This is a genomic window from Pararhizobium sp. PWRC1-1 (genome assembly GCF_049897905.1).
GTDB lineage: Bacteria > Pseudomonadota > Alphaproteobacteria > Rhizobiales > Rhizobiaceae > Pararhizobium.
This window is the reverse complement of sequence record NZ_JAFCXE010000009.1, coordinates 56,262-113,932: the sequence shown is the minus strand read 5'-3', so window position 1 is coordinate 113,932 and position 57,671 is coordinate 56,262. Positions and strand designations below refer to the sequence as shown.

Sequence of the window (57,671 nt, the reverse complement as noted above, 5' to 3'; positions counted from 1 at the left end):
GGCCAAGGGGCTTCGTCGCGCAACAAGGAATAAGCTTCCTGCACACTGAAATCGAAGTTCTGTTTGAGCAAGGTGCGCGCATAGTCCATCCGGCCGGCAACGCGCTGCTCATAGACGTTGAAAATCGAAAACGGGATCCGCAGGTCTTCCCGTTTAATGGCATCGTCAATCTTTGCGCTGTCAGCCATGAATTTATCGATGTCCCCCTGCAGAAACAGCGTTCGGTCTGGATCCAGGGACTTGATGAAGCGGGTCATGATCTTGGCTGACAAGGCATCGTCAAGCGCTATGGGCCTGTAGCCGAAACGCGTCAGAAATTGCGCGCTCAAGCGAGCGGCTTGCGCCTGTTGCTGTAGTGGCGCCAAAACGGGCAGCGATTCGGTTTCCAGAGCATATGCGGATGGTGCGATTGCCAGGAAGATGCCAAGCAAGCGGTAATGTATACGCATTCAGCTTCCAATTCTTAATGTCGTGTCATTGACGAGTGACGTTGGTGGAACAATTATGGTTCTTTGGCAATCGAAGGGATGCGCTGCCTCGATGCACCGGTCCTCCGCGCCCATCTGCTTTGAAGAGCCACGCTATTTCGCTCAATTCAAGATCGCGTGACGTAGAAATCCCCGATGGCAGGCAGCTGGGCCGGTCTTGGAAGGATGCCTGATTATTGATATCTGGGCTAGACGCCCCGCGCACCTCATAAAAGTCCTGATGGATTCGTCCACAAAATCTTGCCGTCATGGCACGCTACGTCCATATAGGCGTTATGACGCTTGATTCGAAAATATTTGTCGGCCTTAAATCGACCCGCAAGAAGTCGGCTCCCACCAGCCAACCCGCTGGTCCGAAATGCCAATGGGATGGCTGCGAAAAGATTGGCACGCATCGCGCCCCTGTCGGCCCGGGTGCGGAAGGCCTGTATCTGTTGTTCTGTCTTGAGCACGTGAAAGACTACAACAAAGGCTACAGCTTTACGACGGCTCCATCGGACGCGGACGTCGCCCGCTACCAAAAGGAAGCGACGACCGGTAGTCGTGCGACCTTTGGTACCCGTGTCCAGCAAGCAACCGAAATTCCCATCCCGTCCACTGTACGCTCCGGTTCTGCAAAAACACTAAACGCCCGCAGAGATGCACAGAACCGGGTGCAAAAAAACGGTATCCCAGTCCGAAAACTCAAGGTGCTTGAAGCCAAGGCCTTTGAGACACTCGGTCTTTCGCCGGAGGCGACCCCGGAGGAAATCCGGAGCCGTTATAAAGAACGGCTCAAAATGCATCATCCCGACGCCAACCAAGGTAACCGCACCTCCGAAGACGAGCTTCGCGCATCGATCGAGGCACACAAGATCCTCAAGCTGAACGGGTTTTGCTGACGCGCACTCATTGATTGTGTAGCCCATACAATCCCATGGGGAGCTTCTACCCATCTCCCTTTTCAAGAGAAGTGCCCGACCTGAGAGATAGGTGGCGTTTCGTCGCGGACATGAGTAAACACTTTTTCGCTTTTGGCGGGAGGTGTTGATGCAGTAGACTGGATTTCTGCGTCGCCGGGTCATTGGAGGGGGACGGCGTGACAATCTGTGCCGAAAGTTCGGCATCCCGCGTAAAACCGGTTACACGATCTTCAATCGCTACAAGACTGACGGTCTGGAGGCGCTGAACCAGCGCTCCCGGCGACCGGTGCGCTATGCGAGGCCATGATTGTCTTGTGCAAGCAGAACAACCGCATTGGGGTGCCCGGAAGATCAGGGAGCTGTGGTTCGCAAGCTTGCAGACGATGTGCGGGTTCCCTCCAGGAGCACGTTACATACCGTTCTCGAACGTCATGGGCTAAGTTGCCCATGCCGGCAAACAGCCCCGGTCCGAAGGGACCACTTCATCTCAAGCCGTTTTGCCGAACTATGCTCGGGTGCCGAGATGCACGGGGCAGTTCAAAAATAGTTCTGTTTATCAGTCGCTAAGAGGGATCCGGTCGCCGGACCCCTCTTAGTTGGAATACTGTCGGCGTTTTCGAAACGAAAACGCGTTACATCATGCCGCCCATGTCAGGCATGCCGCCGCCAGCCGAATCCTTCTTCGGCAGTTCGGCAATCATGGCTTCCGTGGTGATCAGCAGCGAAGCAACCGAAGCTGCATTCTGCAGGGCCGTGCGGACAACCTTGACCGGATCGACGATACCCATGGCGATCATGTCGCCGAATTCGCCAGTCTGAGCATTGTAGCCGTAGTTGTCGGTGTTGCTTTCGAGGATCTTGCCAACGATGATCGAGCCTTCGTCGCCTGCGTTTTCAGCAATCTGGCGAACCAGCGACTGAAGTGCCTTGCGAACGATGTTGATGCCGGCAGTCTGATCGTCGTTGGCACCCTTGAGATCGAGAACGATCGAGGCACGCAGCAGAGCCGTACCGCCGCCTGGAACGATCCCTTCTTCGACCGCTGCACGCGTTGCGTTCAGCGCGTCGTCGATACGGTCCTTCTTTTCCTTCACTTCGATTTCAGTCGCACCGCCAACGCGGATAACGGCAACGCCGCCCGAGAGCTTGGCAAGACGTTCCTGCAGCTTTTCCTTGTCGTAGTCGGAGGTCGTTTCCTCGATCTGGCCCTTGATCTGAGCAACGCGGCCATCGATCTCGGCCTTTTTGCCCGCACCATCGACAAGGATGGTGTTTTCCTTGGTAATGGTGACCTTCTTGACGCGGCCGAGCATGTCGAGCGTGACGTTTTCCAGCTTGATGCCGATATCCTCGGACACGACCTGACCTGCGGTCAAAATTGCGATGTCCTCGAGCATGGCCTTGCGGCGATCGCCGAAGCCCGGAGCCTTGACGGCAGCGATCTTCAGGCCGCCACGCAGCTTGTTGACGACGAGCGTTGCAAGCGCTTCACCTTCAACGTCTTCCGAGATGATCAAGAGCGGCTTGCCGGTCTGAACGACGGCTTCCAACACAGGCAGAAGCGCCTGCAGATTGGAAAGCTTCTTTTCATGCAGCAGCACATAAGCGTCTTCGAGTTCGGCCACCATCTTTTCAGGGTTGGTCACAAAATACGGGCTGAGATAGCCGCGGTCGAACTGCATGCCTTCGACGACTTCAAGTTCGGTTTCGGCGGTCTTGGCTTCTTCAACCGTAATGACGCCTTCATTGCCGACCTTCTGCATCGCGTCCGCGATGTACTGGCCGATTTCCGTTTCGCCGTTGGCGGAGATCGTGCCGACCTGGGCCACCTCTTCCGACGTGCTGATCTTCTTAGCCTTGGCCACCAGTCCCTTAACCACTTCCGTCACGGCAAGGTCGATGCCGCGCTTCAGGTCCATCGGGTTCATGCCGGCAGCGACGGCCTTGGTGCCTTCGCGAACGATGGCCTGGGCGAGAACAGTCGCTGTCGTGGTGCCGTCGCCGGCAATGTCGTTGGTCTTCGAAGCAACTTCGCGCACCATCTGGGCGCCCATGTTTTCGAACTTGTCCTCGATCTCGATTTCCTTGGCGACCGTCACACCATCCTTGGTGATACGTGGTGCGCCATAGGATTTGTCGATGATGACGTTGCGGCCCTTCGGACCCAAAGTGACCTTGACGGCGTCGGCGAGGATGTCGACGCCACGCAGCAGCTTTTCGCGCGCGTCACGGCCGAATTTAATTTGTTTGGCAGCCATGTTAAAAACTCCCGGGCTGGTGCCCAATTGGTTTTATGGAAAGTGGAAAGTAGAAAGGTGGAAACCGGCTGGATCAGCCGATAACGCCCATGATGTCGGCTTCCTTCATGATCAGAAGGTCTTCGCCGTTAAGCTTGACTTCGGTGCCCGACCACTTGCCGAACAGGATACGATCGCCAGACTTGACGTCGAGCGCGATGAGAGCGCCCTTGTCGTCACGGGTGCCTGTGCCGACAGCGACGATTTCGCCTTCCTGCGGCTTTTCCTTGGCGGTATCGGGAATGATGATGCCACCCTTGGTCTTTGCTTCGGCCTCGATACGGCGCACCACAACGCGGTCGTGCAGCGGACGAAAATTGGTATCAGCCATGTTTGGATTCCTTAATGGGCGCAGCCGGATGGCTTCTCCCCTTCACGATCAGTAGCACTCTCCACCTGGGAGTGCCAGCGATCATTCTACGACAGAAGATAATCACAATCCCTGTGTGTTCGAATAATTAAAACATAAACCCAGTGTAGTGTGTTAAAGGATTGGACATCCAATTTATCACGGGAGTCCGGCGATGAAATCATTCTTCGATTCCATTTATCACTTTCAATATGTGCTTTTCTTCATCCAGTGGACTTTGACCTTATCTTTGGCGCTCGGCGCCTACATGGCTGTCTATAAGGCATATTTCTGAACAGACGCACATTTTACCTTATCTTCATGATGAAGATACCCAGCTCCCCACCTTCCGGAGACCATCGAATGATCAAGTTTCGTCCAAAGACAGAAGAAGAGTTGAAGCAGCCGTCTGCGCCAGCGGCAGACAAGGCCGTCACCACCAAGCCCGCGGATCCGAAGAAACGCGTGAACGACTGAACGCGCCGGGGTTCACCGGATAAGCGGCGAGAACGCCGTGGCTGAGCGAAAGCATCCCACAGCGGAAGACAAAATCTGTGACGCCTTTTGAAATAAAGCGATCCCATTATCTGTGGCGATTGCAGGAGGTGTCTTTTGAAAATGATTTCGTCGGATTCGACGGCGATATCCCGATCGGGCGGAATTCCTCGAGCCACGTCCGCGCTTCAAAGGATTGTGGCGCTGGTCGAATGCCCGGAGCGAAACTGCCATTGCATCGCAAGGTTATGCTGTATCCGCCCATCTGGCAGCGGCGGCGGTTGAAGCTTTGTACGAAAAATTGCGGGCTTCCGATCAGCCCGATCCGTTACGCGAACACCAATGACCCATGACAAGCCCTGTCGCTTTTCATACCGAGAAGGAAACTCCATGAACGTCGATTTTGCCATCTCCGGACGCTATGTGCACGAGATCAAAGCAGTTCTTCAATCCGTGGGCATTAACGAGGGCACCGAATATGATGCGCTGCCTTTCAGCCCCGCGAGCCGCGCAGGTGGCCAGCACACCTTCGCGTTTCGCAACAAACAGTCTGCTCTGGAGGCCACGACAACTTGGGAGGCACACGTCAAGCAGCGCGCTCTTATACATCGCTGATTCTGACGTCCGGTCCTGCAAAGCACCGGACGCCCCTGTGGCGTGATAGGCTGCCGGAAACATTCTGTGCGGTGCTGGTGCCCCCTATTTGGGATAGTCCCGGGTAAAAGCATCCAGAACGTCAATCAGAACTTCGTTGACTTTATCCGTGGTGAAATCGTCCAAGCCGATCACGTTATGTCCAACCGATACGCTTTGGGCTGATGACCTGCGGTAGTGCTGGAACTGGATGTGATCCTCAGTCAGGCTCACGGCACTTCGGATCGAACGACCCGTGAGTTCGCTGGCTATTTCCATCTCGACTTTTGACGACGTTCCCGGAGCAGGCTCAGTGAGACGCATTTTTGGCATATCGGCCATTTGAAGCTTCTGGTTCAGGATCTCGATGAGGCTTTCGATCTTCGGACGGAAAACCCGTACCCAATTGTCCTCGACCCATTGTCTCCGGTCGGCCTTCCTGGACTTGGCAAGCTCGATCTCCTGCTGCTTTCGTCTGGCTTCGCTCTCGATGCGGCTTCCCAGTGCGAGAAGTTTATTCAGGCGCTCATCGGTGAATTTGGACATGGTCATTCCTAGAAACTTTGAAACAGACGGTTGGCAATCGGATGTGTGGAACAACATTCCAAGATGACGCCCGGCATGTCGGCATCGACTCTTTGCTGCAAGCGATACAGGAAACGAACCAGCGTGCCGGCGCCTCCACAAAGCCGTTTGAAGACGCCGTTGATACCAGGGGCCCCTGAAGCTTACAGCATCAAAGGGTTTTAGTAATCTCGAGTTCGCAGGATTTTGCCAGTGCAGTATTTGGCTTGTCTGCGCCTAACGGGGTAGCCCAACCGGCCTTTTCGACGATCCCGCTGCGAGAATATGGCCCGGCTGCCTTCAGTTCGACAAGCACCGCAGCGCTCAAAGGATCGGATTTGGATTTTTCAACGCAATAGGGTGTAAGGGCGGTGGCAATTCCCGAAGATGTTTCGGTTGCGGAGTTCTTTCGCGCAGTGCCGCCGGTCACCCAGCCGCCCCAGGTAAAACCAACGATGGCCATTGCGATAGCGCCGGCGACGACGCCGTTGAAGGCAGGCTTCGTCCAAGTGGGGATATCCAAAATATGATCCAATCCTTCGAGGGCGCCGAAACACACAAATGCATGCCGACATGCATCGATAGCACCATGCACAGATATCTTTGCATCAAATCGATGCATCACGGGCAATACATCCTACCGAAGTCCAGGGGTGTTCTGGCCCAATCGCACTGGGCATCGGCAAGCTCTGGCATCTGAAGCGGGCTCCACCGTTCCACTGGAAAATTGGGCGGTGTCACGTTGTTTCATGAAGACCCGGACAAGGCGTTTGCCTGTCAACTCAGGCAGTGACGCGGGTCACTGCTTTCGACTGCGCCATTGCGTCTCAACCGCCCTTGGCGTTGAGGTGCCCCAATCTGGCTTAGTCAATCAGATGATACACTTGCTCATCAGGACCGGCGACCGCTTGGCGAATGGCCGAAGCTTTCCCTGTAGCGCCGGGCGAAATGTGAGCGTGAGGCATAGCCGGCGGCCTCGGCAGCGGCAAAACTCGATGCGCCGGCGGCGAGCGCGGTTTGGCCAGCCCGAAGGCGCTCGGTTCGAAGAACGCTGCGGAAGGACGTGCCTTCCGAAGCAAGCCGACGGCGCAGCGTCGAAGACCCGAGGCCGAGACGGTCGGCGACCCGCTCGACCGTCCAGGCCTCCGACGGTGCGCTTCCGATTAGCCAAGCCACCTCCTCGGGCAGGCTGGCTTCGAACAACGGACGGGCGGCGGCGAGCGGCCGCAGAAGCGTCAGGACCTCCATCAGCCGCACCGCCTTGACCGCTTCGCCCAGCGCTTCGCTGGCGATCGCCGTCGCCGCATGAACAAGCGTATGCACGAGATCCGCATCGAGCGGCACGCTAAACTGCCGGTCGCCATCGCGAACGCTCGTCTTCTCGCTTCCCGTAAACGGCGCGATGGCGGCCGGCAGCGCCCGCACCTCCAGCAATAGCGATTCATAAGAAGAAGTTGGCCCGGCAGGAATATTAACGACATCCATCGGCACGCGCGCAGGCAGGACGAAGACAGTGCCCGGTTCGAAGAAATGCGTCGTATCGCCGTGCCAGACTTCCTTGCGCCCCCTCAACATGATGCCGATGAGAGGACACGGAAGCTCGATCGCCTTCAGACGCTCTCTGTCCAGGGAGCAGTAGGAAAAAAGTTGGTGGCCATGCGCATATCGCCCGGCCGTGCCGTCCGGCGCCATCATCGGCCGCAGACGCTCCACAAGCATGGATCGAAGATGGGCGTCGTCGCTGCTTTTGTAATGAATGTTCATGCTCGAAACGATAACGCAGGACGCGCCAATAAAAAACCATACAGGTGAGCGTTTTGGGCTCGAAATCGATCGAACCGGACCCTCCACAGCGAACAGGATGCGTCAAAAGCGGTCTCCTCATCCACGGAGACTGACATGAGCCCGATTGCAACAATCCTCTTTTCCACCGCTGCCTTGATAGCATCCACGGCCCATTCCGCCGAGGTTGAACTCTGGCGGCTCGACTGCGGCGAGATTGAGGTCCGCGACCTTTCGCTGTTTTCCGATACGTACAATCACGTCGGCGAGAAGCGGACGCTGACCAACAGCTGCTATGTGATCCGCCACGACCAGGACTACATGCTCTGGGACGCCGGATTGCCGGCCGCTCTCTTGGGGGCAAAGCTCGATCCGAGCGCGGTCCTTGCGCCAACGCTTGCAAAGGACATTCCGACCCAGCTCGCAGAAATCGACCTTAAGCCCGAGCAGGTCAGCCGCCTCGGCATCAGCCACAACCATTTCGACCATGTCGGACAGGCGGCGACATTTCCGCAGGCGACCTTGGTGATCGGCGCTGCCGACCTAGCCCAGTTCAAGGGCAATAAGCTGCCCTTCGCCGTCGATCCGGCCTTCATCAAGCCGTGGCTCGACGGCGGCTCGGAGGTTGACGCCATCTCGGGCGACCGCGACGTTTTCGGCGACGGCACGGTGACCATCCTTTCGACCCCCGGCCACACCCCGGGTGAAACTAGTCTGTTGGTTCGCCTTGTAGAAACCGGACCGGTCCTGCTTTCCGGCGACGTTGCGCATTTCGAGGAGCAGTTCGAGAGCCGTGGCGTGCCGGGGTTTAACTTCGATCGCGCTCAGACGCTGGCGTCGATGGAGCGGCTTATGGGGATCGCCGAGGCGCTTGATGCTATCCTTATCGTGCAGCATGACGCCAAGGACATCGCCAAGCTGCCGGCCTTTCCGAAAAGTGCCAGGTAGCAACATCCTGCAAACCGGCCGTCCGATTGTTCGGCCAGACGTTGCGCTGCACCGCCTGCGACGGTGGGAAAGGGCGCTGCGCCTTTTCCACACGACGCCGCACGCCAATCTCGATTGTGTCAGCACCAAACGATAATAAGGCACTGATGGTAAGTCGGTGACATTGAAAGATCTGAACCGCGACCCGCATTATCGTCATCGCGGCGTAAGGTTGATTGATGGAACGGCATCGCAACGTTAAGCGGGCATTGGTGAAAAATGTGGAATCTGGTGGCATGACCAGACTTGCCCCTGATCCACTGTATGTCCAGAGCCGCCGAAATGCCAAGGCTGCAAGGCGTTTGATGCGAAAGCTCCTAAAGGGACAATGCCGTTTTCCTCGCGTGATGATCACCGACAAGCTCGGGTCCTACGGTGCGCGAACGGGGAGAACATGCCCGGCGTTAAGCATCGTTCACATAATAGCCTGAACAATCGGGCAGAAAACTCCGATCCGAAGACGGGAAGGATCATGAAGCGCGTCAAGTCGGCAAGACAGCTTCAGCGTTTCGTTTCCATCCACGCCCGATCGCCAACCTCCAAATTCGCACCGGAACTGCCGCTGGTTACGCTCCAAAACGAGCTGGCAGCCGATGCGACGCTTCAATCGTGTCTATGCCGCCAGTATTCTCACTCGCGCGCGCTATACCGTGACAGGAGGGGTCGTCGTCGGCGCCGAACCGAATGTCGTTGTTACGCTTGGACGTTATCCGGACGGACTGGACGAGACTGCCTTGGCGATAGTTTCCGATCTGACGAAGGCCGGATACCTCGTCGAAGCCCGTACAGGCATTCGTCGCTGGAAAGCCGCCAAACTGGTGCCAATGTGACGAATGCGGTCGAACTGTTCACCGGCACACCAGAGGCCCGTGCAAATGCGGCTACAGAACTGGCTGACGAAGCGCGAGCTATCCTGATGTCAGCAGGATACGACGCAGCAGCGGCTTTGGAGCGAACCATAGACATTTTCGGCTGGCGCGTTGCAGAAGGCAGCGGCATCGAACCCGGCCAAAAATCAACTTGGCAGAGGTTCGTGCGCGCTACATCGAGCGAGGTTGGCTCCTTGAACGGTGAAGTCGTGCGGATCGGACGCCTTCGGCGTACCCGTGCAGCTCAACGCCGCCTTTCAGCACGCCGCGGCGACGATTTCGCGCGATGGAAGCAAACGGGGCGCTCGACATTTCTGTGAGATGGTCGACCTGAGCAGAAACCTCAATCGCTTGACGTGTCAGCGACGGTAAGGATCTTCTCCCGGTCGGTTCAGCCTCGATTTCCACATCACCCTGCGGACTTCAGGCTCACATTCTATTTGGGGAATCCAAATTTTTCAGTAATTCTCCAGAAGCACTGATTTATGTCAATCAGGGCCTTTACGCTCTCCTTGATCCTGTTGATCTCCTGATCATCAAGCTGTTCGATCTTGCCGTATTTTATGTCGTCCTTGCCCTCAAAAATCCGCATCGACTGCGTGAGCCCCCGACCGCTGTCCGGATCAAACGAATAGATGCAGTGGTTGTATTTGTTTCGGAGTTTGGCCTCTTCGGACAGGCGCCTTGTCGCTTCCAGGATCTCTTTTCGGCAACCGGCTGGAGTTTTTTGCATCTTTGCCAGACGCTCGACGAGATCAATCCGTGCACGCGGGGTATTCAGCGTAAGAAAAATGACGATTGCCGTTTCCTTGTCCGACAGGGCGAGCCCGGCGATCATGTGAATCAAGAGGCTTTCGGTATTTGTCCAAGTATAGTTCAATTGTCCTAACAGCAGCAGGATCTCTTGGAACTTACGCATCGCCGCCTGGTAGCGGATCGCCGCTCGAATGGAGGTGGCCGTCTGATGAAACTTCGCGTACATCCTTTTCCTTTTGCTCGAAATAAAGCGCGACAGCTTCCGTTCGATTGTGGACGCTAAGCTTGGTAATGATGTTGTGGATATGAATTTTCACCGTATGTTCGGACAACGCCAAGGCCGCCGCTATGATCTTGTTGGGATTGCCCAGTGCCATTCTGGCCAAGATTTCGTTCTCGCGTTTCGTCAATTGATCCATTTTCTTGACCTGGATTTCTCGCTCAACGTGCAATCTCACCCCCTCGAACGGACGCGTGCTGTTTCCCTCCCAGGACACGCTGTATTGATCGTGATTGGCAGTTGATGGAAAGTAAGTCCCGCCCCTCAGAATGATCCTCAACATAGAAAGCAAGACGTCGAGACTAACGTTCAAAGGCAGGATACCCCGAACCAGGCGGGTATCTATGGTAGGAAGCCATCCAACAGTTCCTCGCAGATCGCCATCAGTCACAATCACGAATGTGGTAGAGGGGTGCCGCTTGAGCACCTCTCCAGCGCAGCTGCTCAGTTCATAAGCAAGGTGCATGTCGACCAAGAGGAGCCGCAGAGGTACTTCAAATTCACCCAATGCGGATCTTAGATTGGCGGCATGCTTCACACTCAAACACGGGAATTCCCGCTCGATCGCCGCCGTCATCGCTCCAGATATGATATCAGGAGGACCGACAAATAGAAGTGTGCGCAGATAGGGGATAGCCTCCAAAGACGCCACTCCATCCGCGCTGACATCTTGCACGCGAGGCGCTGTGTGCGTCATTTAAAGTGCCTCCCCCTGGATATGATATCGCGGAGCCCGCTCCGCCCTATTATTTAGAAAACCCTAACCTAAAGACCCTCGCTTTGGAATAGACCGAATGAGCTACGCAAGAGGCAGTGAGCCTCGAAACAGCGAACAAAAGAGGCAGAAAACGTGAGCAAACCGCGTTGAGGCGTTAATTTTAGGCCCTCAAGGGCATACCAGCTACATACTACGAGGTAGCCGGGATATCGTAACCTCATTTTTGCGACCTTTCTAAAATACGTGACGAAAGTGTCGGGGGAGTGTCGCACCAGCATCCATAACGCGAGATACGGCGCAACACGTGTAATGCGGGCAACACTCAAATATCCTCTTTTTTACCAGAAAAACGCGATTCTCATGTAAGCGCTCAATTTTAGCCTGTAATTACCTTGAGCTAAATCTGGCGTCTGAAGCCGGTTCGCGCCGTGCGCCCATCCGGAAGAGCATGCACGACTCATCTAGCTCTAAGTAGCAGCTTACCTTCTCCGGGCAATGAGCACAGTCTACTGAAGGCGGCTTGAGTTATTGGGCCGCCTATGGGGCACGTCAGTTCAGTTCTGCATGCATTTAAGCGACGGGCCCTCTCACCAATCGGGGAGGACACAGATCACGACAATGGAAGCAGCAGTGAGCGGCCTTGCGATGCATGCCCGCTTTTCAACCAACAGATCAATTTCAACATCTGCGAGGCCAAGACCGTATAAAAGATGAATAGCGGTCAAACTGTCGCGGATCCAGAGACAAAGGACACGACAATGTCGGACAAGTTCAGGAATAACCATGATCTGAAATTCTACGACGACGACCAGGAACAAGAACAGAAACAAAAACAGGATCAGGATCAGGATCAGGATCAGGATCAGGATCAGAGCAGCGAGCAAGACCAAAGTCAGAGTAGCGAGTCGGAAAATTATAATCTTAACGGAAACGGCAATGGAAATCTCAACCTTAACGGTAACGGAAACCTGAATGGCAACGCCAATTTCAACGCCAGCGAGAATGTCAACGAAAACGTCAATACGACGACCGTTGACGTCGGCGTAACTGTCGACGTTGGGTTGGACGGTTACCTGCCATCTGATGATGATTTCGCCGACATTGATGTAAGCGGTGGAAGCTCCATTGACGGAATGTTCAACATCAAGTTTGACGACATTCTAAATGGCGCCATGGGTGGCGATGGCAACGTTGCAAACGTCATCAACCAAGTCGCCAACTTGCAGGACAACGACAGCCTGGGCAATGCCCAGGTGAGCAACGATGGCACGTTCGCGCCGAACAATAATGCCAATGGCGGGACTGCATCGGCGGCTGAGGGCATCAACGGTGGCGGCTCCGGAGGCAATGGCGGTAGCCATGCGGATGCCGATGGCGGCGATGGCGCAAACGGTGGTGGCTCCATAGGTGGCTTCGGGTTTGCCGGTGACGGCACCGGCGGTCTTGCAGCCAGCCTTGCAGCGGGCGGAATCAGTGAAGGCGGCCACGCAAACGGTGGTTCTGGCGCCAGTGGAGCCGCTGCAAGCGGCAGCGCCGACGGCGGCAACGGTGATGGTGGCCGCGGCGGGAACGGAGCCGAAGGCCTTGGCGTCGGCTTGGGCCTCGGCCTCGGACTTGGTGCGGGTCTGGCCTTTGCCGGTGACGGCAGCAACGGCGGTGATAACACGGCCGGCAACGGGGCCGACGGCGGAGACACCGGCAATGCCAACGGTGGCGCGGCTTCGGATGCCGGCGACGGTGGTGACGCCACGGGCGGTGCGGCCAACACGGGAATTGGTGCCGTTCTCGGCCTGATAAATCCTGTCATCGTTGACAGTGATGGCGGTGGCAGCAACACCGGTGGTGATGGTGCTGGCAATACCGGCGGAGCTGCTGGAGATCCAGCGGGCGGCGCAGGTGGTACGGGCGGGGCTGCTACGGATGCCGGTGACGGTGGCCGCGGTGGCGACGCAAGTGGCTCCGGTACTGGTACCGGCACTGGCGACGGAAGCGGCACGGGCACCGGTGGCGACGGTGGCGACGGCGCAGCCGGGACTGGCGGTGACGCGACCAGCGGCAGTGCCACGAGCGGCGACGCCTATGGCGGTTGGGCTCAAGCCGGCGGTGGAGACGGTGGCGCTGCTTTGAGCGGCGCCTGGGCTGACGGTACAGGCGGTGACGGCTACGGTGGGTGGTCCTATGGCGGTGCTGGCGGTGCCGGTGGTGTCGGCGGCACGGCCATGACCGGCTACGGTGGTGCTGGCGACGGTGGATCGTGGGGATCTGACAACGGTGATGATGGCTTCGTCACCGGTACGAGTTCAGCCCATGCTGATGCAGTCATCGACACAAGCGCCTTCAACCAGGAAATCGTGATGGGCGCAAACCTTCAGCAAAACGCGGTCGATATGACCGTGGTTGGAGGCGACCTCACCAGCTCTGTGGTTGGAGAAGATACGGACGATGGCGCATAAGGGCGAACACAGCCTTGGCGAATTGTAAAATACGTATTCTCGGCTGCGCAGGTTCCCTGCGCAGCTTCTCATGCCGCCAGACGTCTCGTCATTAACGTTGATACTGGCTGGGAGCGGGAGGTTGTGCCGTGACGATGTTTGATAAGATCACCGAAGAGATTGCCCATTTCATTGGCGTGTTTCATGTCAACGTCGAAGACGCCCGCTTTAGAGAGGCCTATCAAGAGTTCTCCTTCAATCCTGTCCCGTCCGAACTCGAGCCGCTTCCGGACATCGTTCCCCATTTCGCGGCACCTTATCAGCTGCTGGGTTACGACCCCGGATTTGACTATCGCTCCCCCAGGTCCGAGCCTTGGTACACATATGCGAGACCGGTAAAATTCCAGGACACGCATCATCCAAACAACGTGGATGGAAACAACCCCGGCAGCACATGGTACGACTGGCCAAAATATGAGGCCGCCCGCTTACATGGGACGGCGAGGTTTACGCCCCCGGAACTCGATCCTCCCGGATCGGTGGCCAATTATATCAATCAGATCATCATCCTTTCCGACGATGATTATTTCAGTGTTGGCGGCCACAACCTGGCCTTTTCGCCCGACGCCATTGACAATTCCGGGCTGCTTTCCAGCGCGCAATCCGCCTTGTCGCTTTCGCCCCTCGGCGATCTGGAGCGACCCGGGTCTAACGACGAAATTATCACGCTGATCAAGGAAAGCATTGTCGAGATTGAAACCGCGGAATCGGCTTCAAGTGACGCTGTGCAAGTGTTCATGGCTGAAGACACACTAGAGGGCATATATGTCAACGGCGAATTGGTCACCGAAGCGCCCAAGCTTGAGGATTACCACTCGTTCGGAGGTGAAGAATCCGAGGAAGACGCGGGCTCCAATGTCTGGACAATGGATAACGGAACAGTTGCCATCAAGGCTTCGGTCGAGCTGCAAAGTGGCGGAAACACGCTGGTCAACGAAGCGCTGTTGAAGAATTTCTGGACCGGTGGGACTGTAACAGCCATCGTCGGAGACCATGTCGAGCTGAACGTTATCGTCCAGACCAATGCCTTGTGGGACACCGACGCGATCACGTCTTCCGTTGGCAGCCCAACGAACGCTGACGCCAACGAACTGTTTAATATCGCAACCTTCGAACGCTCAGATGACTCCAAAAACCTGGACGCCGATCCTATCGACTTTGATCACTATCCAAAATACTGGTCAATCACGGAGATCAAGGGTGACCTTATGATCGTGAACTGGCTGGAACAGTTTACCTTCATGAGTGACAACGACATCGGCCTTCTCTCATCGTCCGGCGTCACGACGAGCGTTGTGAGCGGAAACAATATCGGTGTGAACCACGTGTCGATCTTCGAATTGGGCTTTTCCTACGACCTGATTATCGTTGGCGGCTCAGTTTACGATGCCAACTTCATTCTGCAGACGAATGTCTTGTTCGACAATGACGTTGTTGGCGCGGCTGCTGGTTTCCACACCACCGGAAAGGGTGAGTTCTCATCCTCGGCAAACCTGCTCTGGAACCAGGCCCACATTTTCAATGTTGGAAATCCGGACCGGTTCGGCGAGCTGCCCCAACACTATCTGGACGCCGCCAACGGACTTGCGGACGGCGGGATGGATATCCCAGATGATGTGCGATCGGATGACGCGTTTGCGGGCCTGCAGGGGCTGAGTGTCCTGTACATCCAGGGTGACCTCCTCAATCTTCAATATATTCGGCAAACGAACATTCTTGGCGATAGTGATCAAATTGCGCTGGCGAAGGATGCGGTAGCCACCAATCTCACTGCGGAATGGTCCGTCTCGACGGGCTCCAATACGCTCGTGAACAGCGCAGCAATCGCAGATCTCGATTCCTTCGGAAAGACCTATGTTGGCGGCGACCAGTATTCTCTGGAGACGCTCTATCATGCCGAACTGATATCGCAGCACCCGGAGTTTGGCAGTCCTCATCCGGACGCGCTCGTCAACGAGGCCGTGCTTTTCCTCGATGATTCCATGCTTGACGCAACCGATGCGGCTCACACGCCATACGTAGCAGAGCACGATGTAGACCCGGACGACGGGGTGAACAGCGTGCTTGGACATTAGGGGGATGCATGTCTGTTTTTCGCAATCGCCTTGCCGGTCTGGCTGGACCGATGGAGACCAAGACAGAGGACAAAAACCCGCCTCGGGGCGCATACGAAAATATTGAGGCGGCATGTGCGAAACTTGAGCAGGCGGTGGAAGAATGCCTGAAGGCAAGCTTGAGCGATGCCTTGCCACCCACGGACATGTCAAGCCGGCAACCGAATACGGAATGTCAGCATATACAGCGCCCACACACGATCACCAAAACCTTTACCCCCCGTGAGGGCACGATCCGAGCCACGTTAAAATCCGTTGACAAGTCGCCGGCCGAGCCGGTGTCGCGCGACGTACCACAAGCCAAGATTGGCGACGGCGTGAAAATCCTTGAAGGCGACCGTGGGCCGGTGTTGATCGATCCTCCTTCGGCGGAAAAACCGCATGCCGGTGGAAGCGGAAACGGATCGGGCAGTGGGCGCGGTACATTCCACAAGCGTCTCGGCCCCATCGATTTTAACGCCAGTCTCAAGGCCGGCATTAATGCCGTGCGGCACAACCTTATGATTGTGATGTTGTTCACGATCGCCAGCAACGTGCTTGTCCTGGCAATCCCAATCTATCTGTTCCAGATTTCCGATCGTGTCCTGACAAGCCGCTCGATCGACACCTTGATCATGCTGACAGTCGTGATCGTCGGTGCGATCATTCTGCAATCCATGTTCGACGCATTGCGGCGTTTCGTGCTGATGCGCACTGCTGTAGAGTTTGCCGCTCAACTTGGGGCGCCGATCCTGAGTGCGGCAGCCCGCGCTTCGCTACAAGGCAACGGCCGGGAATACCAGGTGCTGGGGGACCTTCAGCAAGTTCGATCGTTCCTTGTCTCCAGAACGCTGCTGTCATTTCTTGATGCGCCCATCGCCCCCGTATTTCTTCTCGCTGTGTTCCTCATTCATCCACATCTCGGCTTTATCGTCGTGACATCGGCAATTCTGCTTTTGATTCTCACCCAAATAAACCAGCGCATGACGGCCACACCCTTCGCGGAGGCAAACACAGCCCAAGTAAAGGCCAATCTTCACCTGGATTCAATGACGCGAAACTCGCAGATCATCAATGCGCTGGCGATGATACCGGAAGCTGTGCAGATTTGGGGAAAGGACACTGCCGCCTCCCTGAAAGCCCAAGTCATTGCGCAGGATAGGAATATCGCGATATCAGCGATTTCACGTGGTACGCGGCTTTTAACTCAGGTGACGATGCTGGGTTGGGGAGCATATCTCGCGGTAGAGGGCCAATTGACCGGCGGCATGGTGATTGCCTCATCAATAATCGCAGGCCGTGCACTCGCTCCGATTGAAGGCGCAATTGAGGGATGGAATCAATTCAGCCAGTCGCGCTCCGCCTATGGCCGGATAGCGGCGTTGCTAACGGCTTCGCCTTTGAATTTTGAACGCCTCAATCTGCCGAAGCCCGAAGGGCGCCTTGACGTCGAACGGCTACTCTACGTGCCACACGGCACGAAACGTGTCGTTCTCAATGGGATCTCATTCGCCCTGCAACCGGGAGATTCTCTTGCGGTCATCGGCAATTCCGGCGCCGGAAAGACGACGCTAGGCAAGATGCTGGTGGGGTCGATATTGCCAACCTCTGGAAATGTCCGGCTGGACCTGATGGATCTTCGCAACTGGGATCAGCGCCAATTCGGCGAGAATATCGGCTACCTGCCGCAGGACGTGCAACTCTTCCCCGGCACGATCAAGGCCAACATTGCCCGGATGAGAACGGACGCCGAGGATGAGCAGGTCTATCGGGCAGCCATGCTGGCCGATGTTCACGAGATGATCGCCAGCCTGCCCCACGGCTATGAAACGGTGGTCGCCGCTGACGGTTCGCCCCTTTCCGGCGGCCAGAAGCAACGTATCGTACTTGCTCGCGCGTTTTTCGGAGACCCCCATTTTGTGGTGCTGGATGAGCCCAACTCGAACCTCGACAACGCAGGCGACGCAGCACTTGCCCGAGCCCTAGAGCATGCGAAAGAACAAAAGATCACCATGATAACCATCACGCAGCGTCCCTCACTTCTCAAAAGCGTCGATAAGATACTGTTGTTGGTGAACGGAACGGTGGCGCTGTTTGGCATGCGCACGGACGTTCTGAAAGCGTTGGAGAACCGGGGGATAAATATCGAGTCCGGCGTTTTCGGCCATCAACTGCAGTAGGAGACGCCCACTATGTCTGACATCGCCAAAGTCCACGATATAGAATGGTATGCTGACGTTCCAAGGTCGATCTGGAAGCAGACGACGGTCGGGTTGGTTCTACTGGGCGTGTGTTTCGGTGGTTTCGGCGTTTGGGCGTCCACAGCCCCGCTCGCGGCAGCGGTCATTGCTCAAGGTAGTTTCGTTGCGACAGGCCAGAACAAGATTTTGCAGCATCTGGAGGGAGGTGTCATCAAGGAGATTCTCGTCAGCGAAGGCGATCAAGTGGTGGAAAACCAGCCACTTGTACGGCTCGATGAGACCGCAGCACAGGCAAGAAAACGGGAGCTGTTTTTGCGGCGCATAAGATTGGATGTCACAGCGGCGCGTCTGACGGCACAATTCGAGAACGCCGACATTCTCGATATAACGAGCTTGTTGAACGAACATCGTGCCGATCAGGATGTTTGGTCGATCCTCGTCAGCCAGCAACTCAATTTCAAGGCCCAGCAGCACAAGCTATCCAGCGAACTGTCCCTGCTTGAGCAGAACACGAAAGCCCTGCAATTTCGCGAGATAGGGTACACACGGCAAGGCAGCGCGACAATGCGGCAGTTAGACCTACTCAAGGATGAGCTTGAAAGTAAGAAAGGCTTGATGGCCAAAGGGGTAGTGCGTGCGAACGAGGTGAAGGCCATACAAAGGGCAATTGCCGAGGCTGAGGGACAGATCGGTCGCCTTGAGGCAGAGGTAGCGGAAACACAAGCGCAGATGGTTAAGGGCCAGCAAGAAGTCCTCCGGGCCGAAGGCGTCTACCAGGAAGAAGCTCTCGAACAACTGCAATCGATACAAAGTGAACGCGATACGGTTCGCGAACAATTGCGCGAGGCTGAAAACGTCCTCAAGCGCGCGACCATTAATTCACCCGTTTCGGGGACTGTCGTCCGCATCCATTACCACACAACGGGGGGCGTCATCGAAAGTGGCAAGGCAATTCTCGAAATACTACCTGCGGGGGTTCCGTTGATCATCGAAGCGCAAATCCCGCGCAACGACATCGACAGCGTGAAGTTGGGACAGGCGGCCACCCTGCGTTTGATCGCACTCAACCAGCGGACGACACCGGTCCTTCAAGGCAAGGTATTTTATATTTCAGCAGATGCCCTGCAAGACAGTAAGGCGGGCATGGCAGTTAACGACGTCTATCTTGCGCGTATCAATATTGCCCCTGGTGAGATGGCACGGGTCCATGGTTTCTCTCCAACGCCCGGCATGCCCGTAGAGGTGATGATTCAGACGGCTGAGAGAACATTCTTCAGTTATCTCGCAAAGCCGGTGACAGACAGCATGTCCAGGGCCTTCTCCGAACAATGATGATGCTATTGGATTGATCGAAACGAAGAAGTCCGATTTAGGCTGGTGCGTGGCGCTGGTACCGGGTCAGCTACAGGGCTGCAGTTGGGTCTATGATGGATGAGGTTAGTTTGTCCGGCGAATGTCACGTTGTTTCATCCATGATCGAACAAGGTGGTTCCGTGAACTTCAGCAACTTGCACCGGTCACGGCTTTCCATTGCGTCATGGCCTGGATCCGATGAATGCGTGTGGCCATAGTTGAGCGTTTTTGGAGCGGTGTGACGAAGAGATTTTGGACTGCCGAGAAAATCGATACCAAGCGTTGCAAACCGCCGACTGATCGAAATCCCTGCATCATCCGTTCCCGTTTTCGCGATGTGTTGATTTCCGCTTTGAGTTGGCCCGTATGTCCATCTGGCGTTGATCCACTCCGGCTGCTTTCAAAGGGATCAGAACCGGAGACCATAAAGTTGCCGACCATAATCTTGCTACGCCTTCAAGGCCTAGATTGGCCGCCTTAAAAGGGATTGGGCTGGCGCGCCATCACAGGGCGCCGTGAACGGAAACCATACCGTGCTCAGCGTTCAAACCGCTCCAGCATCACCCTCAATTGTACATTTGCAGGCGAAGTTTGCGAGCCAACTTGTCGCGCAGCGGCCTGATTTCCTCGTCGAGGCTTTGTGCCTCATCGGAAAAGGTGGGTATGCTTGCTTGAAGCTTCGGAAAGACACGAACTACGCTCGCTTCCTGGCTGCGCTTTTGCTTGCCGCTCGGTCTCGTCTTGGAAGGTGAGGATGTCAGCGCGTCATGAGTTGGAGTAGCGGTGAAAGGGGCGTCATCGAAAAAGACAGGATCAGCGGCATGGACGAACCTGGCGCCTTCCAGATCGACTTCCCCTGCGCGTTGCTCGCCGCCTCTGCGGAATGCTCCGGTACTGCCATTCCCGCATCGGGCTGATCGGCAGGTTGAGGCTCTCCTTCCACCAGCCGGTCACCCGAATTTGGCGTATTGTCGGTTACCGCCTCAACACGCTCGCAGCTCCCCGCCTCTTCCGACTTCACGCCGTCGGTGAGACGGTCTTGTGCTTCTTTCGCTCCCGCCGCATTAACGTCAGTCGCGCAAGAAATTTCCAAGGTGACGCCATTTGTTGTTAAACCTCGCGTTCCACCTTGCATGCAGGTTTCGAGATTAAGCTTTGGCGGCGGTCATGATCGCCGCCAAATTGCACATCTTAACGAGCAGAGAAAAAATGCGGGCAGCGATTAGCCGCGCGCCTGTGATCAACCGAGGTTCAGCCGCTTCCGCAAATCTGCATTTTCTTCTCGAAGCTTCTCAGCAAGCAATTTGCGCAGTCTCTGGTTTTCTTCTTCCAGCTGCAGAAGGTCCGCCATCTCGTTGATTGCAACAGCAGGCGCTGCTTGCACAGTCTTCGGAGCGCGTTTCACCGGCGCCCGCTTAGCGCCGACCACAACCTCCTTCGACTTGGGCTTAGGTCCTCTGGTCTGCTGGCCGCGCTTGACAGCAGTGGTGCTCAAAGCAGCTGCAGGTTCCGCCGCAATTTCGACTGACGCCGTTTCAGGTGCGACTTTCTTGGCGCGAGGTTTGCGCTGCTTCTTCGGCGGGTCGATCGCAGCGACGATTGAGGCCGGCGCGTCATTAATTGTTGTCGTGTCGTTTTCGTCGGCCATGATTGTCTCCTGTGTAGCCGTTGCAGTTGTCGGATGCCGGATTGCTGGTGTCAGCAACGGCCGTTTCCATTTTACTTTAGGTAAGGAGATCTCGTTATTGGATACACCATCTTGCTCTCCCTGCGTAAGGGACGGCATTGCCTCGTCCTGCACATCTCGCGCAACGGACTTGAGATCCATGTTGCCCCAGATCGAGTTCGATTTGGGATCGATTTTTCTGCGCCCGGATTTGTACTCAGTAACAAAACTGCGTTGAACCTTTTTCACGAAATGTAGCCTCGAAATTTCTGCGGTGATGTATCAGCGAAGTGTTTAGCATCGCAACAAGTTCTGCAAATAGCAATCGCTGCGTTGGTGGTCCAGACCCGCAGTGCTATCCGGTCGTGTGACACCCGCTGACAAGTTCAGCGGATCGCAGCTGGCGTCGAAGCCAAATTCATAGGATTTGAAAAATCTGCCAGGGCGCGTTGGCCCAAGACCCTGGTTTTGCGATGAAGATTTTAAGGTTTTCCGCGCCGATGCTGGGGAGTAGTTGATGCCGCAGGGAGGGCCGAGATAGCGACTATTACTGTCAGCCAATTCAAGGACACACAGCTTGTGTGAATAGAGTTTCAACTCTATTTCCGGCTTTGGCGACTGCGGCGGCTCCCATCCAAAAACGCTGCGTCCGCCAAACAAAGAGGAATCTTTGAACGCGCCTGCGACGATTTCTTCGAGGTCGGGACCTGTAATGTAGCGCTCCAGTTGACGAGACTGTTGATTATGGGATGGCCCGCGCTCACTGTTCCAAACCGAGTTTCAAATTCTGCGTCGATGGATGAAGATCGCCAAAGAGCCTCAACACCGAGTCAATTAGACGATTGGCACTATCCTCGTCAATTTCGACCCGCCCCTCACCTTGGTCAGTCTCAAGCGTTAGCAATCCGCGCAACGGCTCGTTCGACAACAACGTCAATTTTGAATTCTTCAGCTTGGGGCAGTTATGGTGGACCATTATCTGACACATCCGTTGAAATTGGCTTTTGTAAGATAGCAATTAATTTTAGCCATGGCTATTTAATATACTGACTGCTATGTTGAGAAGGAACTTGCGATGTCAGCATATGACGCATTCATGACCCTACTCGACATCAGCATCGCAACCGCCATCGATCACAAGAAATCGGCAATCTCACGGATTGAACGGGCCGAGACGGCACGGAATAAACAGGCTTATCGCGGCCGCACACCGCGCCGACAGAGCCATTTCTATGGCAAATATTTCGGCGGTTTTGTAAAGCGTGGCGTTGATGTCCGTGAGAACATTAATAACGGCTTCGGATGCGGTGGTCATGATCCGCGCCCCTACAGCCGTTCGCCAGTATGATCCCGTCGAAAACCTCGCGCCGACCACGGCATGGTCACACCGAATGCCCGTTGGCCGAATCCCGCTTGGCCGTTGCCGGGGATCGGCTTCGGGCCGAGGCCGTAGTTCGCGAATTCGAGCTTCGGGTTGCCTTCGAGGATTTTCGAGGCTTCAACGAGTAGTCCCTGAATCGTCGAATCCACGATATCGTAGGTTCCGTCCGCGTTGACGACGACTTTCTCTTCCGGCCAGGCAGAATCAAAAGCCCAGCGCACCGTTCAGCGTCAGACGAACCGCGACACGCCGCGTGTTGAGCACAGCCTTCACCTTGCATAGCCTTGGTTCTTACAACCATCCCCGGCACGGCGCCTCCGGTTCCAAGAAGACCCCATCGGCGTCGAAACGTCGACCGCTGGTGGTTGTTAATCCAGTTGCGCGGCCATCCTCGATGGTGACACTGGCTGGCGCCCGGGACCGGGCGCTTCAGGCCATGGCAAAATTTGCAAGCCAGTCCGTGTCCAAATGGTGTTTGTGGCAATACTCGAAAAGCCGCTTGCGGGTTTTTCCGGGGCGGTCGAGGCCGAGATAGCGGGCGGCATTTTTCCAGAGAATATTCTGCTGCTGCTGCGCGCTGACACCTGCCAGGGTCAACTCGCCGGTGATCTTACTGACATAGCTGTTGTAGTTCTTTTCCAGCGCCATCATCGACCAGTCCGTGCCGAACATCAGCTGGGTTGCGTTGGGATCGTATTTTTCCAGCCAATCGCTCAACAGGCCGCGAATATCCCCCTGAAGCTTGGTGTCGTCACTGCTGACGAGTTCGCTGAGATAACTCAGGTCGGCAAACAGGTGCGGGCGGCGTCCGTGATTGAACGTCTTGCCGATGATCTCCTCCCAGCTCGGCGGACCGCCAAACTTGTCGTCGTTGCACGAGACCATGACGCCTGTCGGATGTCCCGGCCGCAGGACCTCGTCGAAGGCACCGAAATGCGCGAGGTTGATACGCAGGTCGTTGTATTTGTTGGTATCGAGAAGCTGTTTCCAGTATTTCGGGCTGGCAAGATTGCCATAGCCGCAGGCCGCTCCAATGCTGTTTTCGGCATGCGCCATGATCGGAACGTCATTGTCCCTGCACCAATTGTAGAGCCGTGCCAGTGCCGCATCGATCTTTCCGCCGTTTTTCCAGGCCTTGAAGCCCATGGGCGGATAGAGTTTGACGCCGATGAAGCCTTTTTCCAGGATTGCGTATCTGACATTGCGCATGGCCGAGTCCGGATGTTCTGCCTCGCGTTGCGGATCAAAGCCGACGAAACTGTGCATGTGAATGCCGGTCGATTTGGCGATCGCGCGCTGCACTTCTTCCATGACATCAACCTGATCACGCTGCGGCGAAGCCTTGCCGCCGATCGATTTTTCAAAATCCAGAATGCTCGGCGTGATCAGTGACATCTGGCATTTGGACGCGAATATCCGGATATAGTTGCGGGCCAGTTCCTCCCGGTATTCCTGCATGAGGCTGACGAAGGAAAAATAGGTGCTGAATTTGCCCTGGCTGCGTGCGGCCGCCGCCAGGGCATTGGTATCGTCCTGGGTCATCGACCGGGCGTTGCGCTGAAAGGTCGCCGGCAGGTCAGCATCTGCGGCGAACTCCTCCAAAAGGCCTTGATAATCGGGAGCGCCGGTCACCGTACGCAGCGAAAATTCATGGGCTGACCGGTCTCCACGCGACAATTCGGCTAGCGTCTCGAACGCCTTTTGCAACTGCTCATTCTGGCGGCGCTTGATGGTGTCGCCCGATGGCCGCGTCGCCCGCTTTTCCAGAATGGCGAGCTCGCTCTTGGCTGTCGGAGCCAGGTCGCCGAGCGCAACAACCATGAAAACGACGAAGGCATCGAGGCGGCGCTTATATTCCTCGTCGCTACGGGCCAGCGTAAACTCCGGCTTGGCCTCCCTCAGCGCCACATAACGGACGAGCCCTTCAACGGGGACATCGGCGGCGTTGAAGAAGTGGCAATGGACATCGATGATCGGGTGGCTAACTTGACAGGCACCGGGTTTGGGAAGCGTTAGGTGGCATCCGGAAAGAATGCCCAGCATCGTTCCCCAGGCGCCGAGCCGCAACACGTCCCGGCGGGCGATAGCGGCGGTCATGCCGGTCCAATCGCTGTCCATATCTGCCCCCTGTTGTCGCCATCCCTCTGCGTGCAACAGCTCAACAATAACCCGCGTATGAATTGAAGGAAACCGCTTTTTACTTGTTGCGCTGATGAGCTATCGGCACAATCGATGCAGCTTCCGGTCGGATCGCAGGCATGTTACTGTAAAATATAGGGGGATTTTTTGCGTGGTTGTCAGTGCCGGCAAGTATGAAATCCAGCGTTATCTGCCGGGGGCCTTGGTTCAATGGTCCTCTGTGGCAGCGACGGAAATTGCCTGCCCCACACGCGAGGAATTTCTCGGATCATTACTTCTGGTAGATATCTCCGGTTCTACCAAATTGACCGCCAAACTGTCCGAAAGCGATCGCACCAAGGGGGCCGAACGAATCAGTCAGCTTCTGAACGGCTTTATGAGCCAGCTGGTCAACCACGTCGAGGCATCCGGCGGTACGGTTTTCAATTTCGGAGGCGATAGTCTGCTGGCCGGCTGGCGGGCGCGGTCGGCAGACGAGATCGCTGAGGCGACGTGGCGCAGCTGCGATTGCGCGGTGCGGATCCGCGAGCGGTTCGAAGGGCCGGCCATGCCCGAAGGGGCCATCCAGCTGCGCACAGCGGTTGGGGCCGGCGACATCGCGCTGCTCCATCTGATGCCACGCGCCGGTCAACGCTGGCTGGTCGTCAGCGGCGATTGTTTTTCGCAGGTCGATCATTGCGGCCAATTGAGCGATGCCGGGGAAATCCTCCTATCGAGCGATGCGTGGCGGCTGGTCAGCCGCCGTGCGACTGGGCAGCCTGGGCGAGAGGGAACCGTTCGCTTCGAAGGGATTGAGCCCTACCCCGTGGTCGAAAGCCGCAAGGTCAAGGTGCTAGCCGTCTCCAAAAACCTTGGCATCTATCTGCCGAAAGCGCTGCGCGCCCGCTTGCTTTCGCCTCTGTCGGAATGGCTTGCGGATCTGCGCTCCGTCACCGCGATGTTTGCCCATATCCCCGGCCGCGAACTGGATACCGATCTCGACCGGCTGAATGGTCTTGTGGCCCTCTCTATATCCATCGTCACGAATGCGGGAGGCGAAGTCCTGCATACGCTGCTGCACTCCAGCGGGCTCGAGGTCTTTGCGGTTTTCGGACTTCCCGGTGAAACCCATGCCGACAATGCCAGGCGTGCCGTTCTTGCCGCGCTGCGGTTTTCGAGCGAGCTTGACGGCGCGGGGCATGGTCTTTCGGTCGGGATTGCCACGGGCGAAACCTTCTGCGGCGCGCTGGGCGCTGCACATCGCTCCGACTACACGGTGGTGGGCGAAGCAGCAAACACGGCGGCGCGGCTGGCAAGCGTTGCAGCCGGGCGCATCCTCGTCGATAGCGTGACGGCCCATGAAACGGCGGGCCATGTGACATTTGCGGGCCCCTGGTCGCTGTCCGTGCCCGGCGTTCGCGGCGGCGTCGCGGCCTTCGTGCCGCTGTCCGCGCAAGGCGGCGCTGCCAGTGGCGGCGCACCGGCGCTGGTAAACCGGGTGTCCGAGCTCGATGTCCTGACGCGTTACGTCGACGGGGCAGGCAGTGAAAAAGCAGGCGTTCTGGTCATCCGCGGCGATCCGGGTATCGGAAAATCGGCTTTGCTGCGGACATTTGTTGAACGGTGCCGCGACCGCGGCCTGCGGGTCCTGGTCGGCGGCGCCGACGATATTGAGCGGGCTGCACCCTATTTCGCATGGCGGGCGATCATTCGGGAATTGATCGGGCTGGGCGATCTGCGCGGCCATGAAGCCACTGAAAAAGTTCATCGCTTCTTCGAGAGCCGCTCAGATCTGGCACCTTTGGCACCGCTTCTCAACGATGCCATGGACCTGACGCTGCCGGAGACGGCAGAGATGCAGGCCATGTCCGGCGACGGGCGGTCCCATAACCTGCGGAAATTGCTGAACAAGCTTTTGACGGGCATGGCGCAGCCGCCGGTCGGACTGATCGTGCTTGAGGATGTCCATTGGCTGGACGAAGTGTCAGGTCTTTTGCTGGGACGGTTGATCTCCGGGACGGTGCCGATACCTGTCATTCTCTCCACACGCACTGGAGAAACGGCAGCGGATCTTCAGCGATGGGCGGGATTGCAGGAATTCGCGCTGCAATCGCTTGATCTGATGCCGCTTGGTTTCGAGGACACCACGGCTCTCGTGCGCTCATTCATGCACGCCGATCCGCCTTCCGGAGGCTTCGATGAAGTGGTCTACGCCCAATCGGCGGGCAACCCGTTTCTGATCGGCGAAATCTGCCGGATGATCGGAGAGCGTGGCGCGATGAACGGCGGTTCCGCAGCGGCAACGCCGATCAGTGGCAAGCGGCCGAGCGAGACCGCGTTGCTTAGCATCGCCAAGGTCACGGTCCTCAGCAGAACCGACAGGTTGCCCCCCGATCAACAGGTACTGCTGAAACTGGCCAGCGCGCTGGGATCAACATTCGCTGCCGCTGATCTTGCCGCTCTGCCGCTGGTCCAGCAGACGGATCTGAACATCGGTGAGTGCCTGGCCAGGCTGCAGAACGCACATCTGATAAAACCGGCAGCCGATCGGCCTGATCATTTCGTCTTCAGCCATGCCATTATTCGCAAGGCTATCTACGACAGCATGCTGGCCGAACAGCGCCGCGAGGCGCACCGGGCTATCGCACGGACGATGGAGCAAAGCCGGCAACCCGACAATGCCGAGAACCTGCCGCTCATTCTTAGCCATTGGGAGCGAGCTGATGAAGCGGCGCTGTCGTTCAACTATCTCGATCGCGTTGCCGAATTGCGGCTGCGGCAGTTCGACAACGAGGCCGTCGTGGAACTGATCGGTCGATTCTTCCGCACGGCAAAGGAACTGGCAATCGAGATCAACCCGGCGAGACGGGCCGCCGCCTGTTTCCTGCTCGGCGAAGCCAGCCTCAATCTTGGCAGGGCGGTTCCAGCCCGGCAAGCCTATGAGGAAGGCCTTCGCCTTTCGGGCGTTCCGTTGCCGGGATCGTTTGCCAGTCTGGTGCTGCATCTGGTTCTTGACGTTGGTGAACAGGTATGGCGGCGGTTGCGGCACAGGGATGTGACTTGGGTCCTGAAAAGGGAGATCGCGCAATCGCAATCCGACCCCTTCCTTCTGGCGGCGAAGGCTCACGAGGATCTGACCCGGATCTATTATTTCACCAGTGAGAAACTCAGGCTGGTACATGCGACGCTGCGGGCAACCAATCTGGCCGAGCGCAACACCCTGGTCTCGCCGACGATGGCCGTCAACTATGCCAGCCTCGGGGCGATCTGCGGGGTTATTCCGCTGCGCAGGCAGGCCGCTCATTACAGCCGGATCGCCAGCGCCCTGTCGGACCGTATCGATCGTCCGGGGACGCGGGTGCGGGTTCATCTGCTTGCTGGGCTTTATCAGACGAGTATCGGCAACTGGAATGAGGCTAAGGATGAGTTCGAGGCAGGTCTGGGGCATGCCTCGGCAGTGGGTGATCTGCGCCGCTGGTGCGAACTCGCCGTCGGCCTGGAGACGATCTGCGGCCCATGGCTGCTGACCCCGGCCTTCAATGGCATCGCCCCCTGGGAGCTGCTGGTCACCCGTATCTGCGACGAGGGTCGCAGGCGAGGCGATATCCAGGTTCTCGGATGCGGGCTGCTCGGTGGCATTCGCGGGCATGCAGCGCTGGGCGATCAGGAGGCGATGGCCCCGATGCTCGACGAGCTAGGCCAGATCATCACGGATCGGGCCGGCGGCCTTGAACTCGTTCACTGCGTCGAGGGCGCGTCCTTCCTTGCCGAGGAGGCGTACGGGCGCGGCGAAAGCGAGACGGCCAAATCCTGGTTCGATCGAGGCATGCAATGGTGCGCCGATCTCAATCCGGCGATGAAGACGCGTACCCTGCCGGCTTTGGTGCGGCTGTTCGACGTGGCGATCGAGCAGGGCGACGACAAGCTGATGGCAGCAAGTTCGGTCCTTGCCAAACTTTGGCGCTTTGCCCGCGTCTACCCGGTCGGCCGTCCCGCGGCGTTCCTGGCCGAGGCGACGCTGCGGGCACGGCTCGGCCAGACCCGCCGCGCCGAACGGGCGGCAAGCAAAGCCTTTGACGAGGCGGTACGGCTTGCAGCACCTGCCATGGCGGCGGCTGCCCTTCAGCATCCTGCCGGACCCGGAGATGCCGCGTACCGGCGCCAATTCGATAAGTTGCTCGCCGGCACCGCAGCGCCGTGGGGTGATGTCATTCGCATTGACAATGGCGGCGTGGATTTTCGAGCGCCGCCGTCAACGGCACCGGCCCTGCGCCAGCGAGGCTGGCAATGAATGGGCTTCGGCGTCCGCGCGTTCTGATCGTTCTTGCGCATTTCGACGAAACCCGAAATCCGCGTGGCCGCCCCGATTTCATTCCACAGGGCATGGGACACGTGTTTTTGGCGGGAGCCTTCAACAGGGAGAGGGTTGACGTCCAGATCTACAGCGAATTCCACAGCGGGCCCCTGATCGACCAGGCCGCCTTCTGTGAACAGGATATGCTGGTGCTCACCGGCGTCACCGCCGCCTTCGATCGCATGCGTCATCTGACCGCCTATATCCGAACCAAATCTCCGGGTTGCGTCGTGGTGGCGGGCGGGCCTGCGGCTCGCAACCTGCCGGTCTCAAGTGCCGAATGTTTCGACTATGTCTGTGATGGCGACGTGGAGCAGATGCAGGATGTCGTTCGCGCTGTGTTCGGCGAGTGGGCCGCTTCGGAGCAGCTGTTGCCGCGGTTCGATCTGATCAATTGGGGTGGTCCAGTCAATTATGTCGAAACCAGCCGCTACTGCAATTTCAAATGCAGTTTCTGCGCGCTGACCGGCGAGAGGCGGCATTACCATTCTTATGATCTCGACTATATCGAGGCGCAGATACGCGGTGCCCGCCCCAACAAATACGTCCTGTTCATCGACAACAATTTCTACGGCAACAACCGGGACTTCTTTCTGGCCAAGCTGGAGCTAATCCGGTCGCTCTGGCGGCAAGGTCTGTTTCTCGGCTGGATCGCGCTTGTCACGGGCGATTTCTTCAAGGATCCGCGCAATCTGGAACTGGTTCGCCAGGCAGGGTGCCTCGGCATTTTCAGCGGGGTGGAGTCGCTTAGCGAGGCCCAGCTGAAACGATATCAGAAGAAGCAGAATCTCGTCGTGCCGCAGCTGGACGCGATCCGCAACAGTCTGAAGGCGGGGATCGCCTTCCAGTATGGGCTGATGTTCGATCCATCGACGCAGACCCTTGAGACGATGAACGCCGAGCTCAACTTCATCACCGGCGAACGCACAATCCCGCTGCCCGCCTTCCTCAGCCTCGCCATCCCGCTGCTGGGCACCCCGCTGTTTCACGAAAGCCTTGCGGGCAACCGTTTCCTGCCCTCAGCCAAGCTGCGGGACATGGATGGTTTTACGTTGATGACCAGGCCGCTCGACAGCCTCGACGACGCCGCTGTTTTCGCGCGGCAGCTGGCGCGGCTCGATGGCCATCGGTCGCGTATCCTCTATCACTGCCTCGGGTTCTACATGAGTTATCGCCGCTCGCTTTCGGGGCGGCAGATGGCGCATCTGCTGGCCAACAGTCTGCGTCTTGCCGTCCCCTCGATCATCCACCGGCGGCGGCTGGAAAAAGAAGCGGCGGGAGAGGCGAGCCTGACCTATGTAACGACGACGCAGCCGCTCGGGCCGCTCTACACGCCGGCATTCCCAGTTTCAGAAAAATTTCGCGGGCACTTTGCGCCGACAATGATCACCGATGCATCGGGCTTGCTGGATGAGAAGCTGGCTCGTGACCTGGAGGCCCGGCGTCTGCCGGTCAGGCGTGCCACCCGTGTTGGTGCGCGCGAGGCAGGCTGAGCTACAGCTGGAGATCAACAGACCGGCCCAAGTAAGGTGTGACTTTGCTTCAGCCAGCAAGCGATGCTGGAAGGAGCCAGGAGAAGGAGTGAACCGCCTGAAATTCAGCGCTCTGCGGGAGGAGGTGTATCGCTTCGATGAAAAGCCAAAGCGTGACCCAGGCTCGATGCTTCAGGCGCATCCCCGAAGGCTCGACTGGATCAGGCGGCCGCCTTAACATCGAACTCGAAATGGAGCTGGTCATATGGGAACTCCACGCCAGCGTCCGTCCGGTCCAGGACACCCGCGTTGGCAAGCGTCGTCACGTCCTTATGGACGGCCTGCACGTCCCGGCCGACACGGCGGGCGACTTCCCTAATCGCCAACGGACCTTGCCCTGCCATAGCCTTCACGATTGCAAGACGCGGCGGCGCAAGAACCTTGTGCATGTCGTCACAGCTTGGAAAGTTCACCGAAGGCGTGGCAGGCACAAAGGTACCTTCCAGTGCTTTCTGTCCCGCATTCACGAATCGGGCCTTGGCATCGGAAATCGAGCTTAATCTGATGACGAGCGTACTCATGCCAGTATCCTTTCTATGTCCGCCTGAAAGGTGGCGATGATCGCCTTTGCCTCGCTGATTGATCGCATTCGCCGTTCACGATCAGCGCCAGACGATATTTGAAATGATGGCTGCTGCCGGGCACGGGTGTCGGCACATGCCACAGAACTGTTTCGAAGAAAGCCGTAGCGCTGACGGCGGTACTGGAATTCTCGATCAGCACGGCTTCCATGTTGTTTTGGATAACATCACTCGCCGTTGTTGTCATAACAACATCAAGGGTGTGGGCTAGCGCAGCAAAGCCTGTGCCAATTCGATACCCCGGCGCGGGCTCAGGGGCGATGATGCTGGCCGACAGATGCCCAGCGACCGTGCGTTATCGATAAAGTCGTTGTTAGCGCGGTTCCCGGCCACCGAGGGAAAAATTTCGCTGATAGGTCGCGCGGATCAGCAGCTCCGCAGCTTCGGATGCGCGCGTTTCATCGCGAGCCTCGATCGCATCGATGATCGCCTCGTGCATTTTCAGCGAGTGCTGCAGGCCTCCGAACGTCTTCAGCGTTTTGGGAATGCTGATCGTGAGCGCCGCGCGGATGACGGAGGACACCGGCAGCAGAAACCGGTTGTGAGCCGCCTGAAAGATCTGCAGATGGAAGCTGATGTCGGCCTCGATTGCCGCCTGCGCCGTCGCGTGCTCTTCGGCGATATGGGAAAAAGCTGCCCTGATCTGTGCGAGTTCGGCGGGAGAGCCGCGCCGTGCGGCTAGGCTTGCAGCCAGCGGCTCCACTGCCGAACGAATCTCGAACAGTTCCTCTGCCAGCGCATCCTGGTCATCGGCATTTCCCTGCCAGGCGAGAACGACCGGATCGAAGGTGTTCCAGAATTCGGGAGACCTGACGCGAGTGCCAAGGCGCGGTTTTGCCTCGATGAAGCCCTTGGGGCTCGTTCCTCCAAATTCGCGACTGTTTTCATTTTCTCGTATAATCGGAGTTATTAGTGGTCAAGCGCGTGGCGCGCGGAATCGGGGAGCTGGGGGGAAAATCTTGGGATGCGGTTTCAAAGAGCAGACCGCCGCAACATTGCCGCCCCAATGCATGGGCGCGGAAATGGATTGCTAGGCTCACAAGCAAAACGACCCGCCCGCCTGCGACTGCAGTCGGGTTTGATTCAGTCGAGCGTGATCAACTGCGCCTGCTCAAACAGGGTGGTGGAGCACGCTAAGGCCGCCGTCGATCGTCAAGCAGGTGGCATTCATGAACGGGCATTCGTCGGAGATCATGAAGAGAGCCGCGAGCGCGATTTCATCGGCCGTGGCGATGCGCCCGCCCGGATGCAACCTCATCGTTGCTGCCTCGGCGGCAACCGGGTCGGGGAAACTGTTCCAGTATTCGGTGGCCTTCTGGGTCAGCACATAGCCCGGCGCCAACGCATTCACCCGCACGCCCTGCGGCGCATACTCGATGCCAAGAGACTTGGTCATACCCAGCAATGCGTGCTTGGCCACCGGATAGGGGAATGTGTGCGGAATGATGGTGAAGGCATGGGTCGAGGCGATATTGAGGATCACGCCGCCGCCCTGCCCGATCATGCCTGGAAGCACAGCCTTCGAGCAGTTCCACGCGCCTTTCAGGTTGATGTCGAAGCAGCGCTGCCATTCGGCGTCGCTGGTCTCCAATGGCTCGTGGAAGACATTGACGCCGGCATTGTTGATCAACGCATTGATCGGGCCGATTTCGGTTGTGGCGCGTTCGACGGCCGCGGATAATGCTGCTGTATCGGTGATATTGGCAACGGCGTATCCAATGGTGGCACCGCCGGCCTGCAGCGACAGTGCTTCCGTCTCCAGCAAGACGGCATCGAGGTCGACGAGGAACAGGTTTGCGCCTTCCTTGGCGCAGGCCCGGGCGATCGCAAGGCCGATGCCTTGCGCCGCTCCGGTGATCATGATCCGTTTGCCCTTGAGCCGGTCTGTCATCGCTTTAATCTCCCGCCATCACCACTCGGCAAAGCTGCCGTCTTCATGGCGCCAGATCGGGTTGCGCCAGCGATGGCCTTCCTTGGCGCGTTCGATGACATAAGCTTCGTCGACCTCGATGCCGAGGCCCGGCCCCTGTGGGATGCTGACGAAACCATCGGCATACTGGAAGACATCCTTGTTGGAGATGTAGTCCAAGACATCGTTGCCCTTGTTGTAGTGGATGCCGAGGCTCTGTTCCTGGATGAAGGCATTGTAGCTGACAGCATCGATCTGCAGGCAGGCCGCAAGGGCAATAGGGCCGAGCGGGCAATGCGGTGCCAGCGCCACGTCATAGGCCTCCGCCATCGCCGCAATCTTGCGGCATTCGGTGATGCCGCCGGCATGGGAAAGGTCCGGCTGGATGATATCGACGAAGCCGTCGGACAGCACCTGCTTGAAGTCCCAGCGCGAATAGAGCCGTTCCCCCAGTGCAATCGGCGTCGAGGTGTGATTGACGATATCGCGCAGCGCTTCCTTGTTTTCAGAAAGGACGGGTTCCTCGATGAACATCAGCTTGTAAGGGTCGAGTTCTTTGGCCAGCACCTTGGCCATCGGTTTGTGAACGCGTCCATGGAAATCGACGCCGATCCCAATGTAAGGACCGACCGCATCGCGGATGGTGGCGATGGTCTGGACGGCTTTTTCAACCTTGTCATAGCTATCAACGATCTGCATTTCCTCGCAGCCGTTGAGCTTGATCGCCTTGAAACCGCGGGCAACCACATCGCGGGCATTGTTGGCAACGTCAGCCGGACGATCCCCACCAATCCAGGAATAGACCTTGATCTTATCGCGGACCTGGCCGCCGAGCAGCGAATGGATGGGTTGGCCGAGCGCCTTGCCCTTGATGTCCCAGAGCGCCTGATCGATGCCGGAAATGGCGCTCATGTGTACCGCACCACCGCGATAGAAGCCGCCGCGATACATGACGTTCCAGTGATCCTCGATCAGGAACGGATCCTTGCCGATCAGATAGTCTTCCAGCTCGTGAACGGCAGCCTGAACCGTCAATGCGCGGCCCTCGACCACCGGCTCGCCCCAGCCGACAATGCCTTCGTCTGTCTCGACTTTCAGAAACAGCCAGCGCGGTGGAACGATATAGGTGGTCAGTTTGGTGATCTTCATCAGCGAAGGTCCTGTGTCGAAGGAAAGTATGGGTCCAATATTCTCTCAAGGCTGCCCAGGCGCCCGTGAACCGGACGGTTAAGAAGCGGACTGCGGCAGGTGTCTTTTTACGGCAACCGCAAGATCGCGCGCGGCAAGAGACAGCAGCTGCAAGGAGCAGTTTCTCGCTGCCGCCGTATCGCGCATGCGCAGCGCTTCCACCAGCTGCCGGTGCACATCCAAGGCTTCGTCGCGCTTGTCTACCGCCTCGTTGGAGGCATGCAACGAGAACTCCAGCGCCACCTGAATGATGCTCGCCAACTGCAGAAATACCTGATTGTGGCTCGCCTTCAGGAGGTTGGTATGAAAGGCGACGTCAGCCTTGGTAAAGCGCTCGATATCGCCGGCGGCGTCGCGCATCTCATGCCAGGCGCGCTCGACATCGGCGATCTCCTGTACCGTCGCCCGTTCGGCCGCAAGTTCGGCAGCGGCCGGCTCGATCGCCCGGCGCGCTTCCAGGATGCAATTCAAGAGATCAAATTCAAAGATCCTGGGGCCAATCCATTCCAGTACCTGCTGGTCGAGGATGTTCCACTCGTCCTTGCGGCAGACGACAGTGCCGACCCGTGAGCGGCCGCGCACCAAGCCCTTCGATTCGAGAATCTTCAGCGATTCCCGGATGACCGTCCGGCTGACGCCGTAACGTTCGCACAGGTCATTCTCCGTTGGAAGGAAATCGCCAGCCGAGAATATATCGGCGCAGATATCGGCGGCGATGGCCCTCGTCACGTTCTTCTGGACACGCGGCCGCCGAACGGTTTTGTCGCCGGCCACATCCGCTGATCGTTCCTGTTGTCCTTCCACCGGCATCTCCATCCCCGTCGCCGCACGCTCAACGAGCCTTCGGCGATGCATATCGCAGTTTAATTTGCATGGCGACCGCTGCGAACGATCCGCCACACTCATTCTCAATATCATACATAGATATTTTAATCATCATACAATGACAATTGACCAGTATGATGTTTCGTCATACATAAATGACCACTGCAGGGAGCAGTTTGATCTAGGGAGAGAGACCATGCGCTTTTTAAAAGCAGCCATCCTGGCTGGCACCGTCGCCGTTTTCGCTGCCACGTCGGCCTATGCTGCCGATGTAAAAATCGGCTTCATCGTTAAACAGCCTGAAGAGCCGTGGTTCCAGGACGAATGGAAGTTCGCGGAAGTTGCCGCCAAGGAAAAGGGCTTCACGCTCGTCAAGATCGGCGCCGATGACGGAGAAAAGGTTCAGTCGGCAATCGACAACCTTGGCGCACAGGGCGCGCAGGGCTTCATTATCTGCACTCCCGACGTCAAGCTCGGTCCCGGCATCATTGCCAAGGCAGCTGCTAATGACCTCAAGGTGATGACGGTGGACGACCGCCTGGTCAACGCCGATGGCAGCCCGATCGAAGATGTGCCGCATATGGGCATTTCCGCTACCAAGATCGGCGAGGCGGTCGGTCAATCCATCGTTGACGAGATCAAGAAGCGCGGCTGGAATATGAGCGAAGTGGGCGCGATCCGCGTCTCCTACGATCAGCTGCCGACAGCCGTCGACCGTGTCGAAGGTGCTCTTTCGGTGCTGAAGGCCAATGGCTTCCCGGAAGCCAATATCTTTGATGCACCACAGGCAAAGACTGATACGGAAGCAGCACTCAATGCATCGACGGTTGTTCTCAACAAGAACGCCAATATCAAGAAATGGGTCGCAGTCGGCCTCAATGACGAAGCCGTTCTCGGCGCCGTGCGCGCCACCGAAACCGTCGGCATTGCGGCCGACAGCATGATCGGCGTCGGCATCGGCGGTGCGGATTCGGCGATCAACGAGTTCAAGAAACCCACGGCAACCGGCTTTTTTGGCACGATCATCATCTCGCCGAAGCGTCATGGGTATGAGACAGCCTTGAACATGTACGACTGGATCGCCGACGGCAAGGAGCCGGAAAAACTGATCCTGACGGCGGGTCAGGTCGCGCTTCGTGACAACTATGAAGCGGTACGCAAGGAACTTGGTATAGAATAATCGTCGCATAGACGAAAAACGCCTGGCGGCTTCCAGCCGCCGGGCGCCCCGATACGGAGCGCCGCCTATGCAAGACTTTCTCGAATTCAAATCCATATCCAAGGGATATCCAGGCGTTCAGGCCCTGTCCGAGGTCTCCTTTTCCGTCCGCAAGGGTGCCGTTCACGGCTTGATGGGCGAAAACGGTGCCGGAAAATCCACCTTGATCCGCGTTCTCTCCGGTGATCAGGCCGCCGATACGGGCGAAATCCGCATCGGTGGCGAACAGCAGGTCTATAAGTCTGTTCGCGACGCCTTTCAGGCCGGCGTGATCGTCATCCACCAAGAGCTGCAACTGGTCGCCGAATTGACCGTTGCCGAAAACCTCTGGCTCGGCCGCTTTCCCGCCAGAGCCGGCGTGGTCGACAGGCGCAGGCTGATCGCTGTCGTCGCTAAAAAGCTGACTGAAATGGGCATCGATGTTGATCCCACGGCAAAAGTTGCATCATTGTCCATCGGCGAACGCCAGATGGTCGAGATCGCCAAGGCCGTGATGGTCAACGCGCGTGTTATCGCGCTGGATGAACCAACATCCTCATTGTCTTCCCGCGAAAGCGAAATCCTGTTTTCGCTGATCGACCGGTTGCGCGCCAACGGCACCGTCATTCTCTATGTCTCGCACCGTCTCGACGAAATCTTTCGCCTCTGCGACAGCCTGACGGTTCTGCGCGACGGTAAGCTCGCCGCCCATCATGCGGATATATCTGAGGTTACGCGCGATCAGATCATCGCCGAGATGGTCGGACGCGAGATCGCCAACATCTGGGGATGGCGGGGTCGGCCGCTCGGCGCCACGCGGCTCCAGGCCGATAATATAGCCGGTCCCAAACTCCCCCACCCCATCAATTTCACGGTGCGGCAAGGCGAGATTCTCGGCTTTTTCGGACTGATCGGCGCCGGGCGCAGCGAAATGGCGCGGCTCCTCTATGGCGCCGATGCACGCTCACAGGGCGTGGTCATCGTCGATGGAGTAACGGTCACGGCCGATAGCCCCGCACATTCGATCCGCGCCGGCATTGTTCTCTGCCCGGAAGATCGCAAGCTCGATGGCATCATTCAGGGTCGGTCCATCGAAGAAAACATGGCGATTTCCTCGCGCCGGCACTTTTCGCCCTTCGGCATCCTCAACCCGAAGAAGGAAGGTGAGCTTGCCGAGACTTTCATCGCCAAGCTGCGCGTGCGCACGCCGTCCCGCAAGCAGGACATCATCAACCTGTCCGGCGGCAACCAACAGAAGGTGATCCTCGGCCGCTGGCTTTCCGAGCAGGGCGTCAAGGTTCTGCTGATCGACGAACCGACGCGCGGTATCGATGTCGGCGCCAAGTCCGAAATCTACGAAATTCTCTATGAACTTGCCGCACAGGGCATGGCAATCATCGTGATCTCCAGCGAGCTGCCCGAGATCATGGGCATTACCGACCGGATCGTCGTCATGTGCCAAGGCCGCATCGCCGCCGAGATCGATCGATCCGATTTCGACGAGCGGCGGATCCTGGCCGCCGCCCTGCCGGACGTTTCGAACGCCAGCGACCGCCCCATACAACAGGTACAGAGCCGATGACATCCTTGAAAAAACTTCTTCTCGGCGAACAGGGATTGGTCGTCATTTTCGCTCTCGCCTTCGCGATCGTCTCGCTGACGGTTCCCAACTTCCTGACCGAACGCAATATGCTCGGCCTGCTGCAGTCAGTGGTCACCATCGGCATCGTTGCCTGCACCATGATGTTCTGCCTGGCGTCGCGCGACTTCGACCTTTCTGTCGGCTCGACCGTGGCGTTTTCCGGCATGATTGCCGTCATGGCATCGAATGCCACCGGGTCCATCATTCTTGGCCTGCTCGCCGCGCTGGTCTGCGGTAGCTTCGTCGGCCTGGTCAACGGCGTCGTCATCGCCCGGTTCCGCATCAATGCGCTGATCACCACACTGGCGACCATGCAGATCGTTCGCGGCCTGGCATTGATCTCGTCCGACGGCCGGGCCGTCGGCATCAACGATCCCGGCTTTTATCAGCTCGCGCTGTCGAAATTCCTCGGCGTGCCGACACCGATCTGGGTCATGGGGGTGCTCTTCCTTGCGTTCGGCTTTCTGCTGAACCGCACCGTCTTCGGCAAGAACACGCTGGCGATTGGCGGCAATCCAGAAGCATCGCGGCTGGCCGGCGTCAATGTCTCGCGCATGCGCATCTGGATCTTCATGCTACAGGGGCTGGTCTGCGGCATCGCCGGCGTGCTGCTCGCCTCCCGGATCACCTCCGGTCAGCCGAATGCCGCGACCGGTCTTGAGCTTTCGGTCATTTCGGCCTGCGTTCTCGGTGGCGTCTCGCTTGCTGGCGGCCGCGCAGCCATGGCCGGCGTCATCGTCGGCGTGCTGATCATGGGTATTGCTGAAAATGTCATGAACCTCCTTAACATCCAGGCCTTCTACCAATATGTGGTGCGCGGTCTCATCCTGCTGCTTGCGGTTCTGCTCGACAACCTGCGCTCGGTGGCCGCTGGCCGGCGTGGTTAATCCGGCTATGAGCCAGGACATTCTGCATCTGCGGAACGGCCATCTCTCGGTAGAGGTGAGCCGCTTCGGCGGCTCGCTTCTGGCTGGACACTATCGCGAAACGCCCTTCCTGAAACCGACCCGGACGGCAGGTCTTGCTTCGCGCCGGTTCGGGGCGGAGGCAAGCTTCCCGCTGGTGCCCTACGGCAACCGGGTCGAGGCGAATGCCTTCAATTTCGCGGGCAAGCATTTCTCGATGCAGCCCAACACAGCCGATCCTTACTGCCTGCACGGAGATGGCTGGCTTGCTGAGTGGGAAATCATGTCGCAATCCGGCTGCGAAGCGGTGCTGCGCTATTCCCATAAGTACGCGTCAAGCCCCTATGCCTACAGCGTCCTCCAGACGGTCCGGATCGATGGTGATGCTTTGACACTGTCGCTGAGGGTTACCAACACCTCCCGCGCCCCACTACCATTCGGACTGGGATTCCACCCCTTTTTTCCCCGCACCCCAAAAACCCGGTTGAAGGCAGAGGCAAAGCAATTTTGGACCGAGCGTAGCGGACACTTGCCCGATGCTCCCATACCGATCCCCGAAAACCTGGACTTTACGGCTGCGCGGCCCCTTCCCCCGCACTGGATCAACAATGCGTATGACGGCTGGAACGCAAAGACGTGCATAGAGTGGCCCGAACATGGCCTTGGCCTCACCGTCACAGCCGACGGCCCATTCAACTGCTTCTTGATCTATTCGCCAGATGTCGACTCCGACTTCTTCTGCTTCGAACCGATGACGCATCTGCCCAATGCGCATAACATGCCGTCAGGCGGAGGGTTGGTGACGCTGGAGCATGGACAAAGCCTTTGCGGCGGCATCGTTCTGCATCCGGTGGTGTTGCCAGGTTGAGGATTGAAGCGGTGCTGCGATGAGGACTGCGGACAGGGGATGATGCTGCTATTAGGGCAATGTGGCAAATGTCGGCACTTGGCGACTGTGCGCGCAATGCCCTCAAAGCATTTCTGTGACCTATAAAACCGATGGCTCTCTGGTCGGTGGCTCTTTGGCCGGGCAGGTCAGCGATCCTGGACGGACGGAACTTGATAACCGATTGTTCGGAACGGGTGTTTGGGTGCTTCGGTCGGGTGCACGCTGGCGTGACCCGCCTGAACGCTACGGCAAGTGGAAGACGGTGCATCGCCGCTCCAGTCGTTGGTGCCATGCCGGTGTCTGGGAATTGGTGTTCGATGTTCTAACGGTAGACCGCAACAACCAGTATCTCTCGCTCGACAGCACCATTGTGCGTGCGCACCAACAGGCCGCAAGAGGAAAAGGGAACCCAAGGCTCAGGAATTGGGGCGTTCAAGAGGTGGATTGACCACCAAGATCCACATGCTTGTCGACACCCACAGCGCAGGCCCTGATTAGCATTGACGAGATCGCGATCATCGCACCAGGCGAAAGACTACGTTGCAAGGGTATGCTGCCGCGGCCGCGGCCGGGTGGTGACCGGGATGGAAGGATGAGATAATTCATTCGATTGACTTATCTTTCAGTGGAGGGTATATGTGCGGCATGGCTAAAATCAAAACCGACATGACCGCATCCGCCGCAGGCGCGGACCCCTCCCGCAAGGAAAAGCTGCTCGCCGCGGCTCTCGATGTGTTCGGCCGTTATGGTTTCGACGGCGCATCAACCCGGCAACTGGCGGACGCGGCCGGCGTCAACCTGCAGGCCATTCCCTATTATTTTGCCGGCAAGGAAGGCCTTTACCTCGCCACCGCCGATTACCTGGCGGAGATGATCGGCACCCATGTCGGCGGCATGCGCCAGTCGATTGGTGCCCGGCTGGAGGAACTTGCAGTGTCCGGCGAAAGCATGGCGCCGGCGGAGGCGCGGGCCTTCCTGACGCAGATGGCTGAAACGATGATCACGCTCTTCGTCAGCAAGACGTCTGAATCCTGGGCGCGCTTCATCATTCGCGAACAGATGGAGCCGACCGAAGCCTTTGGTCGGGTCTACGAGGGCATTATGCGGCCGATAATCGAGATCGCCCGGCGGTTGATTGCCACGGTTCTTAGCGAAAATCCGGCATTGGAACTTGTGCGGCTGCGCACGTTGTCTTTCGTTGGCAGTATCCTTGTTTTTCGCGTGGCCCATGCCGCGGTTCTCGCGCAAATGGAATGGAAGCAGATCGGCGCAGACGAGATTGCCGTCCTGCGCAAGCATGCCGCGGAACTCGTCGCCGTTCTTGAGCCGGCAAAAGGAGCTGCGGCATGAAGAAGATCGCGATCCTCATCCTCCTGCTTGCCGCCGCGGGCGGTGCCGCCTGGTGGTTCGGGCTACCTCAGAAGCTGGGCCTGCAGGACGAGGCAAAAACGGATTTCGTGCTCTACGGCAATGTCGATATCCGCCAAGTCTCGCTCGGCTTCCGCGTCAATGGCCGCCTCGCCGAGCTGTCCGCTGATGAAGGCGATGTCATTAAGAACGGCACGGTGCTCGCCAGGCTCGACGCCCGCCCGTACGATTACGCCGTCCGTTCGGCCGATGCCAATGTCGCAGCCCTGCGCGCCACACGCGACAAGCTGAAGGCAGGTCCCCGCCCGACGGAGATTGCCCAAACACGCGCGTCCTACAATGCCAGCCTGGCCGATCTCCAGAATGCCGAACTCGAACTTGAGCGCGCCCAGCAGCTTCAACCACGCGGCACGATCTCCCAGGCCACCTACGATCAGGCCGTCGCTGCCAAGGCAATGGCCGCCGCCCGCGCCGAAGCCGCCAAGGAGGCGCTGAACCTGATCGAGGAAGGCAGCCGCGCCGAGGATATCGCCGCCGCCGAGGCCCAACTGCGGGCGGCCCAGGCGACGCTCGAATCTGCCCTCACCTCGTTGGAGGATACCGAGCTGCGCGCGCCCAATGACGGCATCCTGCTATCACGCGTGCGCGAGAGTGGGGCTATCGTGGCACCCGCCGATATCGTCTTCGTCTTGTCGCTGACCGAACCGGTCTGGGTGCGGACCTATGTTTCAGAGCCCGATCTCGGCCGCATCCATCCCGGCATGAAGGTCAAAGTCAACTCCGACACAAGACCGGACGACGCCTATGACGGCACGATCGGCTTCATCTCGCCGGTTGCGGAATTCACCCCGAAGACCGTGGAAACGCCGGAGCTTCGCACCGATCTCGTCTACCGGCTGCGCATCGTTATCGACAAGCCGGGCGCTGACCTGCGCCAGGGCATGCCGGTTACCATTCGTCTACCCCAAGCCGGGGAAACCGGACAGTGACCTCCATACCGGACAAGACCGAGCTGGTTCGGCTTTCGGGCGTGACCAAACGCTTCGGCGGCGTGTCGCCTGCGCTCGATACCGTCTCAGGATCGATCCTGAGTGGCGAAATCACCGGGCTCGTCGGTCCGGATGGCGCCGGAAAGACGACCCTGATACGGCTCATGACCGGCCTGATGCTGCCGGATAGCGGTACCGTCGTGGCGCTTGGTTTTGATACGGCCAAAACCCCCGCCGCGATCCAGGCGTCGATCGGCTATATGCCGCAACGGTTCGGACTTTACGAAGACCTGTCGGTGCAGGAAAACCTCAATCTCTACGCGGATCTACGCGGCCTGCCGAAGGATGAGCGCGCGGCAACCTTCAACGAACTCCTGACATTCACCGACCTCAAACGCTTCGCCGATCGCCTGGCCGGAAAATTGTCCGGCGGAATGAAGCAGAAGCTCGGTCTTGCCTGCGCGCTGCTCAAGAAGCCGCGCCTGCTACTGCTTGACGAACCCGGTGTCGGCGTCGATCCAATCTCGCGCCGCGAGCTCTGGAAGATGGTCGAGAACCTGACCAGGGAAGGCGTTGGCGTCGTCTGGTCGACTGCCTATCTTGACGAAGCAGAGGCCTGCGACGCGGTGCTTCTGCTCAACCAGGGCAAGCTTCTCTTTTCCGGCAAGCCGGCGGAGCTGACCGCGCGCGTCGAAGGCCGGGTTTTCAAGGTTTCGGGTATGTCCGGCCGCAAGCGGCAGATACTTGCCACGCTTCTCGACAAGGCGGGCATCATCGACGGCGTCATTCAGGGCGAGGCCATCCGGATTGTGACCGGGAATAGCGCGCTGCCGGACATCTTGCCGGCTGGAGACGGTGCGTCGGTTGTACCTGCCTCACCGCGCTTCGAGGATGCCTTTATCGACATGCTCGGCGGCGGGCCTGGCGGCCGCTCGAAACTGGCCGAGGCTCAGCAAACGCTCTCTGCCAAGGATGACTGTCCAGTCATCGAGGCCAAGGGGCTGACCAAGACATTCGGCGATTTCACCGCCGCCGACGCCATCACCTTCGATATCCGTCGCGGCGAGATCTTCGGGCTGCTCGGCCCCAATGGTGCCGGCAAGTCCACGACATTCAAGATGCTCTGCGGCCTTTTGAAGCCAACTGCGGGCGAAGGCCGCGTTGCCGGCTTTGATCTGCGCCGCGATGCCGCTTCCGCCCGCAACCAGCTCGGCTATATGGCGCAGAAATTCTCGCTCTACGGCGATCTCAGCATCGGCCAAAATCTCAATTTCTTCGCCGGTGTCTATGGTCTGTCCGGTCAGCGCAAGCGGGAGCGCGTTGCGCTGATGAACGAGATCTTCGATTTCGGCCGCCATGCCGGCCAGTCGTCGAAGGATCTGCCGCTTGGCCTGAAACAGCGGCTGGCGCTCGCCTGCGCCGTCATGCACGAGCCGCAGGCTCTCTTTCTGGACGAGCCCACCTCTGGTGTCGATCCGATCACTCGCCGGGAATTCTGGACGCATATCAATGCGCTGGTCGAGAAAGGCGTCACGGTTCTGGTCACCACCCATTTTATGGAAGAGGCCGAATATTGCGACCGGATTTCACTGATCTATCGCGGCCGTTCGATAGCCCTCGGCTCGCCGGATGAGCTGAAGACAAGTGTCGTCAGCAAGGATAAACCGGATCCCACCATGGAAGATGCGTTCATCGCTCTGGTCGAGCGATCCGAAACCGGGGCGAAGGAAGCGGCATGAGCATCTCTTCGACATCCGGCCGGATGCGGCGCTTTTTGGCCCTGGTACGCAAGGAAAGCTACCAGGCCATGCGAGATCCCAGCACGACGCTGATTGCCTTCGTCCTGCCGCTCATCCTGCTTTTCCTGTTCGGTTACGGCGTCTCGCTCGACGTCACCCGCACGCGCGTCGGGCTGGTCATAGAAGAGACAACACCGCTGACGCAGGCGCTGGCCGCGAGTTTTCAGGCGTCGCGCTATTTCTCAGTCACCACCCGCCAGGATCGCCGCTTCTTCGAGGACGACCTGGTCAACGGCCGCATTCGCGGCATCCTGGTCATCCCGGCCAATTTTACCACCGACTATGCCGCGGGAAGACGGCCCCAGATCCAGATCATCGTCGACGGCTCGGAGCCCAACACGGCGAATTTCGTGCAGAACTATGCGCAGGGCACGGTCGCCAACTGGGAGCGCCAGCGCCAGACGCTGATGGCCGAGGAACCGTCTGCAATCACCGTCGAGCAGCGCTTCTGGTTCAATCCCGAACTTACCAGCCGCTATTTTCTCGTTCCCGGATCGATCGCCATCGTCATGACGCTGGTCGGCACTTTGCTGACATCGCTGGTCGTGGCCCGCGAATGGGAACGCGGCACGATGGAAGCGATGATGGCCACGCCGGTGACAGCGATCGAGCTGCTGATCGGCAAGATCTTCCCCTATTTCGTCCTCGGCCTTGCGGCGATGACATTGTGTGTCCTTCTTGCCGTCTTCCTGTTCGGTGTGCCGTTTCGCGGCTCTGTATTGGCGCTATACGCACTGTCGGCCTCGTTTCTCATCCCGGCACTTGGGCAAGGCCTCCTCATTTCGGCTGCAACGAAGAACCAGTTTCTCGCGTCGCAACTGGCGTTGATCTCCGCCTTCCTTCCGGCTTTCCTTCTCTCCGGCTTCCTGTTCGAAATCAATTCGATGCCGACCGTCATCCAGTGGATCACCTATATCGTGCCCGCACGATATCTGATCCCCAGCCTGCAGACCGTCTTCCTTGCCGGCGATATCTGGCCGATGTTCCTGCACTCGATGACCGTCATGCTCCTGATCGGCGGCATTTTCTTCGTTCTGGCCGCCCGCAGCACGCGCAAGAGGATCGGCTGATGTGGTGGACGCGGCTTCGGGCCCTGATCGTCAAGGAACTGCTGGCGGTGTTGCGCGATCCGAAAGGCCGCGCCATCCTGATCGGGCCGCCCATCCTGCAACTTCTCGTCTTTTCTTATGCGGCGACGCTTGAGGTCCGCAACGTCGATGTGATGATCCTCAATCGCGACAGCGGCCATTGGGGACAGGAACTGGTCGAGCGCATCGAAGGATCACCGACGTTCCGCCGGATCGAGATCGCCGCCAATCCAGACCAGGTGCGCCAGGCGATCGACAATCAGGCCGTTATCGCCGCCGTCGAGATCAGCCCGGATTTTTCGCGTCATATCGAGGCGGGAACAGCTATTGATCTGCAGTTCATTCTTGACGGCCGCCGCTCGAATGCCTCGCAGATCGTTTCCGGTTACCTCACCCAGATCGCCGCAGGCCTTGCCGCCGAAACGCCGGCCGGAAAACGCGCCGCCGCGCGCGCGGTATCGACAATCCCGCGCAATTGGTTCAACCCGAACCTCATCTATCAATGGTTCATGGTGCCAAACCTGATCGCCAGTATAGCGCTTCTGATCGGGCTGATCGTCACGGCATTGTCGATCGCGCGCGAACGCGAACTCGGCACCTTCGATCAGCTGATGGTCTCGCCGCTGAGGGTCCATGAAATCCTGATCGGCAAGCTCATCCCACCAATGATGATCGGCCTGTTCCACATCACCGCCTATATCCTTGCGGCGATCTTCATCTTCGAGCTGCCTTTGCGCGGCTCGCTGTTCCTGCTCTATGGAAGCTCGCTGTTCTACCTCGCCTCGGTGGTCGGCATCGGGCTGTTCATCTCGGCACTGTCGATGACGCAACAGCAGGCAATCCTCGGCGCCTTCCTGTTCATGGTGCCAGCCATGTTGTTGTCCGGATTCGCAACGCCGATCGAGAACATGCCTGATTGGCTCCAGCCGGTCACGCTAATCAACCCGCTGCGCTACTTCCTGATTGTCGTGAAAGGCGTGTTCCTCAAAGACATTAGCCTTGCCGAAGTCATCAACCAGACCATCCCTCTGTGTCTTATCGCCATGGTAACGCTAAGTGCTGCCGCCTGGCTATTCCGGCGGAGGCTGGAGTAGACGAGAATTTATATGCCCGGGTAAGTGGACTGGAACACGCAGTCAGTTAATGCGCGTGACCGGTGTGGGAGCCGGTGGCATTGCCCGCCTCTTCCAGACTGCAGGAAGCGTTTCCTTCCCAGTTGATTCCGATCGTCGGGTGTTCGATGTTGAATCAATTCGTGCTCGACTTGTTTGACCACACTACGGACTTCGACCCCGTCCATCGGCTGCACCTGATGTGTCGCCAGCACGCGACCGGAGGTCGGTGACCAGACTTGGATGTGGCTAACGTTCTGAATGCCCGGAACGGCCGTGCGAAGATGTTCGGAGATCTGGGAACTGCCGGCATTGGCGGGAGCGCCTTCCAGCAGGATATGCAGGGTTCATTCGATGATCCAGGCTAGGTTTGAACGTCAATCGTACCCATCATGCCGAGCTGTTCATGCTCGAGGATGTGGCAATGATACATGCGCGGGCCCGGCAGATCCTGGCGCAGCAGTATCCTGACCGTCTCGCCGGCCACGATGTTCACGGTATCCTTCCACGCGCGATAGGATGGTGTGGTGATCTTCCCGTCCTTTTCGTACTCAACAATCTGAAACTGCGTCCCATGCACATGAAACGGATGATCCATATCCGCGGCATTGACGACGTCCCAGAGTTCGACCTGTCCGACTTTCGAGACTTCATCGATGCGGTTCATGTCAAAGCTTGCGCCGTTGATCAGGAACTTCATCTCCATGCTCTCGGAAGACATGGACATGCTGGAGTGATCCATGCCCTGCATCGACATGCTGCCATGGTCCATTCCGCCCATGGATTCCGTCAGCACAAACCGGCGCGTCACAACCGGATTACCGAGAGGTTCGATGGAGCGTAGCTTTGCCGGCAGGGGCAGCGTCGCAGCCACCGCCTCTTCCGATACGTTTGCCGTCAAAAGGATCATCCCGGCCTCGTTCGGCTTGTCCGGACCCATCCAACCGCGCTCATAGTCCAGCGTCGTCAGCCTCGCCGCTCCGGGTTTGTCGAAGGAAACGATCACTTCGACGCGTTCGGCCGGCGTGAGCAGGAGTTCATTGACGGCAACGGGCGCTTCTATCAAACCCCCATCGGTTCCAACGATGGTCATGCTGGCATTGTCGAACGTGAGCCGCAGAAACCGCGCATTCGTCGCGTTGTAAAGACGGAGACGGCGCTTTTCGCCAAGCGCTATGGGCATCGCCGGGTTCTTCTGCCCATTGACGAGCACGTGATCGCCGACGCGACCGTTCATCAGATCCGGCATCGTGCTCTCCGGCATCATCCCGTCAGCGCCGATCCTGAGATCGGTGAGCATGAGGATCGTGTCACCGTACTCCGGTGGGATGGGATCATCCTTCGGTTTGACGATAAAGATCCCGGCGAGCCCGCGATAGACCTGCTCGGCGGTCAAACCATGGGGATGGGGATGAAACCAGTAGGATGCGGCGCTGCCTTGCGGCAGATCGAACGCATAGAGGCGCTCGCTACCCGAGGCGACAGGGTCATTCGGATTGCCATCCTGGTCGGCCGGGACTGGCATGCCATGCCAATGGATCGTCGTGGGCTCGCCCGGAATCCTGTTCTTGAAACTGATCTCGACTTTGTCTCCCTCACGGGCTTCGATCACGGGATTGGTGCCGTTGTACAGCAGCACAGGTGTATCGAGCCCTTCGGCGAACCGCACGAAACCTGGCTCCGCAGCCAGCTCTGCTTTGAATACGCCAGGCACCGCCGACAGGTTGGACAGGCGTGGCAACGCCTTGAGCGGCTGCCCTTCCGGCAAGATGGGATTGGTGCCCGCCATGGGTATGTTGGGATTACCGTGGCCGCCCATGCCGCCTATATCGTGTTTCATCTGGGCAGCCGAAGGTCCGGCAACGACGAGACCCGCAAGGCTCGTCAGAAAAGTCCGCCGATGCATTGGTCGTCTTCCTCTCGGTCATTGACAGTCAACGGCAATGCCGTTGAGCTCTGTCTTGAGTCTTCTTTGTTAAGCCAGGCGCGGTTCCTTGGAGCCGCCCTCATATTGCTACTGACCGCGAGCGGCGAGCCATGTCTTCATCATGGCGATCTCGCCCTCCTGTGCCTTGATCACCTCTTCGGCGAGTTTGCGGACCTGCAGATCCTTGCCGTACTCCAGCACGACCTTCGCCATATCGATAGCACCCTGATGATGTGGGATCATGCCGCGCATGAAGTCGATATCGGCATCGCCGGTGAACTCGACCGTCATGTCCTTGTGCATGCGGTCGTTGACGGCCAGGTAAGCCTTGATGGATGGGGTGTCGGAGGTCGGCATCTCCTTGTCCGACATCTCCATTCCCGTCACGTCGTGTCCCTGCGTCGCATTGTCCTTCTTCATTTGGCTCTGCGCGACCGCAAGGCCTGCGCTGATAACCAGAGAGCTTGCGATGAAGATTGGCGTGAGCTTGTTCATGATATCGCTCCTGTTCAGCTCGTGGTGGCCGGGTAGCCGGCTTCCTCGAGAACCTGTTGAAGGGTAGCCGAGGTCGCGGTCGTCTCGACCTTGACCGTGCGTGCGGCGGGATTGGTCTCGATCCCGGCATTGGGATCGACCGACTGGATCGCCTTGATAACGGATTTGGCGCAGCCGCCGCAGGTCATGTTCTCGATTCTCAGTTCCATTGGAATTCTCCTTGTTTGGTTTATGACGCTGAAGATGGGGCTTCCAACCATGGGAAGGTCAAGTGGTGCGGAGAAGGAAAATTTGCTATTGACCTTCCCATGGTTGGAAGCCCCATCTTCCGTCCGAACTTGAATTTCGGAACGAGAAAAGGAGGCGGCTATGAATGCCCCCGTTCGAACAACAGGCTTATCTGGAGCGATATCGTTCCCCATCCAGGGCATGACCTGCGCATCCTGCGTCGGTCGTATAGAACGGGCCTTAAAAGCCGTCCCAGGCGTTGAGTCCGTATCGGTCAACTTGGCCACGGAGCGCGCGAGCATCACGACCCAATCGCCTGTTGCCCGCGAAAGGCTTATCGAGGCCATCGAAAATGCCGGTTATTCCGTGCCGGTAAAATCCGCCGGCCCAGTCGGACCCACCGAACTATCGATCGATGGTATGACCTGCGCATCCTGCGTCGGCCGCGTCGAACGTGCTCTGAGGGCTATCCCCGGAGTGACGGAGGCGGTCGTCAATCTGGCGACGGAGCGTGCCACGATCCACGGAACCGCCGATAGGGTTGCCCTGATTGCGGCGATCGAGAGCGCCGGTTACGACGCAAAGGTAATCGGCATGACCGCCGGCAATGACGGCGAGGACGAGAGTGCCGAGCGCGCCGAAAAGAGGGACGCAGAGCGCCGTGAATTGACCCGCGACTTCACCATCGCGGCAGTGCTGACGGCGCCGATCTTCCTCATCGAGATGGGATCGCACCTTATTTCGGGCGTGCATGGCCTCATCGAATCGACGATCGGCATGCAGTGGAGCTGGTACATCCAGTTCGCGCTGACGACGCTGGTGCTGTTCATTCCGGGCATTCGCTTTTATGACAAGGGGCTTCCGGCGCTCTGGCGTCTTGCCCCCGATATGAACTCGCTTGTGGCCGTCGGTTCGCTTGCAGCCTATGGCTATTCGCTTGTCTCAACCTTCGCACCCGGCTTCCTGCCGCCCGGAACGATCAACGTCTATTTTGAAGCAGCCGCTGTTATCGTGACGCTTATTCTGCTCGGCCGCCTGCTTGAAGCTCGTGCCAAGGGCCGGACGTCCGAAGCGATCAAACGCCTGGCCGGCCTGCAAGCCAAGACGGCGCGTGTCCAAAGGGATGGCAAGACGGTCGATCTGCCGATCGGCTCAGTGGTATCAGGCGATATCGTCGAGGTTCGTCCCGGTGAACGTCTGCCTGTCGATGGCGAAGTGGTGGAAGGCGCCAGCTATGTCGACGAGTCGATGATTACCGGCGAACCGATCCCGGTTTCAAAATCGGTGGGCAGTGCGGTCGTCGGCGGCACGGTCAACCAGAAAGGCGCGTTCGCTTTCCGCGCCACGGCGGTCGGCGGCAATACGGTGCTGTCGCAGATCATCCGCATGGTCGAAGAAGCCCAGGGCTCCAAGCTGCCGATCCAGGCACTGGTCGACAAGGTCACCATGTGGTTCGTACCGGCTGTCTTTGCGGTCGCGGCGCTGACCTTTGCCGCCTGGCTCACTTTCGGCCCGTCGCCTGCGCTCACCTTCGCGCTGGTTAATGCGGTTGCCGTGCTGATCATCGCTTGCCCGTGCGCCATGGGTCTGGCAACGCCGACCTCCATCATGGTGGGTACCGGCCGTGGCGCGGAACTCGGCGTGCTCTTCCGCAAGGGAGAAGCACTCCAGTTGCTGAAGGATGCCAAAGTTGTGGCGCTCGACAAGACTGGCACGCTGACTGCAGGCAAGCCGGCCCTGACCGATCTGGAACTGGCTGATGGCTTCGACCGTCCGTCTGTCCTCAGTCTCGTCGCTGCCGTCGAGGCCAAGTCGGAACATCCGATTGCCAGTGCGATCGTAGACGCTGCCATTGCGGAAGGCATTTTGCTGTCGGACGTTTCGGACTTCGAATCGGTGACGGGCTTTGGCGTCAAGGCCAAGGTTGACGGCACGTGCGTCGAGATCGGTGCAGACCGCTACATGATTGAACTCGGCTATGACGTGGCAGCGTTCTCCAAGGTTGCCGAACGTCTTGGCGACGAGGGCAAGTCGCCGCTTTATGCCGCGATCGATGGCAAGCTGGCGGCGATCATCGCCGTGGCCGACCCGATCAAGGAGGCAACACCCGCAGCCATCAAGGCCCTGCATGCTCTTGGCCTCAAGGTGGCGATGATCACCGGCGACAATGCCCGCACGGCAAAGGCGATCGCTGCCCGGTTGGGGATCGACGAGGTGGTGGCGGAAGTGCTGCCCGACGGCAAGGTCGATGCGGTTCGCCGCCTCAGGGCCAAGTATGGCAAGGTCGCCTTCGTCGGCGACGGCATCAACGACGCCCCGGCGCTGGCAGAAGCTGATGTGGGTCTCGCCATCGGTACAGGCACGGACATCGCCATCGAGGCGGCGGACGTGGTGCTGATGTCGGGCAGCCTGCAGGGCGTCCCGAACGCGATCGCCCTGTCGAAAGCGACGATCGGCAATATCCGGCAGAACCTGTTCTGGGCGTTTGCCTACAACACCGCACTGATCCCGGTGGCGGCGGGCCTGCTCTATCCGACCTACGGCATCTTGCTGTCACCAGTCTTTGCCGCAGGCGCCATGGCGCTGTCGAGCGTATTCGTGCTCGGCAATGCACTGCGGTTGCGCACGTTTAAGATGGTGAACTGACAAACCGCATCAGCCGGCCCTATATCCGGGCCGGCTGATGCACCATTTCAAGGAGAATACTGATGAACATCGGGCAGGCATCAAAAGCATCGGGCGTTTCTGCCAAGATGATCCGATACTACGAGCAGACCGGCCTCATACCTGCTGCCGACCGGAAGTCGTCCGGCTACCGCGATTATTCCGACACCGACGTCCATATGTTGCGTTTCATCCGCCGCGCGCGCGATCTTGGGTTTTCGGTTGCCGAGATCAGCGATCTTCTTGGACTGTGGCGTGACGACACCCGGCAGAGCGCCGAGGTCAAGCGTTTGGCGCAGGGTCATATCGACGAGCTGCAAAAGAAGATCAAAGGTCTTCAGGACATGGCCCATACGCTGACAATGCTGGTCAACACCTGCAACGGCGACCACCGCCCGCACTGCCCAATCCTGCAAGGCCTCGAGACCGGCCTGGAGGACGAGGACCGGTCGATCCAGCCTCGCTCCGGCGCAGTCGCACGCCTGTCGCAATGAGGAAAGGCAGTGCAGGCTCGCCATGTCAGGTCGCCAATGACATCCGCAAGCGACCGGCAGGCAGGCTCGGTGATAAGTGATACCTCGATGAGGTGTCGACGAGACCCACTAGGCGATGCAGATCCGAAAGCGCGCGGAGATATCTCCTTCACACCACATTGGAAAGTTAGTTCCCCATTTGTTGTTGTGCAAGTTAAAGCGAATTCCCGCACCGAAATCGGGCAGATCCTTGCAATAAGTCATAAAATCCCAACTTGCGGGTGCGACCAGCGGCGAGTCCAGCGGCTCGATCCAAACAGAGCCTAAGCCATTGAGCGCACAGCGCGCACCGGTGACGGCCTGCAACTGGGCTCCTCCACCGGGAGCGATAGCATGGGCATCGTGCCAAAGCTCCATCTTCCGCAGCTGCCAATCGGTGCCACCCGCCGGCGTGAAGGTGAGAAAACTTGCCTCCGGCATGCGATTGGCAGGCTTGGCGTGCAGCGTCACGCGCACCTCAAGTGCGTCCCCGAGTTCAGAGAAGCATAACGATACGATCTCGGGCGCTCCGTACTGGGAACAGGCGCGGGTGGGCATTGACAGGACAATACTCGCGCCCCCCGCATTCTCCAATGCGGGCACAAAAACTTCCGACAAGGCGGCTCCGGAGCGTTCCAACCCAGGCTTGTCATGATCCAGAACGGCCCATTCCTGGCGATGGGTGAGATAGGTCTCCATATGCCGGTTTACGTCGGTGGCATCATAGCTCTCGTAGCGATAGCCGATCAGTGCCCCACCATCACCCCGGACAGTGCGGCCGGACGGCGCAGCAATGGCGCCCACGTCGCCCGAGATGCTATCCAGTTCAATCGTCCAACCGCCAATCGAAAGCGTCGTTGCCCGCTCCGCAATTGCCGGAACCGGCGGTGCTGCGAGTTCGGCAACGACGGCACCGGCGGCTTGCGCATCCCCACCATCGAGTTCTGCGACGGCCTGATCGAGATAAGCGCGTTGCTCGGACCAGGAGGCTTCTGAATAGGCGAAACGATAGTCCGTAAGGCGTGCAGCCTCGAAGGCCGTGCGCGACCAGGCTCGGTCGTCGCGCAGGTAGGACTTGATATCCACACCACAGGTATGTTCGGCCGCCATGGTCAGTCGCTGACCGAAGGCGCGCCGGGTTGAGGTCAAACCTTCGGTGGCAAAGCGGTCATAAAGCCGCTGAAGCGCCAGAAAGCGCGCGGTTTTCTGCGGATCGCTGGCGCTGCCATGGATCCAGCTATCACCGAGTTCCAGTTCTACGACCGGAAAGAGGTCACGCTTGGCCCAAAGCAGCCGTCCGTAATCATCGAGCGTTGCGGCTTTGATCGTTGCGTGCGGGTCCTGGTGGCGAAGGCCGCGATAGGTCTCCGCAGTTTGGGCAATACTCTGTGGACCAATATTGTCGCTCGTATGGGCGAAGCTAAGTCCGTCGGAAAAGCCTTCCGGAAAATGGGTTTCACCGTAGGAGCGTTGGTACATGACCAGGACTTCCTTGTCACCCGGAGCACGCCAGCGAAAAATGTCTGGCACCTGCGGTGGCGGCGAGGCCGTGTTGACGCCGAGATGCAGGAAGCGGATACCGGCTTCAGCCAGCAACGGCACCATGCCCAGCGTATGGCCGGGCACATCCGTCATCTTGGCGGCGGTAGTGCTCATACCGAAACGCCGGTCGAGTTCTTGCGAATAGGAAAGTCCCGCGCGGAAAAGGTCCGGGGACATCAGCTCGGTGTGTGTGGTGAAAGGCAGGCCGTGCCAACGAATAAGGCCGCGTGCGATTGCCAGTTCGAGCGTCTGGATCTCTTCCGCTGAGCGGGAATTCAGATAGTCCCAGATCAGCCAGGCACCCGTGGTCCAGATGAATTTCGGCTCGGCTGGGTTTTCATTGTAAAAATGTGCGCCGGTTTCGATCGCCTGAGGGATGAAACGCTCGTGGTAAAGTCGGCGTACCTTTTCTGCGTGGTCCGTGAAGCCGATATCGAGGTGGGTCTTGAAGACCAGATGCACGCATTTTTCTGTCATGAAAGGTCCGTTCAGCCGACGGTGCCGCGCACGACAAGGCGCGTGCCTAGCGTTTCGACCAGTGGGCCGGCGTCGGGGGTTTTGAGGCGTCTAAGGATCAGGCGGACGAGAGCGCGAACGCGCTCGTCCAGATCGATCCGGACGGTGGTAAGATTGTAGCTTTTCCAGTGGGACTGCTGGATGTCGTCAAAACCGACAATCTTGACGTCGCCAGGAACGCTCAGGCCAAGTTCGTGGCGTAGCGCATCAATCGCCCCGAAAGCGCCGACATCGTTCGAGGCAAAGATGGCGTCCGCACCATCGCCGACACGAAAGAGGTCCATCGTAGCGCGGTACGCCGTATCATAGGTATAGTCACTCTCAACCATGATCGGCGGCGCCATGCCGCGCTCGGCCATGATCTCGCTGATCATGCGGCTGCGCTCGACATTGGCGAGCGATTGCGCCTTACCGCCGAGATAGGCGACACGCTTGGCACCGTAACCCTGCAACAAGGCTACCGCCTGTTCGATGCCGTCGCGCTGACGCACGACAAGCCTGTCGAACAGAGTATCGTGGCGGCGGCCAGCCAGCCCCTCGTTGCCGTCGTAAATGACGTAGATCGGCACGGCGCGATCCAGAAAGCGGCCAAGTATCTCGGGATCGACATTCTCAGTAAAGGTAATGACCGAGTCCGGATTGAACCCACGCATATAGGTCAGCAATGTTAGATCGATACTCAGATCGGCCTTGGCTTTGAACAGAAGTGTGGCAAACCCTTCCGCCTGCAGCGCGCTGGTCAGCGCGTCGATCTCTTGGCTTTCCCAAGCACTGCACACATCCGGAACGATCACCCCGACAAGATGGGAGCGTCGCGTCACCAGCGAACGGGCAGCCATGTCTGGCGTATAGTTCAATTCGCGCGCCACCTGCAAAATGCGGTCGCGCTTATCAGCCTTGAGCGATGCGTTGGGATTAAACGCACGGGACACAGCGACACGCGAGACATTGGCTTGCCTGGCTACCATGTCCGCAGTCGCGCGCACTGTCTTTCGTTCCATTCGCTTGGTCACGGTCATTTTGTCACATTTTTGTAAGCGTGTTCATTGAATGATTGAACTAATGACGCCTATGCGTCAAGTAGACCCACCAAAAGCATTCGATTTTCGATGATTTCCGCACAAATTTTTAGAGATTGCAAAAGTCAATTGTGGCAGGGTTGACAAAAATGAAAGCGTGTTCATTCTTAATGAGGAAGGGCGAAGGCAAGAACGGCGGAGGAGCCGCGTCGATGCTCGGTGTGAAGGGCTGCAACGGCGACGGTTTTGTCCGCGCCAAATTCTCGGGAGGAGTTTCAATGTACACTTATATCCGGTCTCTGTTGCTGGGGACGACGGCGATGATCGCCTTGGCCAGCCCAGCACTTGCCGTTGACCTCAATATTACCTGCCGCTGCGTTATCGGTGGCGTCAACAGTGGTACTGCCGAATGGATCGAACAGAAGGTCATCCCGACCTTCACCGCCAAGATGAAGGCGGAAGGCAAGGACGTAACCGTCAAGCTTAACCAATTCGGCGGTGAAGACGAGCAGTTGACGCAGCAGCTCGCACTAGACTTCTCCACTGGCGCTGGCCCCGACATATCTCAGTTCGACGGCTTTCTTATTCCGAGCTTCGTTCAGGGTGGACTTCTGAAGCCGCTCTCGGAGGTTGCCGGTTCAGAGGTCGATAGCTGGGAAGGCTGGAGCCATATTGCCGAAGGTCCAAAGGCGCTGATGAGCTACCAGGGCAAGCCGTACGGCATAGCGCTCGGCACCGACGCCCGAATGCTTTTCGTGCGCAAGGACCTCTTCCAGAAAGCCGGCATTGACGCTGACACCTGGCAGGCGAAATCGTGGAGCGAGCTGCTTGATGCGGCCCGCAAAATCAAGGCTGCCGAACCGGAATCGTTCCCGCTGCAAATCAACGCTGGCGTATCCATGGGTGAGGCAACCACCATGCAGGGCTACTGGATGGCGCTGCTCGGCACCGGCGAGGGGGTCACAGACGAGACCGGCAAGTATATCGTCTCAAGCCAGGGCATCCTCGATACGCTGAAGCTTTACAAGACCATCTACGTCGATGAAAAGCTCGGCGACCAGCGCGCGCAGTTGCTGGCTGACGGCCGCAACCGCACCTTCGCCAGTTTCCGGGACGGCAAGACGGCGATGCTGGTGGAGGGTGACTGGTTTTACCGCTCCGTCACCGCGCCCGGCGCAGAGTTCGCGGTCGCTGACCGTGATACAGTCATGACTTGGAAAAAGATGCCCTCCATCGAGCCCGGTCGGGGCCTGAAGGGCCAGGACTTCGTGACCATTTCCGGCGGCACCGGATTTGTCATCAATCCGCATGCGGACGCGCCAAAAGAAGCCTGGGGCCTACTCTCCTTCATGAATAGCCGGGAACAACTCGACGCCTTCCAAGAGATTCAACCTGCCATCCGCATCCGCGACGATGTGCCGATCCCGAACGCACCATTCCTGACCGAGACATCTACCCAGTTGCTGCCGCTGACAACAGCCCGGCCAAACGATTCCAACTACAACAAGGTCTCCGTCGAAATCCAGCGAATGACTGAAAGCGTCGTATCGGGAGAACTCTCACCTGAGGACGCGATGGCCCAGTTCAAGGCCGCTGTCACCGGCATCGTCGGTGCTGAAAACACCGTCAGCCGCCTCTAACAAGCAATTCCGGCCGGTGCATTTTTCCTCCGGCCGGCCCTTTGAAACAACGGCGCCGGATTGGCGAAATCCTTCATGAAGAATTTTTCCCTGCTTTCCCCGCGCGCAGGCGCGCTCTTCCTGACGCCTGCAGCTGCGCTGGTTGGCCTGTTCGTGATCATCCCCTTCTTCTGGGTGATCATCGTTTCCTTTACCAACCGCACGCTGCTTGGGACCACGGCACTTAATCCTGATTTTGTCGGTTTGCAGAACTATACCGCCCTTTTCAATCCCGACACTTTCTTCACGCGCGGCCAGTTCGGCTTCTCACTGATCCTGACCATCCAGTTCGTGTTGCTGTCAGCTCTATTTGGCCAGGCGCTGTTAGGCCTGCTGCTCGCATGGCTGAGCCAATCGGTGCCTCCGGCGGTGAAGTCAGGGCTGCAGACCGCGGTCATCGCTGCGTGGATCTTGCCTGAGGTGGTAATCGGCTTCGCATGGTTCGCCTTCCTCGACTATGACAACGGCACCTTCAACACCATATTGCGCGGCCTTGGCCTACCGCCGGGCGACTGGCTGCTTCAACAGCCATTCCTGGTCATCGTCTTCTTCAATACCTGGCGTGGTGCGGCGTTCTCGATGATGCTGTTCAACTCGGCTTTCCAGTCGATCCCGCCAAGCTATTTCCAGGCCGCCGACGTGGCCGGCGCCACCTCATGGCAAAAGCTGCGCGACATCGCGATGCCATTGATCCGTGGACATGTGGTGACGGACCTCATCCTCATTACGATGTGGACCTTCAACGTCTTCACACCCTTTCTGCTCACCAATGGTGGCCCCTCCTACAGGACCGAGATCCTGTCGATCTATACCTACCGCGTCGCATTCAAAGACTTCGAGTTCGGCAAGGGTGCCGCGGTCGGTGTCGTCATCATGCTGATCAACCTTGCCTTCGCGCTCGTCTATCTGCGCATCGCCCGCAAGAAGCCGGAGGAGACGGAACAATGAACCGCTATTTGTCCCGAATCGGCTTTTCGGCCCTTGCCTCGTTTCTCGGTGCCGCTTTTGCACTGCCGCTGATCTGGTTTATTTTTGCGCCGTTCAACGGCCGCGCTGAACTGGGCCTCGCCATCCCCTCCCCGTTCACACTCTCAAATTTCCACACGGTCTTCGAAAACGCCTTTGCGATGAAGGCGCTGCTGAACAGCCTGATTCAGGCTTTCGGAGGCGTGATCCTCATCGGGGGTGCAGCGACACTTGCGGCTTACGCGCTTTCACGCTCTTCAATGCCGGGGAAACGCGCGGTCACATACCTGCTGCTGCTCTTTTCTTCTGTCGTCTCCGGA

General features: G+C 58.3%; 48 protein-coding genes and 5 pseudogenes (2 of these 53 cut by a window edge). 28 read left to right on the top strand and 25 right to left on the bottom strand.

All coding sequences use genetic code 11. The features are described 5' to 3' along the window. Window positions 1-449 carry the 5' portion of a carboxy terminal-processing peptidase gene (locus ACP7E0_RS15700; RefSeq protein ID WP_426125969.1) on the bottom strand. The gene continues 1,633 nt to the left of window position 1, outside the view, so 449 of the gene's 2,082 nt are visible here — the first part of the coding sequence; its start codon is at window positions 447-449; the stop codon falls past the left edge of the window. 314 nt (window positions 450-763) lie between these two features. On the opposite strand from ACP7E0_RS15700, the gene ACP7E0_RS15695 reads away from it, so the two are divergent. Next, a complete protein-coding gene (locus ACP7E0_RS15695) occupies window positions 764-1,369 on the top strand; it encodes a J domain-containing protein (protein WP_426126080.1) in 606 nt (201 codons plus the stop codon). Window positions 1,370-1,535: 166 nt separating this feature from the next. After that, window positions 1,536-1,697 carry a helix-turn-helix domain-containing protein gene (locus ACP7E0_RS15690; RefSeq protein WP_426126079.1) on the top strand — a complete coding sequence of 54 codons (162 nt, stop codon included), beginning with the start codon at window positions 1,536-1,538 and terminating at the stop codon, window positions 1,695-1,697. Between the two features lie 325 nt (window positions 1,698-2,022). Here the strand turns inward: ACP7E0_RS15690 and groL are convergent, their stop codons facing one another. Beyond that, window positions 2,023-3,648: a chaperonin GroEL gene (gene groL / locus ACP7E0_RS15685; protein ID WP_113318237.1), complete on the bottom strand. Its 1,626-nt coding sequence runs from the start codon at window positions 3,646-3,648 to the stop codon at window positions 2,023-2,025. A 73-nt stretch (window positions 3,649-3,721) separates the two neighbouring features. Next, the gene (groES, locus tag ACP7E0_RS15680; RefSeq protein WP_426125968.1) at window positions 3,722-4,018 is read right to left on the bottom strand and encodes a co-chaperone GroES; all 297 of its coding nucleotides are present in this window, start codon (window positions 4,016-4,018) and stop codon (window positions 3,722-3,724) included. 903 nt (window positions 4,019-4,921) lie between these two features. Between groES and ACP7E0_RS15675 the strand changes: the two genes are divergently transcribed. After that, on the top strand, window positions 4,922-5,146 hold the full coding sequence (locus ACP7E0_RS15675; RefSeq protein ID WP_426125966.1) for a hypothetical protein: 225 nt from the start codon (window positions 4,922-4,924) through the stop codon (window positions 5,144-5,146). 84 nt (window positions 5,147-5,230) lie between these two features. Here ACP7E0_RS15675 and ACP7E0_RS15670 read toward each other — a convergent pair whose 3' ends face one another. From ACP7E0_RS15670 to ACP7E0_RS15660, 3 genes are all read right to left on the bottom strand, one after another. Continuing rightward, window positions 5,231-5,710 (bottom strand): hypothetical protein, encoded by a 480-nt coding sequence (locus ACP7E0_RS15670; protein ID WP_426125965.1) that lies wholly within the window; start codon window positions 5,708-5,710, stop codon window positions 5,231-5,233. A gap of 190 nt (window positions 5,711-5,900) precedes the next feature. Next, complete coding sequence (locus tag ACP7E0_RS15665) at window positions 5,901-6,350, bottom strand: hypothetical protein (RefSeq protein ID WP_426126078.1); 450 nt, start codon at window positions 6,348-6,350, stop codon at window positions 5,901-5,903. 269 nt (window positions 6,351-6,619) lie between these two features. Then, window positions 6,620-7,492, bottom strand: a complete 873-nt coding sequence (locus ACP7E0_RS15660) for a helix-turn-helix domain-containing protein (RefSeq protein WP_426125964.1) — start codon at window positions 7,490-7,492, stop codon at window positions 6,620-6,622. A gap of 135 nt (window positions 7,493-7,627) precedes the next feature. On the opposite strand from ACP7E0_RS15660, the gene ACP7E0_RS15655 reads away from it, so the two are divergent. The 3 genes and pseudogenes from ACP7E0_RS15655 (at window position 7,628) to ACP7E0_RS15645 (ending at window position 9,327) form a co-directional block, all read left to right on the top strand. Continuing rightward, window positions 7,628-8,458 (top strand): N-acyl homoserine lactonase family protein, encoded by an 831-nt coding sequence (locus tag ACP7E0_RS15655; protein ID WP_426125963.1) that lies wholly within the window; start codon window positions 7,628-7,630, stop codon window positions 8,456-8,458. Between the two features lie 305 nt (window positions 8,459-8,763). Continuing rightward, a pseudogene (locus ACP7E0_RS15650) lies at window positions 8,764-9,026 on the top strand (DDE-type integrase/transposase/recombinase); the annotation flags it as partial. Between the two features lie 64 nt (window positions 9,027-9,090). Continuing rightward, a complete protein-coding gene (locus tag ACP7E0_RS15645; RefSeq protein ID WP_426126089.1) occupies window positions 9,091-9,327 on the top strand; it encodes a hypothetical protein in 237 nt (78 codons plus the stop codon). A gap of 475 nt (window positions 9,328-9,802) precedes the next feature. On the opposite strand, the gene ACP7E0_RS15640 is transcribed toward ACP7E0_RS15645, so the two are convergent. Both ACP7E0_RS15640 and ACP7E0_RS15635 read right to left on the bottom strand, forming a co-directional pair. Next, on the bottom strand, window positions 9,803-10,285 hold the full coding sequence (locus tag ACP7E0_RS15640; RefSeq protein WP_426126077.1) for a hypothetical protein: 483 nt from the start codon (window positions 10,283-10,285) through the stop codon (window positions 9,803-9,805). Next, a complete protein-coding gene (locus ACP7E0_RS15635; RefSeq protein WP_426125962.1) occupies window positions 10,278-11,099 on the bottom strand; it encodes a LuxR C-terminal-related transcriptional regulator in 822 nt (273 codons plus the stop codon). Before ACP7E0_RS15635 ends, ACP7E0_RS15640 begins: the two co-directional genes overlap by 8 nt. A 779-nt stretch (window positions 11,100-11,878) precedes the next feature. Here ACP7E0_RS15635 and ACP7E0_RS15630 point away from each other — a divergent pair. The 4 genes from ACP7E0_RS15630 to ACP7E0_RS15615 all read left to right on the top strand — a co-directional run bounded on the left by ACP7E0_RS15630 (window position 11,879) and on the right by ACP7E0_RS15615 (window position 19,238). Beyond that, window positions 11,879-13,573 carry a hypothetical protein gene (locus ACP7E0_RS15630; RefSeq protein WP_426125961.1) on the top strand — a complete coding sequence of 565 codons (1,695 nt, stop codon included), beginning with the start codon at window positions 11,879-11,881 and terminating at the stop codon, window positions 13,571-13,573. A gap of 134 nt (window positions 13,574-13,707) precedes the next feature. Continuing rightward, a complete protein-coding gene (locus ACP7E0_RS15625) occupies window positions 13,708-15,687 on the top strand; it encodes a hypothetical protein (protein WP_426126076.1) in 1,980 nt (659 codons plus the stop codon). A gap of 50 nt (window positions 15,688-15,737) precedes the next feature. Next, on the top strand, window positions 15,738-17,885 hold the full coding sequence (locus ACP7E0_RS15620; protein ID WP_426126075.1) for a type I secretion system permease/ATPase: 2,148 nt from the start codon (window positions 15,738-15,740) through the stop codon (window positions 17,883-17,885). Window positions 17,886-17,897: 12 nt separating this feature from the next. Further along, entirely contained in the window at window positions 17,898-19,238 is a 1,341-nt protein-coding gene (locus ACP7E0_RS15615; RefSeq protein ID WP_426125960.1) for an HlyD family type I secretion periplasmic adaptor subunit, read from the top strand. Window positions 19,239-19,406: 168 nt separating this feature from the next. Here ACP7E0_RS15615 and ACP7E0_RS15610 read toward each other — a convergent pair. From ACP7E0_RS15610 to ACP7E0_RS15595, 4 genes and pseudogenes are all read right to left on the bottom strand, one after another. Further along, a pseudogene (locus tag ACP7E0_RS15610) lies at window positions 19,407-19,592 on the bottom strand (IS6 family transposase); the annotation flags it as partial. Between the two features lie 424 nt (window positions 19,593-20,016). Next, on the bottom strand, window positions 20,017-20,394 hold the full coding sequence (locus ACP7E0_RS15605) for a hypothetical protein (RefSeq protein ID WP_426125959.1): 378 nt from the start codon (window positions 20,392-20,394) through the stop codon (window positions 20,017-20,019). A gap of 105 nt (window positions 20,395-20,499) precedes the next feature. Further along, on the bottom strand, window positions 20,500-21,174 hold the full coding sequence (locus ACP7E0_RS15600; protein WP_426125957.1) for a transcriptional regulator: 675 nt from the start codon (window positions 21,172-21,174) through the stop codon (window positions 20,500-20,502). Window positions 21,175-21,549: 375 nt separating this feature from the next. Next, window positions 21,550-21,669, bottom strand: a pseudogene (locus ACP7E0_RS15595) (DUF763 domain-containing protein); the annotation flags it as partial. 352 nt (window positions 21,670-22,021) lie between these two features. On the opposite strand from ACP7E0_RS15595, the gene ACP7E0_RS15590 reads away from it, so the two are divergent. Beyond that, complete coding sequence (locus ACP7E0_RS15590; RefSeq protein ID WP_426125956.1) at window positions 22,022-22,273, top strand: hypothetical protein; 252 nt, start codon at window positions 22,022-22,024, stop codon at window positions 22,271-22,273. On the opposite strand, the gene ACP7E0_RS15585 is transcribed toward ACP7E0_RS15590, so the two are convergent. Continuing rightward, window positions 22,252-22,527, bottom strand: coding sequence for a hypothetical protein (locus tag ACP7E0_RS15585; RefSeq protein ID WP_426125955.1), 276 nt, complete (start codon window positions 22,525-22,527; stop codon window positions 22,252-22,254). The two genes, ACP7E0_RS15590 and ACP7E0_RS15585, sit on opposite strands and share 22 nt — an antisense overlap. A gap of 208 nt (window positions 22,528-22,735) precedes the next feature. Then, window positions 22,736-24,424, bottom strand: a complete 1,689-nt coding sequence (locus ACP7E0_RS15580; protein WP_426125954.1) for an amidohydrolase family protein — start codon at window positions 24,422-24,424, stop codon at window positions 22,736-22,738. 172 nt (window positions 24,425-24,596) lie between these two features. Here ACP7E0_RS15580 and ACP7E0_RS15575 point away from each other — a divergent pair, with 172 nt between their 5' ends. After that, window positions 24,597-28,715 (top strand): AAA family ATPase, encoded by a 4,119-nt coding sequence (locus tag ACP7E0_RS15575; RefSeq protein WP_426125953.1) that lies wholly within the window; start codon window positions 24,597-24,599, stop codon window positions 28,713-28,715. Beyond that, window positions 28,712-30,271 (top strand): B12-binding domain-containing radical SAM protein, encoded by a 1,560-nt coding sequence (locus tag ACP7E0_RS15570; RefSeq protein ID WP_426125952.1) that lies wholly within the window; start codon window positions 28,712-28,714, stop codon window positions 30,269-30,271. Before ACP7E0_RS15575 ends, ACP7E0_RS15570 begins: the two co-directional genes overlap by 4 nt. Before the next feature lie 200 nt (window positions 30,272-30,471). Here the strand turns inward: ACP7E0_RS15570 and ACP7E0_RS15565 are convergent, their stop codons facing one another. From ACP7E0_RS15565 to ACP7E0_RS15540, 6 genes and pseudogenes are all read right to left on the bottom strand, one after another. Beyond that, on the bottom strand, window positions 30,472-30,831 hold the full coding sequence (locus tag ACP7E0_RS15565; protein WP_426126074.1) for a transcriptional regulator: 360 nt from the start codon (window positions 30,829-30,831) through the stop codon (window positions 30,472-30,474). Then, window positions 30,820-31,042 (bottom strand): annotated as a pseudogene (locus ACP7E0_RS15560) (toxin-antitoxin system TumE family protein); the annotation flags it as partial. The pseudogene ACP7E0_RS15560 and the gene ACP7E0_RS15565, both read right to left, overlap by 12 nt. A gap of 162 nt (window positions 31,043-31,204) precedes the next feature. Next, on the bottom strand, window positions 31,205-31,606 hold the full coding sequence (locus ACP7E0_RS15555; protein ID WP_426126073.1) for a FadR/GntR family transcriptional regulator: 402 nt from the start codon (window positions 31,604-31,606) through the stop codon (window positions 31,205-31,207). A gap of 396 nt (window positions 31,607-32,002) precedes the next feature. Further along, on the bottom strand, window positions 32,003-32,782 hold the full coding sequence (locus tag ACP7E0_RS15550) for an SDR family oxidoreductase (protein ID WP_426125951.1): 780 nt from the start codon (window positions 32,780-32,782) through the stop codon (window positions 32,003-32,005). A gap of 18 nt (window positions 32,783-32,800) precedes the next feature. Continuing rightward, on the bottom strand, window positions 32,801-33,949 hold the full coding sequence (gene dgoD / locus ACP7E0_RS15545; RefSeq protein WP_426125949.1) for a galactonate dehydratase: 1,149 nt from the start codon (window positions 33,947-33,949) through the stop codon (window positions 32,801-32,803). Window positions 33,950-34,027: 78 nt separating this feature from the next. Next, window positions 34,028-34,804, bottom strand: a complete 777-nt coding sequence (locus ACP7E0_RS15540) for a FadR/GntR family transcriptional regulator (RefSeq protein WP_426125948.1) — start codon at window positions 34,802-34,804, stop codon at window positions 34,028-34,030. Window positions 34,805-35,009: 205 nt separating this feature from the next. Between ACP7E0_RS15540 and ACP7E0_RS15535 the strand changes: the two genes are divergently transcribed. From ACP7E0_RS15535 to ACP7E0_RS15490, 10 genes and pseudogenes are all read left to right on the top strand, one after another. Then, window positions 35,010-35,993, top strand: a complete 984-nt coding sequence (locus tag ACP7E0_RS15535; protein WP_426125947.1) for an arabinose ABC transporter substrate-binding protein — start codon at window positions 35,010-35,012, stop codon at window positions 35,991-35,993. A 67-nt stretch (window positions 35,994-36,060) separates the two neighbouring features. Continuing rightward, on the top strand, window positions 36,061-37,593 hold the full coding sequence (araG, locus tag ACP7E0_RS15530; RefSeq protein ID WP_426125945.1) for an L-arabinose ABC transporter ATP-binding protein AraG: 1,533 nt from the start codon (window positions 36,061-36,063) through the stop codon (window positions 37,591-37,593). Beyond that, entirely contained in the window at window positions 37,590-38,540 is a 951-nt protein-coding gene (gene araH / locus ACP7E0_RS15525) for an L-arabinose ABC transporter permease AraH (protein WP_426125943.1), read from the top strand. The genes araG and araH overlap by 4 nt, the downstream gene beginning before the upstream one ends. Window positions 38,541-38,547: 7 nt before the next feature. Continuing rightward, on the top strand, window positions 38,548-39,426 hold the full coding sequence (locus ACP7E0_RS15520; RefSeq protein WP_426125942.1) for an aldose 1-epimerase: 879 nt from the start codon (window positions 38,548-38,550) through the stop codon (window positions 39,424-39,426). A 169-nt stretch (window positions 39,427-39,595) separates the two neighbouring features. Beyond that, window positions 39,596-39,921, top strand: a pseudogene (locus ACP7E0_RS15515) (IS5 family transposase); the annotation flags it as partial. 171 nt (window positions 39,922-40,092) lie between these two features. After that, a complete protein-coding gene (locus ACP7E0_RS15510; RefSeq protein ID WP_426125940.1) occupies window positions 40,093-40,797 on the top strand; it encodes a CerR family C-terminal domain-containing protein in 705 nt (234 codons plus the stop codon). Further along, a complete protein-coding gene (gene hlyD, locus ACP7E0_RS15505) occupies window positions 40,794-41,804 on the top strand; it encodes a secretion protein HlyD (protein WP_426125939.1) in 1,011 nt (336 codons plus the stop codon). Before ACP7E0_RS15510 ends, hlyD begins: the two co-directional genes overlap by 4 nt. Further along, window positions 41,801-43,543, top strand: coding sequence for an ATP-binding cassette domain-containing protein (locus tag ACP7E0_RS15500; RefSeq protein ID WP_426125938.1), 1,743 nt, complete (start codon window positions 41,801-41,803; stop codon window positions 43,541-43,543). Before hlyD ends, ACP7E0_RS15500 begins: the two co-directional genes overlap by 4 nt. Window positions 43,544-43,545: 2 nt before the next feature. Next, window positions 43,546-44,673: an ABC transporter permease gene (locus ACP7E0_RS15495; RefSeq protein WP_426126072.1), complete on the top strand. Its 1,128-nt coding sequence runs from the start codon at window positions 43,546-43,548 to the stop codon at window positions 44,671-44,673. Continuing rightward, the gene (locus ACP7E0_RS15490; protein WP_426125937.1) at window positions 44,673-45,785 is read left to right on the top strand and encodes an ABC transporter permease; all 1,113 of its coding nucleotides are present in this window, start codon (window positions 44,673-44,675) and stop codon (window positions 45,783-45,785) included. Before ACP7E0_RS15495 ends, ACP7E0_RS15490 begins: the two co-directional genes overlap by 1 nt. Window positions 45,786-46,167: 382 nt before the next feature. Here the strand turns inward: ACP7E0_RS15490 and ACP7E0_RS15485 are convergent, their stop codons facing one another. The 3 genes from ACP7E0_RS15485 to ACP7E0_RS15475 all read right to left on the bottom strand — a co-directional run bounded on the left by ACP7E0_RS15485 (window position 46,168) and on the right by ACP7E0_RS15475 (window position 48,434). Beyond that, entirely contained in the window at window positions 46,168-47,709 is a 1,542-nt protein-coding gene (locus ACP7E0_RS15485) for a multicopper oxidase family protein (protein WP_426125936.1), read from the bottom strand. Window positions 47,710-47,817: 108 nt separating this feature from the next. After that, window positions 47,818-48,225, bottom strand: a complete 408-nt coding sequence (gene copM, locus ACP7E0_RS15480; RefSeq protein ID WP_426125935.1) for a CopM family metallochaperone — start codon at window positions 48,223-48,225, stop codon at window positions 47,818-47,820. A gap of 14 nt (window positions 48,226-48,239) precedes the next feature. Further along, window positions 48,240-48,434, bottom strand: coding sequence for a heavy-metal-associated domain-containing protein (locus tag ACP7E0_RS15475; RefSeq protein WP_426125934.1), 195 nt, complete (start codon window positions 48,432-48,434; stop codon window positions 48,240-48,242). A 160-nt stretch (window positions 48,435-48,594) separates the two neighbouring features. Here ACP7E0_RS15475 and ACP7E0_RS15470 point away from each other — a divergent pair, with 160 nt between their 5' ends. Both ACP7E0_RS15470 and cueR read left to right on the top strand, forming a co-directional pair. Continuing rightward, window positions 48,595-51,099, top strand: coding sequence for a heavy metal translocating P-type ATPase (locus tag ACP7E0_RS15470; RefSeq protein ID WP_426125933.1), 2,505 nt, complete (start codon window positions 48,595-48,597; stop codon window positions 51,097-51,099). A gap of 62 nt (window positions 51,100-51,161) precedes the next feature. Next, window positions 51,162-51,611: a Cu(I)-responsive transcriptional regulator gene (cueR, locus tag ACP7E0_RS15465; protein ID WP_426125932.1), complete on the top strand. Its 450-nt coding sequence runs from the start codon at window positions 51,162-51,164 to the stop codon at window positions 51,609-51,611. 108 nt (window positions 51,612-51,719) lie between these two features. Here cueR and ACP7E0_RS15460 read toward each other — a convergent pair whose 3' ends face one another. Beyond that, complete coding sequence (locus tag ACP7E0_RS15460) at window positions 51,720-53,648, bottom strand: DUF5054 domain-containing protein (RefSeq protein WP_426125931.1); 1,929 nt, start codon at window positions 53,646-53,648, stop codon at window positions 51,720-51,722. 11 nt (window positions 53,649-53,659) lie between these two features. Continuing rightward, on the bottom strand, window positions 53,660-54,655 hold the full coding sequence (locus ACP7E0_RS15455; protein ID WP_426125930.1) for a LacI family DNA-binding transcriptional regulator: 996 nt from the start codon (window positions 54,653-54,655) through the stop codon (window positions 53,660-53,662). A gap of 329 nt (window positions 54,656-54,984) precedes the next feature. On the opposite strand from ACP7E0_RS15455, the gene ACP7E0_RS15450 reads away from it, so the two are divergent. The 3 genes from ACP7E0_RS15450 to ACP7E0_RS15440 all read left to right on the top strand — a co-directional run. Beyond that, a complete protein-coding gene (locus tag ACP7E0_RS15450; RefSeq protein ID WP_426125929.1) occupies window positions 54,985-56,346 on the top strand; it encodes an extracellular solute-binding protein in 1,362 nt (453 codons plus the stop codon). Between the two features lie 75 nt (window positions 56,347-56,421). Beyond that, window positions 56,422-57,333 (top strand): carbohydrate ABC transporter permease, encoded by a 912-nt coding sequence (locus ACP7E0_RS15445; protein WP_426125928.1) that lies wholly within the window; start codon window positions 56,422-56,424, stop codon window positions 57,331-57,333. Beyond that, window positions 57,330-57,671 carry the beginning of a carbohydrate ABC transporter permease gene (locus ACP7E0_RS15440; protein WP_426125926.1) on the top strand. Its footprint extends 477 nt past the window's final position, so the window shows 342 of its 819 coding nt (coding positions 1-342); it begins with the start codon at window positions 57,330-57,332; its stop codon lies beyond the right edge, outside the window. The genes ACP7E0_RS15445 and ACP7E0_RS15440 overlap by 4 nt, the downstream gene beginning before the upstream one ends.

Excerpts from the sequence above, each read along its gene's own strand:
- ACP7E0_RS15695 (WP_426126080.1), top strand. The coding sequence starts at position 764 with ATGACGCTTGATTCGAAAATATTTGTCGGCCTTAAATCGACCCGCAAG.
- groL (WP_113318237.1), bottom strand. The coding sequence starts at position 3,648 with ATGGCTGCCAAACAAATTAAATTCGGCCGTGACGCGCGCGAAAAGCTG.
- groES (WP_426125968.1), bottom strand. The coding sequence starts at position 4,018 with ATGGCTGATACCAATTTTCGTCCGCTGCACGACCGCGTTGTGGTGCGC.
- ACP7E0_RS15675 (WP_426125966.1), top strand. The coding sequence starts at position 4,922 with ATGAACGTCGATTTTGCCATCTCCGGACGCTATGTGCACGAGATCAAA.
- ACP7E0_RS15670 (WP_426125965.1), bottom strand. The coding sequence starts at position 5,710 with ATGTCCAAATTCACCGATGAGCGCCTGAATAAACTTCTCGCACTGGGA.
- ACP7E0_RS15665 (WP_426126078.1), bottom strand. The coding sequence starts at position 6,350 with ATGCATCGATTTGATGCAAAGATATCTGTGCATGGTGCTATCGATGCA.
- ACP7E0_RS15660 (WP_426125964.1), bottom strand. The coding sequence starts at position 7,492 with ATGAACATTCATTACAAAAGCAGCGACGACGCCCATCTTCGATCCATG.
- ACP7E0_RS15655 (WP_426125963.1), top strand. The coding sequence starts at position 7,628 with ATGAGCCCGATTGCAACAATCCTCTTTTCCACCGCTGCCTTGATAGCA.
- ACP7E0_RS15645 (WP_426126089.1), top strand. The coding sequence starts at position 9,091 with ATGCGACGCTTCAATCGTGTCTATGCCGCCAGTATTCTCACTCGCGCG.
- ACP7E0_RS15640 (WP_426126077.1), bottom strand. The coding sequence starts at position 10,285 with ATGCGTAAGTTCCAAGAGATCCTGCTGCTGTTAGGACAATTGAACTAT.
- ACP7E0_RS15635 (WP_426125962.1), bottom strand. The coding sequence starts at position 11,099 with ATGACGCACACAGCGCCTCGCGTGCAAGATGTCAGCGCGGATGGAGTG.
- ACP7E0_RS15630 (WP_426125961.1), top strand. The coding sequence starts at position 11,879 with ATGTCGGACAAGTTCAGGAATAACCATGATCTGAAATTCTACGACGAC.
- ACP7E0_RS15625 (WP_426126076.1), top strand. The coding sequence starts at position 13,708 with ATGTTTGATAAGATCACCGAAGAGATTGCCCATTTCATTGGCGTGTTT.
- ACP7E0_RS15620 (WP_426126075.1), top strand. The coding sequence starts at position 15,738 with ATGGAGACCAAGACAGAGGACAAAAACCCGCCTCGGGGCGCATACGAA.
- ACP7E0_RS15615 (WP_426125960.1), top strand. The coding sequence starts at position 17,898 with ATGTCTGACATCGCCAAAGTCCACGATATAGAATGGTATGCTGACGTT.
- ACP7E0_RS15605 (WP_426125959.1), bottom strand. The coding sequence starts at position 20,394 with ATGCAAGGTGGAACGCGAGGTTTAACAACAAATGGCGTCACCTTGGAA.
- ACP7E0_RS15590 (WP_426125956.1), top strand. The coding sequence starts at position 22,022 with ATGACCCTACTCGACATCAGCATCGCAACCGCCATCGATCACAAGAAA.
- ACP7E0_RS15580 (WP_426125954.1), bottom strand. The coding sequence starts at position 24,424 with ATGGACAGCGATTGGACCGGCATGACCGCCGCTATCGCCCGCCGGGAC.
- ACP7E0_RS15570 (WP_426125952.1), top strand. The coding sequence starts at position 28,712 with ATGAATGGGCTTCGGCGTCCGCGCGTTCTGATCGTTCTTGCGCATTTC.
- ACP7E0_RS15565 (WP_426126074.1), bottom strand. The coding sequence starts at position 30,831 with ATGAGTACGCTCGTCATCAGATTAAGCTCGATTTCCGATGCCAAGGCC.
- ACP7E0_RS15550 (WP_426125951.1), bottom strand. The coding sequence starts at position 32,782 with ATGACAGACCGGCTCAAGGGCAAACGGATCATGATCACCGGAGCGGCG.
- dgoD (WP_426125949.1), bottom strand. The coding sequence starts at position 33,949 with ATGAAGATCACCAAACTGACCACCTATATCGTTCCACCGCGCTGGCTG.
- ACP7E0_RS15540 (WP_426125948.1), bottom strand. The coding sequence starts at position 34,804 with ATGGAGATGCCGGTGGAAGGACAACAGGAACGATCAGCGGATGTGGCC.
- ACP7E0_RS15535 (WP_426125947.1), top strand. The coding sequence starts at position 35,010 with ATGCGCTTTTTAAAAGCAGCCATCCTGGCTGGCACCGTCGCCGTTTTC.
- araG (WP_426125945.1), top strand. The coding sequence starts at position 36,061 with ATGCAAGACTTTCTCGAATTCAAATCCATATCCAAGGGATATCCAGGC.
- araH (WP_426125943.1), top strand. The coding sequence starts at position 37,590 with ATGACATCCTTGAAAAAACTTCTTCTCGGCGAACAGGGATTGGTCGTC.
- ACP7E0_RS15520 (WP_426125942.1), top strand. The coding sequence starts at position 38,548 with ATGAGCCAGGACATTCTGCATCTGCGGAACGGCCATCTCTCGGTAGAG.
- ACP7E0_RS15510 (WP_426125940.1), top strand. The coding sequence starts at position 40,093 with ATGGCTAAAATCAAAACCGACATGACCGCATCCGCCGCAGGCGCGGAC.
- hlyD (WP_426125939.1), top strand. The coding sequence starts at position 40,794 with ATGAAGAAGATCGCGATCCTCATCCTCCTGCTTGCCGCCGCGGGCGGT.
- ACP7E0_RS15490 (WP_426125937.1), top strand. The coding sequence starts at position 44,673 with ATGTGGTGGACGCGGCTTCGGGCCCTGATCGTCAAGGAACTGCTGGCG.
- ACP7E0_RS15485 (WP_426125936.1), bottom strand. The coding sequence starts at position 47,709 with ATGCATCGGCGGACTTTTCTGACGAGCCTTGCGGGTCTCGTCGTTGCC.
- copM (WP_426125935.1), bottom strand. The coding sequence starts at position 48,225 with ATGAACAAGCTCACGCCAATCTTCATCGCAAGCTCTCTGGTTATCAGC.
- ACP7E0_RS15475 (WP_426125934.1), bottom strand. The coding sequence starts at position 48,434 with ATGGAACTGAGAATCGAGAACATGACCTGCGGCGGCTGCGCCAAATCC.
- ACP7E0_RS15470 (WP_426125933.1), top strand. The coding sequence starts at position 48,595 with ATGAATGCCCCCGTTCGAACAACAGGCTTATCTGGAGCGATATCGTTC.
- cueR (WP_426125932.1), top strand. The coding sequence starts at position 51,162 with ATGAACATCGGGCAGGCATCAAAAGCATCGGGCGTTTCTGCCAAGATG.
- ACP7E0_RS15460 (WP_426125931.1), bottom strand. The coding sequence starts at position 53,648 with ATGACAGAAAAATGCGTGCATCTGGTCTTCAAGACCCACCTCGATATC.
- ACP7E0_RS15455 (WP_426125930.1), bottom strand. The coding sequence starts at position 54,655 with ATGGTAGCCAGGCAAGCCAATGTCTCGCGTGTCGCTGTGTCCCGTGCG.
- ACP7E0_RS15450 (WP_426125929.1), top strand. The coding sequence starts at position 54,985 with ATGTACACTTATATCCGGTCTCTGTTGCTGGGGACGACGGCGATGATC.
- ACP7E0_RS15445 (WP_426125928.1), top strand. The coding sequence starts at position 56,422 with ATGAAGAATTTTTCCCTGCTTTCCCCGCGCGCAGGCGCGCTCTTCCTG.